Origin of the sequence: Comamonas denitrificans (assembly GCF_042654745.1) — a bacterium.
Lineage (GTDB): Bacteria > Pseudomonadota > Gammaproteobacteria > Burkholderiales > Burkholderiaceae_C > Comamonas > Comamonas denitrificans.
This window is the reverse complement of sequence record NZ_JBHSEY010000011.1, coordinates 1-40,528: the sequence shown is the minus strand read 5'-3', so window position 1 is coordinate 40,528 and position 40,528 is coordinate 1. Positions and strand designations below refer to the sequence as shown.

At 59.8% G+C, this 40,528-nt stretch carries 30 protein-coding genes; 14 read left to right on the top strand and 16 right to left on the bottom strand.

The window, feature by feature from the left end; all coding sequences use genetic code 11:
• The first annotated feature begins 384 nt into the window (after nucleotides 1-384).
• Both ACFO24_RS03290 and ACFO24_RS03285 read left to right on the top strand, forming a co-directional pair.
• On the top strand, nucleotides 385-1,365 hold the full coding sequence (locus tag ACFO24_RS03290; protein WP_377736808.1) for a methyl-accepting chemotaxis protein: 981 nt from the start codon (nucleotides 385-387) through the stop codon (nucleotides 1,363-1,365).
• Entirely contained in the window at nucleotides 1,314-1,925 is a 612-nt protein-coding gene (locus tag ACFO24_RS03285) for a methyl-accepting chemotaxis protein (protein ID WP_377736807.1), read from the top strand. Before ACFO24_RS03290 ends, ACFO24_RS03285 begins: the two co-directional genes overlap by 52 nt.
• Before the next feature lie 76 nt (nucleotides 1,926-2,001).
• Here ACFO24_RS03285 and ACFO24_RS03280 read toward each other — a convergent pair whose 3' ends face one another.
• Both ACFO24_RS03280 and ACFO24_RS03275 read right to left on the bottom strand, forming a co-directional pair.
• Nucleotides 2,002-3,747 (bottom strand): M14 family zinc carboxypeptidase, encoded by a 1,746-nt coding sequence (locus ACFO24_RS03280; protein WP_377736806.1) that lies wholly within the window; start codon nucleotides 3,745-3,747, stop codon nucleotides 2,002-2,004.
• 289 nt (nucleotides 3,748-4,036) lie between these two features.
• Complete coding sequence (locus tag ACFO24_RS03275) at nucleotides 4,037-5,839, bottom strand: DEAD/DEAH box helicase (RefSeq protein WP_377736805.1); 1,803 nt, start codon at nucleotides 5,837-5,839, stop codon at nucleotides 4,037-4,039.
• Between the two features lie 298 nt (nucleotides 5,840-6,137).
• Between ACFO24_RS03275 and ettA the strand changes: the two genes are divergently transcribed.
• Together ettA and ACFO24_RS03265 are read left to right on the top strand one after the other, a co-directional pair.
• Entirely contained in the window at nucleotides 6,138-7,799 is a 1,662-nt protein-coding gene (gene ettA / locus ACFO24_RS03270; RefSeq protein WP_377736803.1) for an energy-dependent translational throttle protein EttA, read from the top strand.
• 146 nt (nucleotides 7,800-7,945) lie between these two features.
• The gene (locus tag ACFO24_RS03265) at nucleotides 7,946-8,470 is read left to right on the top strand and encodes a DUF4124 domain-containing protein (RefSeq protein ID WP_377736802.1); all 525 of its coding nucleotides are present in this window, start codon (nucleotides 7,946-7,948) and stop codon (nucleotides 8,468-8,470) included.
• Here ACFO24_RS03265 and ACFO24_RS03260 read toward each other — a convergent pair.
• Complete coding sequence (locus ACFO24_RS03260) at nucleotides 8,434-9,426, bottom strand: SDR family oxidoreductase (RefSeq protein ID WP_377736801.1); 993 nt, start codon at nucleotides 9,424-9,426, stop codon at nucleotides 8,434-8,436. The genes ACFO24_RS03265 and ACFO24_RS03260 overlap by 37 nt on opposite strands.
• Nucleotides 9,427-9,483: 57 nt before the next feature.
• Here ACFO24_RS03260 and ACFO24_RS03255 point away from each other — a divergent pair, with 57 nt between their 5' ends.
• Together ACFO24_RS03255 and ACFO24_RS03250 are read left to right on the top strand one after the other, a co-directional pair.
• Nucleotides 9,484-10,524: a CDP-6-deoxy-delta-3,4-glucoseen reductase gene (locus ACFO24_RS03255; protein WP_377736800.1), complete on the top strand. Its 1,041-nt coding sequence runs from the start codon at nucleotides 9,484-9,486 to the stop codon at nucleotides 10,522-10,524.
• Nucleotides 10,525-10,634: 110 nt separating this feature from the next.
• Nucleotides 10,635-11,123, top strand: coding sequence for a plasmid pRiA4b ORF-3 family protein (locus tag ACFO24_RS03250; protein WP_377736798.1), 489 nt, complete (start codon nucleotides 10,635-10,637; stop codon nucleotides 11,121-11,123).
• A gap of 113 nt (nucleotides 11,124-11,236) precedes the next feature.
• Here the strand turns inward: ACFO24_RS03250 and ACFO24_RS03245 are convergent, their stop codons facing one another.
• Both ACFO24_RS03245 and ppsR read right to left on the bottom strand, forming a co-directional pair.
• Nucleotides 11,237-11,896 (bottom strand): 7-cyano-7-deazaguanine/7-aminomethyl-7-deazaguanine transporter, encoded by a 660-nt coding sequence (locus tag ACFO24_RS03245; protein ID WP_377736797.1) that lies wholly within the window; start codon nucleotides 11,894-11,896, stop codon nucleotides 11,237-11,239.
• Nucleotides 11,897-11,984: 88 nt separating this feature from the next.
• Nucleotides 11,985-12,818 (bottom strand): posphoenolpyruvate synthetase regulatory kinase/phosphorylase PpsR, encoded by an 834-nt coding sequence (ppsR, locus tag ACFO24_RS03240; protein WP_377736796.1) that lies wholly within the window; start codon nucleotides 12,816-12,818, stop codon nucleotides 11,985-11,987.
• Between the two features lie 183 nt (nucleotides 12,819-13,001).
• Between ppsR and ppsA the strand changes: the two genes are divergently transcribed.
• From ppsA to ACFO24_RS03225, 3 genes are read left to right on the top strand one after another with little or no spacing between them, the layout of a single operon-like run.
• Nucleotides 13,002-15,392, top strand: a complete 2,391-nt coding sequence (gene ppsA, locus ACFO24_RS03235) for a phosphoenolpyruvate synthase (protein WP_377736795.1) — start codon at nucleotides 13,002-13,004, stop codon at nucleotides 15,390-15,392.
• Between the two features lie 20 nt (nucleotides 15,393-15,412).
• Nucleotides 15,413-15,751: a DUF4212 domain-containing protein gene (locus tag ACFO24_RS03230; RefSeq protein ID WP_377736794.1), complete on the top strand. Its 339-nt coding sequence runs from the start codon at nucleotides 15,413-15,415 to the stop codon at nucleotides 15,749-15,751.
• Nucleotides 15,735-17,810: a VC_2705 family sodium/solute symporter gene (locus ACFO24_RS03225; protein WP_377736793.1), complete on the top strand. Its 2,076-nt coding sequence runs from the start codon at nucleotides 15,735-15,737 to the stop codon at nucleotides 17,808-17,810. The genes ACFO24_RS03230 and ACFO24_RS03225 overlap by 17 nt, the downstream gene beginning before the upstream one ends.
• 8 nt (nucleotides 17,811-17,818) lie before the next feature.
• On the opposite strand, the gene ACFO24_RS03220 is transcribed toward ACFO24_RS03225, so the two are convergent.
• Nucleotides 17,819-18,829, bottom strand: a complete 1,011-nt coding sequence (locus ACFO24_RS03220) for an HD-GYP domain-containing protein (protein WP_377736791.1) — start codon at nucleotides 18,827-18,829, stop codon at nucleotides 17,819-17,821.
• 49 nt (nucleotides 18,830-18,878) lie between these two features.
• On the bottom strand, nucleotides 18,879-19,364 hold the full coding sequence (locus ACFO24_RS03215; RefSeq protein ID WP_207574935.1) for a YajQ family cyclic di-GMP-binding protein: 486 nt from the start codon (nucleotides 19,362-19,364) through the stop codon (nucleotides 18,879-18,881).
• A gap of 74 nt (nucleotides 19,365-19,438) precedes the next feature.
• Here ACFO24_RS03215 and murB point away from each other — a divergent pair, with 74 nt between their 5' ends.
• Together murB and ACFO24_RS03205 are read left to right on the top strand one after the other, a co-directional pair.
• Entirely contained in the window at nucleotides 19,439-20,518 is a 1,080-nt protein-coding gene (gene murB, locus ACFO24_RS03210) for a UDP-N-acetylmuramate dehydrogenase (RefSeq protein WP_377736789.1), read from the top strand.
• A 137-nt stretch (nucleotides 20,519-20,655) separates the two neighbouring features.
• Entirely contained in the window at nucleotides 20,656-23,544 is a 2,889-nt protein-coding gene (locus ACFO24_RS03205) for a bifunctional diguanylate cyclase/phosphodiesterase (protein ID WP_377736788.1), read from the top strand.
• 88 nt (nucleotides 23,545-23,632) lie between these two features.
• Here ACFO24_RS03205 and ACFO24_RS03200 read toward each other — a convergent pair whose 3' ends face one another.
• From ACFO24_RS03200 to gloB, 6 genes are all read right to left on the bottom strand, one after another.
• Nucleotides 23,633-24,301, bottom strand: coding sequence for a hypothetical protein (locus tag ACFO24_RS03200; protein ID WP_377736787.1), 669 nt, complete (start codon nucleotides 24,299-24,301; stop codon nucleotides 23,633-23,635).
• A gap of 8 nt (nucleotides 24,302-24,309) precedes the next feature.
• Nucleotides 24,310-27,303: a restriction endonuclease gene (locus ACFO24_RS03195; protein WP_377736786.1), complete on the bottom strand. Its 2,994-nt coding sequence runs from the start codon at nucleotides 27,301-27,303 to the stop codon at nucleotides 24,310-24,312.
• 12 nt (nucleotides 27,304-27,315) lie between these two features.
• Nucleotides 27,316-28,974, bottom strand: a complete 1,659-nt coding sequence (locus ACFO24_RS03190) for a site-specific DNA-methyltransferase (protein WP_377736785.1) — start codon at nucleotides 28,972-28,974, stop codon at nucleotides 27,316-27,318.
• A gap of 308 nt (nucleotides 28,975-29,282) precedes the next feature.
• A complete protein-coding gene (mfd, locus tag ACFO24_RS03185; RefSeq protein ID WP_377736784.1) occupies nucleotides 29,283-32,822 on the bottom strand; it encodes a transcription-repair coupling factor in 3,540 nt (1,179 codons plus the stop codon).
• Nucleotides 32,823-32,993: 171 nt separating this feature from the next.
• The gene (locus ACFO24_RS03180) at nucleotides 32,994-34,484 is read right to left on the bottom strand and encodes a transglycosylase SLT domain-containing protein (RefSeq protein WP_377736783.1); all 1,491 of its coding nucleotides are present in this window, start codon (nucleotides 34,482-34,484) and stop codon (nucleotides 32,994-32,996) included.
• Nucleotides 34,485-34,507: 23 nt separating this feature from the next.
• On the bottom strand, nucleotides 34,508-35,281 hold the full coding sequence (gene gloB / locus ACFO24_RS03175) for a hydroxyacylglutathione hydrolase (protein ID WP_377736782.1): 774 nt from the start codon (nucleotides 35,279-35,281) through the stop codon (nucleotides 34,508-34,510).
• Between the two features lie 41 nt (nucleotides 35,282-35,322).
• On the opposite strand from gloB, the gene ACFO24_RS03170 reads away from it, so the two are divergent.
• Both ACFO24_RS03170 and rnhA read left to right on the top strand, forming a co-directional pair.
• On the top strand, nucleotides 35,323-36,072 hold the full coding sequence (locus ACFO24_RS03170; protein ID WP_377736781.1) for a methyltransferase domain-containing protein: 750 nt from the start codon (nucleotides 35,323-35,325) through the stop codon (nucleotides 36,070-36,072).
• Nucleotides 36,065-36,508, top strand: a complete 444-nt coding sequence (rnhA, locus tag ACFO24_RS03165; protein WP_377736780.1) for a ribonuclease HI — start codon at nucleotides 36,065-36,067, stop codon at nucleotides 36,506-36,508. Before ACFO24_RS03170 ends, rnhA begins: the two co-directional genes overlap by 8 nt.
• A gap of 62 nt (nucleotides 36,509-36,570) precedes the next feature.
• Here rnhA and moeA read toward each other — a convergent pair whose 3' ends face one another.
• The 3 genes from moeA to moaA are packed head-to-tail and all read right to left on the bottom strand — an operon-like array spanning nucleotide 36,571 to nucleotide 39,678.
• Nucleotides 36,571-37,884, bottom strand: coding sequence for a molybdopterin molybdotransferase MoeA (gene moeA / locus ACFO24_RS03160; RefSeq protein ID WP_377736779.1), 1,314 nt, complete (start codon nucleotides 37,882-37,884; stop codon nucleotides 36,571-36,573).
• Between the two features lie 5 nt (nucleotides 37,885-37,889).
• A complete protein-coding gene (gene mobA, locus ACFO24_RS03155; RefSeq protein ID WP_377736778.1) occupies nucleotides 37,890-38,528 on the bottom strand; it encodes a molybdenum cofactor guanylyltransferase MobA in 639 nt (212 codons plus the stop codon).
• A gap of 16 nt (nucleotides 38,529-38,544) precedes the next feature.
• Nucleotides 38,545-39,678 (bottom strand): GTP 3',8-cyclase MoaA, encoded by a 1,134-nt coding sequence (gene moaA / locus ACFO24_RS03150; protein ID WP_377736777.1) that lies wholly within the window; start codon nucleotides 39,676-39,678, stop codon nucleotides 38,545-38,547.
• 295 nt (nucleotides 39,679-39,973) lie between these two features.
• On the opposite strand from moaA, the gene ACFO24_RS03145 reads away from it, so the two are divergent.
• A complete protein-coding gene (locus tag ACFO24_RS03145; protein ID WP_377736776.1) occupies nucleotides 39,974-40,525 on the top strand; it encodes an Arm DNA-binding domain-containing protein in 552 nt (183 codons plus the stop codon).
• Nucleotides 40,526-40,528 lie beyond the last annotated feature (3 nt).

The following is a 40,528-nucleotide window of genomic DNA, read 5'->3' as shown; positions in this document are numbered from 1 at the left end:
CATGGCCTGTGAGGATGCCATTGCATGCTGACATGTACCAAACATTGCGGAGGGTTTTGCAGGATTTCCCTAGCCCATAAAAAATTACGGAATAACCCTGATAAATTTTTCGCAAAATAATCACAAAAGTGACTGGGTGCTGAACAAAAAGTCTTTTTGCTGACAAAAATTGCGCTAATCCCGTGTGGTTTACACGGTTTTTATTTCAGCCTGTAAGTCTTCTTCAAGTAATGTAAGCGATTGTTATGAATTGGGATGCTTGAGGGAGACGGGTAAATGAATATTAATAATTTTAAAATTAGCACCAAACTGACGCTTGGTTTTGGCTTGATGGCGGTGTTGTTATTTTTGATCAGCGCCACTTCATTATGAAAGGCGAAAAATCTGCATGATGATTTTGAATCGGTCATGCACCAGCAATATCCTAAAGTGGTCAAAATTGAGGAAATCAAAGACTTGCTCAATACCAATGAACTGTCCATCAGCCACATGCTGCATTACAAGGAAAGCGCCAGCCACGAGGATTTAATTGAAAAAGTATCGGCTACGCGGGCCAAAATTGCCGAGGCGCTGCAATTTTTGCAAACCCAGGAGATGGACGCAGAAGAGCAAGCAATTTTAGAAGCCTTCAAAGGGCCGCGCCTGGAATACATTGATGCGCAAGATCGGTATATTGAGTTAGTGCGCGATCGTCGTTTGGATGATGCTTTGTTTTTGCTGATTTTAGAAATGCCCAATAAGCGCAATGCTTACCATGCGGCATTAAAAAATCTGGTGGATGTGCAAAATAAACTCATGAATCAATCGGTCGAAGTGGCCAGCCAGTCGGTGACCAATATGTATTGGGTGATTGGCGCTGCCACGATGATTGTTTTATTGGGGGCAACTATTTTGTCGCTGTGGATTATTCGCAGCATTACCCGCCCGATTGCCGATGCTGTGCGTGTGGCTGATGCGGTGGCCGAGGGCAAGCTGACGCAAAACATCCAGGTGGTGGGCAAAAGTGAAACGGCCCGCTTGTTGCTGTCACTGCAGCAAATGCAAGCCGGTTTGGTGCAAGTGGTGGGGCGGGTGCGCCAAGGCTCGGAAGGCATTGCCTCGGCCAGTGCGCAAATTTCGCAAAGCAACCAGGATTTGTCGGCCCGCACTGAGCACCAGGCCAGCGCCCTGCAGCAAACCACGGCCACCATGGAGCAGCTGCACACCACCGTGCGCCAAAACGCTGTCAGTGCTGAGCAGGCCAACCAGCTTTCGCAAAAAGCCCGCCAGGTGGCCACCCAGGGGGGGCCGCCATGGAGTCGGTGGTGCGCAGCATGGGGGAAATCCAAACCAGTGCCGGGCGCATTGGCGACATCATTGGCGTGATTGATGCGATTGCCTTCCAAACCAATATTCTTGCGCTGAATGCGGCGGTTGAAGCGGCCCGCGCCGGTGAGCAGGGCCGCGGTTTTGCCGTGGTGGCCAGCGAGGTGCGGGCCCTGGCAGGGCGCAGCGCCGACGCGGCCCGCGAGATCAAGCAGCTCATCCACAGCAGCTTGGGCAGTGTGCAAGCGGGCACGCACGAGGTGGATCAAACCGGCCGGATCATGGCCGAAGTGGTGCAATCGATTGCCCAGGTGGCCCAGATCATGCAAGAGATCACGGCCGCCAGCAGCGCGCAAAGCCAGAGCGTGGCCCAGGTGAACCAGTCGGTGGTGCAAATGGAGCAAACCACGCAGCAAAACGCCGCCTTGGTCGAGGAGATGGCCGCCGCCGCGCTCAGCTTGAGTCAGCAGGCCCAAGAGCTGGTACACACCGTGGCGGTGTTTGACTTGGGCCAAGCGCTGGAGGTGCCAGAGTCTGGGCATCGGCCCAGCCAGGCACTTGCTAATTCAATAGCAGCTTGCGCTAATGATGAAAAGGAATTTTTGGCCTTATCGGCTTGAAATGCTTATTTCATAAGCGCGAAATGCCATCATTTTGATGGCATTTCGCTTTTAAGCAGAGTGTTTTTGTCTGGGGTTACTCATCATCCTCAAACACCAGCGGGGCCGGCGTGACAACGCGCAGCACGTGGCTTAAGTCCAGTTGGGTGCCTTGGGCGTAGCTGCTGTAAGGGGTATCGGGCTCGAGCAGCGCGGTGGCCAAGTTGGCGTGGCCTTGGTTGAGGCTGACGTAGTAGCTGCCGGGGATGGCATCGGCCAAGAGGCGCTGGGTCACGATGTGGCCGCCCTGGTCGGTGTAGCCATCGGCCACCAGGGGCGAGAGCTCGGCAACGCGCAGCACTTGCAGGCCCAACTGATCGAGTTGGGCGGCGGTGTTGCGCGCCTCGGGCGAGAGCCAGTAGCCGCAGGGGCGGCTGCGCTGCTCGGTGGCACTCAGGCCCAGGGCCGATTGCCAAGCCACCAGGGTGGGGGTGATGTGGCTGCTGGTCAGGTCGATCAGGGGCAATTCACGCTTTTCGTGTACGCCTTGGGCCTGCACCAGCAGGTTGCCTTGGCAGGCTTGGCTGGCAATGTCGCGGCTGGCGAAGGTGGCAACTTGGGCCAAATCCCTGGCGCGCGTGCTGGCGCTATCGAGCACGGAGAGCATGGCTTGCACCAGGCCATGCACACGGCGTTGGGCGTGCAGCAGCCCCAGGTCGCTGCCCCGGCTTTGCACGGTCAGGCCAATGGCGTTTTTCAGGGCGGCGATGTTGGTCAGGGTGGTGGGCTGCACGGTGTCCATGGCAAAGCCTGCCTCGGCACTGTTGCCGGTGGGCTCGGCCAGGGCGTCGGTGCGCAAGCCCGCTTGTGCCAAGCGGCTGGTCATGGGCTGAAAAAACCATTCCTTGGCGGCTTTGGTAACAAACTCATGCGCATTGGCGGTCATGGCGTATTGCACGCCCATGTCGTTCGCGCGGGTGGCGTTGAAGCGGGTTTGGGTTGGCCCCAGGGCGGCAAACTCGCCCGCATCGAGCACCACGGCCGGGCGGTACAGGGTGATCAGCTGTGCCAAAGCGCGGGCCTCGGGGGTTTGCAGGCGCAAATGGTCGTGGCGCAGATCGGTGCCATTGGCCGTGGTTGCTTGCTGGGTTTCAAAGCCATCAGGATTGGCCCGGGGCACCAGCAGCAAGTTGATGTGCCTGAGCATGGGGCGCAGCAAGCCGCCGTCATCCAGCTCTTGCAGCAGGGCCAAAACGGCTTCGGTCGATGCCGGTGCATTGCCTTGCTGGCCTGCCACGATCATGACCATGGGGCGCTGCGTGGCATCCAGGCTGCTGGGGGTGAGGTCTGCGCTTTGGGCGGCCAAGACGGCAGCAATCGCCCGGCCATTTTGTGAATTTCCGGCCGGCAGCACGGCGATGCGCACGCCATCGTCGCTGCTGCCGGTGCTTGGGGTGCTGTGGTGGGGCAGTTGCTGCAGCAGCTCGGCCAATTCAGCGTTGCTGGTAAAGCTGCTGCGCTCTGGTGCCAAACCGGGGGTGCGGTAGCGTTGGTCGGGTTCAGGAAAGAGGGCGGCCACGGTAGCGCTGTAGGGCAGGGCGTGCACGCGCGATTGGCTGATAGGGCTGGTGCTCACAGCAGGGGCCGTGGCCGCTGGGGGGGAGGCTGGCGCTGCGGGTGTCGTTGTGGTGGTGGTGCCGCTGGTACCGGGCCATTCGGGCAATGGCACGCTGGTGCAGGCGCTTAAGGCCAGCACGCCGACCATCCAGGCCAGGTGGCGTGGCCTGGCGGTCACGCCATGGGCAGGGGTGGGGGAAACAACAAGGGCAAGGGGTTTTGTCATATGTGGTCTACCGCAAGTGGCCAGAGTGTGGCTCTGGCGGCCAAACATCTCAAAATCGCAAAAGAACTGGCCTAAAAACACAAAGGCCCCAGAGCATAGCAATGCCTGGGGCCTGAACAGAAGGACTTAGAACGTGTTCACGATCTCCTCATGGGTGTGTGGGCGCGGCTTCGGGCGGTCTGCGTCGTTGCAAATCCTCGCAATAGCCAAGCTATTGCTGTGGTTTGCGCCTCGCAACCCATCCCGAACCGCATCCCCCACACCTTCATTCGAGACCATGAACACGTTCTTAGCGGCCGAAGTTGCCGCCACCTCCACCGCTGCGGCGGCGGTTGCCGGCAAAGCCGGGGCCGCCACTGAAGCCGGGGCCGCCACGGCGCGGGCGATCGACCATCAGGTCCACGCTGGTGCGGGTGGGGTCGGGCTGGCCGCTGCTGCCGCCAGCGCGGGCGGGTTTGCGGGGGCGGCCCAGCTGGGTGCCCAGGTGGGCATCGGTGGGGGGCTGGAATTCAAACCGGCTGCTCGCGCCGCCTTCGTAATCCGGCCCTTCGCTGCGGGGGGGGCGGTTGTGGCTGCTGCTGGTGTTAGTGCGGGGAGGGCGGCTTTCTCGCATCGGTGCCAAGCCTTCGCCCGGGCGTGTGCTGCTGCGGCCTGGGCGCTGGCGCGAGCGGTTGTAGCCTTGGCCGCCACGGCGTGGGCCCGTGTCCCCTGGGGTGGCGCTGCCCTGGTCGGGGTGGCCTTCGCCGCTGGCTTGGGCGGCGGCTTCGGCCACCGGTTTGCGGCCACCACGGCCACCGCCTCGGTTGGGTTGGGCGGTTTTAGTGCTGCGGATGCGCTCCATCATCTCTTGGCGCGCGGCTTTGGCCGCTGCCTGCATGACTTCCCGGCTGGGGGGCTTGCCAGCACCGCCCCAAATGGTTTGGCGGCCCATGGCGATGGGCTCGGCTTTTTCACCCTCTTCAGGGCCAAAGTCGGGCAGCACCTGCACGGGGATTTCTTGCTTGGTGAAGCGTTCGATTTCCATCATGAAACCTTCTTCGTCCAAGCACACCATGCTGACGGCATGGCCTTCGCGCCCCGCGCGGCCCGTGCGGCCAATGCGGTGTACGTAGTCTTCTGGAACGTTCGGGATTTCGTAGTTCACGACGTGCGGCAGCTCGTCAATATCAATGCCACGCGCTGCAATATCAGTAGCTACCAGCGCACGCAGTTCGCCAGTTTTAAAGCCTGCTAGCGCTTGAGTGCGCGCGCTTTGGCTTTTGTTGCCATGCAAAGCCATAGCGGTGACACCGTGCTTGGTCAGGTATTCAGCCACATGGTTGGCGCCAAATTTGGTGCGGGTAAAAACCAGCACCTGGCTCCAGTTGTGCTCTTGGATGATGTGCAGCAGGGCTTCTTTTTTCTTGCGGCGGCCAACGGGGTGGATGATCTGGGTGATGCGCTGCACGGTGGTGTTGCGCGGTGTCACTTGGATGCTTTGCGGGTTTTTCAGCAAGGTGCCCGCCAGCTCGCGGATGTCGTCGCTGAAGGTGGCCGAAAACAGCAGGCTTTGCTTGTCTTTGGGCACCAGGGCCAGGATTTTTTTCACATCGTGAATAAAGCCCATGTCCAGCATGCGGTCAGCCTCATCGAGCACCAGCACTTCCACGTGGGACAAATCCAGCAGGCCTTGCTGCTGCAAATCGAGCAACCGGCCTGGCGTGGCGACCAGGATGTCGATGCCTTTGCGGATACGGTCGATTTGTGGCTTCATGCCCACGCCGCCGAAGATGACGGTCGATTTGACGGGCAGATGTTGGGCGTAGGAGCGCAGGTTGTCCTCAATCTGCGCGGCCAATTCGCGCGTGGGGCTCAAGATCAGCGCGCGGATGCCGCCAGCGGGTTTTTGCGTGCCGCCTTGGGTCAGGCGGTGCAGGATGGGCAGCGAAAACGCCGCCGTTTTCCCGGTGCCGGTTTGGGCACCAGCGAGCAAGTCGTGACCGGCCAAAACGGCGGGTATGGCTTGTTCTTGAATCGGGGTGGGGGTGGTGTAGCCCTGCTCGTGTACGGCTTGGACGATGGCCGGAGCCAAGTTCAGTTCTTCAAATGTCATTGTTGTGGCAATACGCCCATCCTGGGCGTTGGGGTTAGGTGCTTGTTTTCAAAATTTACTCACCTTGCAGGGCCGCCCCTTGCGGGCAGCCGGGCCAGTCTCTAGGTGAATGGGCTGACCTTGGTTTTAAAGACGGTCGCAGTGCGTGGGTAGGCGCTGGAAGGCTTCGCAAAAAGGCCAAAGTCCAGGGTAACTGGATCCCTGGGTAGCCGATATTGTCGCATGCGTTGATAATTGCGGGTTGGTTGCTGCAAAAAGACAGCACATTAATTGCAAAAATTTCTTATTTGAAAGACCCATGGCTCAATACGTTTTCTCGATGAATCACTTGACCAAGACGGTGCCGCCCAAGCGCCAGATCTTGAAAGATATCTCTTTGTCGTTCTTTCCCGGGGCCAAAATCGGTGTGCTGGGCCTGAATGGTTCGGGTAAATCTTCGCTCTTGAAGATCATGGCGGGCGTGGACAAGGAGTTCGAGGGCGAAGCCATTCCCATGGCGGGGCTGTCGATTGGTTACCTGCCCCAAGAGCCCCAGCTCAACCCCGAGCACACGGTGCGCGAAGCGGTGGAAGAGGCCATGGCCGAGGTGAACAAGGCCAAGGCCCGCCTCGAAGAGGTGTATGCCGCGTATGCCGAAGAAGATGCCGACTTTGATGCCCTGGCGGCCGAGCAAGGCGAGTTGGAGGCCATCATTGCTGCCGCAGGCACAGACAGTGAGCACCAATTAGAGATTGCCGCCGATGCCTTGCGCCTGCCCCCTTGGGATGCGGTGGTGGGCAAGCTCTCGGGCGGTGAAAAGCGCCGCGTGGCGCTGTGCAAGTTGCTGCTGTCCAAGCCCGATATGCTGCTGCTGGACGAGCCGACCAACCACTTGGACGCTGAATCGGTCGATTGGCTGGAGCAGTTCTTGCACCGCTTTACCGGCACCGTGGTGGCCATTACCCACGATCGCTACTTCCTGGATAACGCGGCCGAGTGGATTTTGGAGCTGGACCGTGGCCATGGCATTCCCTACAAGGGCAATTATTCCGACTGGCTGCTGCAAAAAGGCAACCGCCTGGAGCAAGAGCAAAAAGGGGAAGAGGCCCGCGCCAAAGCCTTGAAAAAAGAGCTGGAATGGGTGCGCCAAAATGCCAAAGGTCGCCAGACAAAATCCAAAGCCCGCATTGCCCGTTTTGAAGAGCTGAGCGATTACGAATACCAAAAACGCAATGAAACCCAGGAAATCTTTATTCCTGTGGCCGAGCGTTTGGGCAGCAAGGTGATCGAATTTAAAAACGTCTCCAAAGCCTTTGGCGACCGTTTGTTAATTGACAACCTGTCGATGAACGTGCCCGCTGGGGCCATCGTCGGCATCATCGGCCCCAACGGCGCGGGTAAATCCACGCTGTTCAAGCTGATTGCGGGCAAAGAGCAGCCCGATAGCGGCACGGTGGAAATCGGTCAAACCGTGCAACTGGCCTATGTGGACCAGTCGCGTGACAGCCTCTCGGACGATAAAACCGTGTGGGAAGATGTCTCGGGTGGCCTGGATATTTTGAACATCGGCAAATTCCAAATGGCCAGCCGCGCTTACTGCGGGCGCTTTAACTTCAGCGGTCAGGACCAGCAAAAGAAAGTTGGCAACCTCTCCGGCGGTGAGCGTGGTCGCCTGCACTTGGCGAAAACCTTGATTCAAGGCGGCAACGTGCTGCTGCTGGACGAGCCCTCCAACGACTTGGACGTGGAAACCCTGCGTGCCCTGGAGGATGCCCTGCTCGAATACGCCGGCACGGTGCTGGTCATCAGCCATGACCGCTGGTTTTTGGACCGCATCGCCACCCACATCCTGGCCGCTGAGGGCGACTCGCAATGGGTGTTCTTTGACGGCAACTACCAAGAGTACGAGGCCGACAAGAAACGCCGCCTGGGCGAAGAGGGCGCTGCGCCCAAGCGTTTCCGCTACAAGGCACTGAAATAAGTCAGTGCTTTAATTGCATAGCAAGAGGCGTACTAAGTACGCCTTTTTTTATTGAAAAACACCAAAAAATAGCAAAAATAAAGCGGTAGATGCTATTTATTATTCTCTTGTCAGTGCCGCTTGAACTGGGCACAGTTCTGGGCACTATGCGCTGCAAAATTTTTCTACCCCTGTTGTTGTTCACGGTTGTTACGGCCTTGCTGCCGGCGCAGGCCCAGGTGCAGCGCTGCACCGATGCCCGCACGGGCAAGGTGACGTACACCGACGGCAGTTGCAGCGCTGACCAGCGCAGCCAGGAGGTGGTGCCGGCCCTTTCACCGCAGGAAAAAGCCGCGCAAGAGCGCCAATACGAAGAGGCCCAAGCCCGCTGGCAGGTGGAGCAGGCCCGCACCCAGGCCCAGCGCCGATTAGAGGCGGAAAAAGCCGCAGCCCAAGCCGCCGCCGCAGCGGCGCGGCAGCCCCCGGTGCAAATCATTCAGCCGCCCGCCAATCCTGCTGCACCTGTGGTGGTGCCTTATCCGGTGTACCCCGGCTCGGTGGGAGCTTATCCCCCCCACCACCGCCCGCGGCCACCGCATGGCAGGCCCCCGCCGCCCGAGCCCGAAGTGCGCTGGCAGTGCAATGTGTTTCGGTGCTACGACGGCAAGGGCAATGTGCGGCCCCGGCCTTGATCGGCAGCCTGCCCAAGGCCTGCCGCCAAGCCTTGCAACACATCGGGCCAGCGCAAACGCATTCTGAGTTCTGTTTTTAAACGGCGATTGGAGAGGCGGCGCGATTCGCTCATAAAGCTCAGGCTCAGGGGCGAGAGCTGTTCTTGCGCCTGGCTGCGCGAGATGCGCGGTGGGCGCGGCAGGCCGTACACATCGGCCGCCTGCTCAAAATAATCGCCCATGCGCAGCTGGCGGTCGTCGCACACGTTCATGGCCCGCAAGGGCCGAGCGCGAAACAGGGCCAGCAGGCAGGCCAGGGCCAAATCGTCGGCATGAATATGGTTGGTAAACACATCGTCGGCCGCGGCCAAGATGGGCAGGTTGTTGCGCAACCGCTCTTGGGGCGTGCCATGGGGGCGATTGGGCGCATAAATGCCGGGGGCCCGCAAAACGCTCAGGCGCACGCGCCGGTGTTTCGCCCAGCGCTGCAATCGCGTTTCCGCATCCACACGCCGCTGGGCGCGGGCGGTGCTGGGGGCCACGGGGCGGGTTTCATCCACCCAAGCGCCGGCGCAATCGCCATACACCCCGGTGGTCGAGACATAGGCCAGCGCCCGGGGCGCTGAAGTTTGGCTCAGCGTCTGCAGCAGGGCGCGGGTGCGGGTGTCGTGCGGGCCGTGGCCCGGTGGCGGGGCCAGGTGCAGCACATAAGGGGCCAAACCAGCCAGGCGGCGCAGGCTGGCCGGGGCATCCAAGTTGCCCAGCAAGGGGGTGATGCCCTGGGCTTGCAGCACGGCCTGGCTCTGTGGGTTGGAAGTTAGCGCCAGCACCCGCACCCCGCGATCGAGCAGCAGGCGGGCGCAGCGCTGGCCCACATCGCCACACCCGACAATGAGTACGCGCAGGCGGCGAAATGGGGCCAGCGGCTGGGGGCGGATGCGTGGCGGGCGGGGGTATGGTTTTGCGTTTGTGGGCACAATTCGGCCTTTCCTGGCACGGGGCCAGTGCTGAAAATAAGGAAGGATAGCCAAGATATGAGCGCAGACAACGCTTGCCAAGTCACCATCCAGCCCAGTGGCCGCAGTTTTATGGTGCGCGAAGGCCAAACCATTTTGGCCGCCGCCATCGAGGCCGGGGTGGGCCTGCCCTATGGCTGCAAGGACGGGGCCTGCGGCTCGTGCAAGTGCCAAAAATTGAGCGGCAGCACCACGCATGGCAGCCATTCGGCCCATGCCCTGAGCGAGGAAGAGGCGCGCCACGGTGTGATCTTGACCTGTCGTGCCACCGCCCACAGCGATGTGGTGCTGGAGTCGCGCCAAGTGAGCTTGGAAGGCTTGCCGCCCATCAAGAAAATGCCCGTGCGGGTGCGCAGCCTTGCGCGTTTGAGCCCCGATGTCATGCAAGTGCAGCTGCAGCTGCCGGCCACCGAAAAATTTGTGTACTTTGCCGGGCAATACATTGAGTTTTTATTGCGCGACGGCACCCGCCGGGCGTATTCCATGGCCAACGCACCGCACACCCAGGCCGACAACCCCGGCATGGAGCTGCACATTCGCCACATGCCCGGTGGCGTGTTCACCGACCAGGTGTTTGGCGGGATGAAGGAAAAGGACATCCTGCGCGTTGAAGGCCCGTTTGGCAGCTTTTTCTTGCAGCCTAACAGCCAAAAGCCCTTGATTTTTATCGCCTCTGGCACGGGTTTTGCCCCCATTCAAGCCATCTTGCAGCACTTGGAATACCTGGGCAGCCGCCGCCCGGTGATGCTGTATTGGGGGGGGCGGCGCCCACACGATATTTACCGGGCCGACTGGATTCAGGCGCATCGCTTGCCCGGGGGCTTGAACTTTGTGCCCGTGGTTTCGGATGCGTTGCCTGAGGACAATTGGCAGGGCCGCACAGGGTGGGTACACCAAGCCGTGCTGGATGATTTTGCGGATCTGGCCCCTTTTGAGGTGTACGCCTGCGGTGCCCCGGCGATGGTCGAGGCGGCGCGGCAAAGCTTTATCGCGACCCGCAATCTGCCTGCCGAAGCATTTTTTGCCGATGCCTTTACCAGCGCTGCCGATTCAGCGTAATTGGCCGCCGCCATACCCACCCGGGAGGCGGACTTTCTTGCCCACGCCCCAGCAGCGTGGGCGTGGCTGCTCTTAAATGGCGGTTTTTTTGACCTTGAAGGAGTGTTTTCATGCCGCCGTCTGTGTCCCGTTGTGCTTACCAGTTGCATGTGCAGTTGCAAGGCACAACCCCTGCCGTCTGGCGGCGCTTGGTCGTGGCAGAGCGCACTTCTTTGGCGCAACTGCACCGCATCGTGCAAACCGTTTTGGGCTGGCACCAGCCCCAGCCGTATTGCTTTGAAATTGCGGGCCAGCGCTACGGCCAGCCCAACCCGGATGACCCCAACGACCCCACCATGGATGCCCGCCGCTACACCCTGGGGCAATTGCAGCAGCATGGCCCCGTGCCCATGGCACACAGTGTTGGCGGTGGCGAGGGCGCTGCACTGCTGCGCATTCGGGTGGAGGCGGTGCAACCGCTGACAGCGCTAGCCGCCATCCCCGATTGCCTGGATGGCCGCCACCTGCCCGATGGCAGCGCGTTTGATATAGCCGCAGCCCGTTTGCGCGTGCAGGCTTTGCAGGCCCAGCCGCAAAAAGCGGGTGAATGCCTGATTTAAAAATAAAAGCTGTTTGCGCTTAATTTAAAACGTTTTCAAGGCAATTTTGCTTTGAATTACTTATTAAATCAGCGCAAACAGCTATTGTTTTTATGGGGTGGTGTGCTGCCGTTTTAGCGGGCCGCAGCCACCAACGGCTGGCGCGGCAGCAGTTTGAGCAAGGTTTTGAGCAAGGCACCGTACAGCGGCACAAACACCGCCAGGCTCACCAGCAGCTTGATTACGTAATCGACCAGGGCAATCTCCATCCAGTTGGCCGCCATAAACGGGTTGGAGCTGCGCCAGAACGCCACGCTGAAAAACATCAGCGTATCGGCCGCCTGACCAACAATGCCCGAGGCGGCCGGCGCAATCCACCACTGGGGCCACTGGCGCAGGCGGTCAAACACCTGAATATCGAGCAGCTGCCCCAGCACATAAGCCATAAAGCTGGCCAAGGAAATGCGGAACACAAAGGCGTTGAAGGTGGCCAAGCTCTCCCAGCCGGCAAACGCGCCATCGTGAAACAGCACCGAGACGATGTAGGAAGCGACCAGTGCGGGCAGCATGACCCGGGCAATGACGATTCTGGCGGCCGGTTTGCCAATCAGGCGTACCGTTAAATCGGTGGCCAAAAAGATAAACGGAAAGCTGAATGCGCCCCAGGTGGTATGCCAGCCCCACAGGGTAATGGGCAGTTGCACCAGGTAGTTGCTGGCAATGATGAGGGTGATGTGAAAGGCGATCAGGGCCACGAGCGCGTTGCGCTGGGCCGTTGCCGGGAGCTCAAACATAAAAGTCCTTTTTGGGCAAAGCAAGCATGGGGGTGAGGGAACCCATGGCACCGGCCCCCGATGGGCCCGTGCGAAGAGGGGCGCAAGTTTAACCGTTCAAATTCACCCCCAGGCGCTGGGGCAGCACTTGCTGCAGCACGGTGGTGGAGATCTCTTCAATCGATTTGTGCGTGCTTGAGAGCCACTGCACCCCGGCGCGGCGCATCATGGCCTCGGCCTCGGCCACCTCGTGGCGGCAATTTTGCAAGCTGGCGTAGCGCGAATTGGGGCGGCGCTCGTTGCGGATATCGGACAGGCGCTGGGGGTCAATCGTCAGGCCAAACAGTTTTTTGCGGATCGGCTCCAGCACCGGGGGCAGCTGCTTGCGATCGAAATCTTCAGGAATCAGCGGGTAGTTGGCCACTTTCAGGCCAAATTGCATCGCCAGGTACAGGCTGGTGGGGGTCTTGCCCGAGCGGCTTACACCAATCAGCACCACATCGGCCCCCGACAGGTCGGCGTGCGTCTGCCCATCGTCGTGCGCCAGGGTGTAGTTGATGGCCTCCATGCGGTTGAGGTATTCCTTGCTTTGGCTGATGTCGCTAAAGCGCCCAACGCGGTGCTGGCTTTTCAGGCCCAGCTCATCTTCCAGCGGCTGCACAAAGGTGCCAAACATGTCCATGAGCAAACCCTTGCAGTGCTGGGTGACCACGGCCACTACGTCTGGATTGACCAGGGTGCTGAAAACGATGGGGTTTTTTCCCTCCACTTCACCACTGTGATTGATTTGGCGCACCGCCTGGTGGGCTTTATCGACGGTATCGACAAAGGGAATGCGCACGATGCGGGGGGTGATATCAAATTGCGCCATTAACGCAGTGCCAAAGGTCTCGGCGGTGATGCCCGTGCCGTCCGAAATCACAAAAACCGTGCGTGTATGCATACACTTGCCTCTCCAGTGGGGTCAGAAACTGCCGGATTTGGCCATTGTTTTGGCTGCCCGGCCCTACAATCGCCGATTATTTGTCAGATTCCTGCCTCTGCCCGATGAAGTCCCACAACGAAAACCAAGCAAAGTGACTTGCACCGCGCAGACGCTGCCGATTTTTTAACTTTGGAGTTTGTTATGTCTGAACGCTTTGCTGCGAATGCTCTGGTCGTGCCCTTTGAGCAACTGCGCATGGAGGATGTGGAGGTTGTTGGCGGTAAAAACGCCTCGCTAGGCGAGATGATCTCGCAGCTGCCTCAGGGCGTGCGCGTGCCCACCGGCTTTGCCACCACAGCCCACGCTTTTCGCCAATTTCTGGCGTTTGAAGGTCTGGCCGAGAAAATCTCCGCCAAATTAAAAGCCTTGGACGTGGACGATGTGCGCGCTTTGGCCCAAGTGGGTGCCGAAATCCGCGCCATGGTCGAAGCCCAGCCCTTCCCCGCCGATCTGGAAAAAGCCATTCGCGAGGCTTTTGACACCTTGCAAGGGGGCAACAGCGCCGCTTCGTTTGCGGTGCGCTCTTCGGCCACGGCCGAAGACCTGCCCGACGCTTCGTTTGCCGGTCAGCAAGAAACCTTCTTGAACGTGGTGGGCATCGAAGATGTGCTGCACAAAATGAAAGAAGTGTTCGCTTCGCTCTACAACGACCGTGCCATTTCTTACCGCGTCCACAAAGGCTTTGAGCACGACGTGGTGGCCCTGTCTGCTGGTGTGCAGCGCATGGTGCGCTCTGACCTGGGTGCCGCCGGTGTGATGTTCACCATCGACACCGAATCGGGCTTTGAAGACGTGGTGTTCATCACCTCCAGCTACGGCCTGGGCGAAACTGTGGTGCAAGGCGCTGTGAACCCGGACGAGTTCTACGTGCACAAGCCCATGCTCAAGGCTGGCAAACAGGCGCTGATTCGCCGCAACCTGGGCAGCAAACTGATCCAGATGGTGTTTGCCACCCCCGAAGAAAAAGCTGCCAGCGGCAAGCTGGTGAAAACTTGCGATGTGGCCCCTGAGCTGCGCAACCGCTATTCGCTGTCCGACGCGGATGTGCAGTTGCTGGCCCAGTACGCCCTGGTGATCGAGCAGCACTACGGCCGCCCGATGGACATTGAGTGGGGTAAGGACGGCACCGACGGCCAGCTCTACATCCTGCAAGCGCGTCCTGAGACGGTGAAAAGCCAGTCCAAAGGCCAGGCCGAACTGCGTTACAAGCTCAAAGGCACCGGCAATGTGCTGGTTGAAGGCCGCGCCATTGGCCAGAAGATCGGTACCGGCACTGTGCGCTTGGTGAGCGACATTTCGCAAATGGACCAGGTGCAGGCTGGCGATGTGCTGGTCACCGACATGACCGACCCCAACTGGGAGCCGGTGATGAAAAAAGCCGCAGCGATTGTCACCAACCGCGGTGGCCGTACCTGCCACGCTGCCATCATTGCGCGTGAATTGGGCATTCCGGCCGTGGTGGGTTGCGGCGATGCCACGGCACGCTTGAAAGACGGCACCTTGGTGACCGTGTCTTGCGCCGAGGGCGACACCGGCAAGATCTACGACGGCCTGATCGAAACCGAAGTGACCGAAGTGCAGCGCGGTGCCATGCCCGAGATTGCCACCAAGATCATGATGAACGTGGGCAACCCCCAGCTGGCCTTTGACTTTGCCCAACTGCCCAACGGCGGCGTGGGTCTGGCGCGTTTGGAATTCATCATCAACAACAACATTGGTGTTCACCCCAAGGCTATTCTTGACTACCCCGCGGTCGATGCTGACCTGAAAAAGGCTGTGGAATCCGTGGCCCGTGGCCATGCCTCGCCGCGTGCCTTCTACGTTGATAAAGTGGCGGAAGGTGTGGCCACCATTGCCGCCGCTTTCTGGCCCAAGCCCGTCATCGTGCGCATGTCGGACTTCAAGTCCAACGAATACCGCAAGCTGATCGGCGGCAGCCGCTACGAGCCGGAAGAAGAAAACCCGATGCTCGGCTTCCGTGGCGCAGCGCGTTACATCTCCGAAGACTTCGGCGAAGCTTTCAAGATGGAGTGCGAAGCCCTGCGCCGCGTGCGCGAAGACATGGGCCTGACCAACGTGGAGATCATGATCCCCTTCGTGCGCACCTTGAAGCAAGCCGAGCGCGTGACCGAGCTGCTGGCCGACAACGGCTTGAAGCGCGGCGAAAATGGCCTGAAGCTGATCATGATGTGCGAAGTGCCCTCCAACGCCATCTTGGCCGAAGAGTTCCTAGAGTTCTTTGATGGCTTCTCGATTGGCTCCAACGATTTGACCCAGCTGACCCTGGGCTTGGACCGTGACTCAGGCCTGGAGCTGCTGGCCAAAGACTTTGACGAGCGCGATCCGGCCGTCAAGAAAATGCTCGAACGCGCCATTGATGCCTGCTTGGCCAAGGGCAAATACGTGGGTATTTGCGGTCAAGGCCCTTCTGACCATCCCGACTTTGCCAAATGGTTGGCCGACAAGGGCATTGTCTCGATCTCGCTGAACCCCGATACCGTGATCGAAACCTGGCAAAACCTGGCCAAGTAAGGCCGACTGCGCAGCCCGCCATGCCCGAGCAAGTTTCTGCCCAGCATGACGAGGCGGCCGCTGTGGCAGCCGAGGTTTTCCCCCCCGACTTGCACGACACCCACCACCTTTGGCTCAAAGCATCGCTGCTGACAGTCTGGGTGGTGGTCACGTTTGGGGGGGCGTATTTTGCCCGCGTCCTGCAAAAAGGAGGGGGGCAATGGGGCTATTGGATGGCAGCCCAAGGCTCGGTGTTGGTCTTTTTGGCCATTGTGGTGTTCTACTCGTGGGCCATGGCACGGTTTGAGCGGCGTGACGCCCAAGCGACCGATCCCGGCCCACCCCCTTTGGAAGATGGGGCTGATGACGCAGCCCTCTGATCGCCCCGGTATCCGTGCCCTGCATGCCCGCGCGTATTCTTCGCGCTGGCACCGTTTTGTGGGGCTGTACGTTGTCGGCGTGCTGGTGTTTCTGGGCTGTATGGGCTGGGCGGAGCACCTGGGCCTGTCGCGGTTGTGGATTGGCCCGATCTTTTTGTTCGTCACGGTGATGGTGTATGCGCTGATCGGTATTTCGGGGCGCACAGGCAGTCCGGAGGAATACTACGTCGCTGGGCGGCGCATTCCCCCCATTTACAACGGTATGGCCGCGGCAGCCGACTGGATGAGTGCGGCTTCCTTTATCAGCTTGGCTGGTGCCTTGTACCTGCAAGGGTATGGCGGCACGCCTGAAAACCCGGGGGGGTTGGCCTATGTGCTGGGCTGGACGGGGGGCTTTGTGCTGGTGGCCTTGCTGGTTGCGCCGCATTTGCGGGCCATGCGCCTGTACACCTTGCCAGACTTTTTTCAGCAGCGCTTTGGGGGCAGCTGGCCTCGCATCATTGCGGCCTTGTCTGCGGTGTTGTGCTCATTCACCTATGTGGTGGCGCAAATTTATGGGGTGGGGCTGATTGCTTCGCGCTTGACCGGGGTGCAGTTTGAAATTGGCATCATGCTGGGTCTGGGCGGCGTGCTGGTGTGCTCCTTTCTGGGGGGGATGAAGGCCATCACCTGGACCCAGGTGTCGCAATACATTGTGGTGTTGCTGGCTTTTCTGGCACCGATGTCGTGGCTGGCGTACAAGCAATTGGGCAACCCGGTGGCCGCTGTGGCCTACGACAGCCATTTGCAAGCCATTGCCGATATGGAAACGCGGCTGCTGGCGGCCCCTGAAGAGCTGCAAGTGCGCCAGGAGTTTGAGCGCCGCGCCCAGGTGCTGGAATACAAATTGAGCAATGTGGCGCAAAACTTGGAGCAAGAGCGCCAGCTGTTGCAAGAGCGGGTGCGGTATTTGCGCTCGATTCACAGCGATATGGCATCGATTGTGCAGGCCAATCGCGAGCTGGTGAACCTGCCGCGCACCCCCGAAGAGGCCAAAATCCTGTGGCAGGAGCAAATGCACGAATACCGCCAGCGCTCCCAGCCCTTGAATGGGGTGCCCCGCCATACCCTGCCCTTTGCCGGTGATCCCGAAGGTTCGCCGCAGGAGCAAGCCCTGTTTGATAAATCCCGGCGCAACTTTTTGGCTTTAATGTTTTGCCTGATGCTGGGCACGGCCGGGCTGCCCCACCTGCTGACGCGCTACTACACCGCGCCCTCGGTGGCCGGGGCGCGCTCCTCGGTAGCGTGGTCGCTGTTTTTTATTGCGCTGTTGTACCTCAGCGCGCCGGCCTTGGCCGCCTTGGTGAAGTACGAGGTGATGCACAAATTGGTCGGTGTGCGCTTTGATGAGCTGCCCACCTGGATTGCCCAATGGTCACGGGTGGATAGCTCGTTGCTGGCCGTCGAAGATGTGAATGGCGATGGCCGCTTGCAGTGGGGCGAAATTCGCCTGGGGGCGGACCTCATCATGCTGGCCACCCCAGAAATTGCCGGGCTGCCCTACGTGATGTCGGGTTTGGTAGCGGCCGGTGGTCTGGCGGCGGCGCTGTCCACGGCCGATGGTTTGCTGCTGACGATCAGCAATGCCTTGGTGCGCGATTTGTACTTTCAAGCCCGCCCGCACCAGGCCAGTACCGAGCAGCGGGTGATTGTCTCAAAATTTGTACTTATGGCCGTAGCGTTGGCGGCCGCTTTTGTGGCAAGTCGTCGTTCTTCTGATATTTTGCCTATGGTTGCAGCTTCATTTTCGATAGCTGCCTCCGCCTTTGTGCCGGTGATGGTGCTGGGCATTTTTTGGCGTGGCACCAACCGCATGGGTGCGGTGGCCGGCATGCTCAGTGGGCTGGGGGTGACGCTGTACTACATGCTCTCCCATACGGCACTGGCGCAGGCGCTGTTCCCGAAAGCCTGGCTGGCCGATGGGATGTGGTGGGACATCCAGCCGGTGTCGGCCGCCGTGTTTGGCGTGCCGGTGGGTTTGGTGGTGGCGATAGTGGTCAGCTACTGGAAAAAACCCTAGCCACCTGCTCAGGCTTGCCCAGGCGTTTGGGTAATTTGCTGGAAGGAGGGCGTGCTATTGGTCATCAAGGCCCCCAAGTGCAACAAGCTTTGGGTGTCCAAAAAGGGGCGCACTTCCGAGGAGGACAGGCTGTGCGTAATGCGCAGCTGCGGCTCTTGGGTGAGCAACAGAATTTGCGGCTGGGCAAACGGCAGTTTGCGCGCATCCAGCAGTTTGGCAATTTGCGGCTGGTGTGGCTGCGCGGTTCTGCGCATCACCACGGCGGTGGTTTCATCGTTGAGCGCAATAAACACCCCGGGGGGGTACATGCCCACGCTGTGCAGCAAAGCCTCCCCAGCTTTTTGATAGAGCTGCGAGGAGGGGCCGGTGATCACATGCACCGATTCGGCCACGCTGCGGCCAGCCCGGCGGCGGCGGGGGCTGATCATGGCGGCATAGCGATCCACCGTGGCCAGCAGGCGGGCCAAACGTTCAGCCGCTTGCTGCTGCAGCAATGGCAGCTGTGGCGGGGTGTTGATATGGTGCAGCGTCACCACGTCCAGCCACAATCCATTGGTGATTTGCATGCGCTCCAGCAAGCGCCGCCCTTCCACAGGATGCATGCGAATCGCTTCTTGCTGGGCAGCGCTGGGGCGCTCGCGCTGCAAGGCCAGCTGGTCATGCAGCTGGGTCATGCCGATGTTCATGGTCAGGGCGGCGCGGACCAAGGCATCGCGCTCTTGCGGTGGCAAATGGTAGGTGCCCGCCAAAATGTGGCTCAGTGCTGCGCATACCAGTGCATGGGCCGCGCTGTAGCCCGTGTGCGAGCTGGAGGCCAACTGGTACATCAGGTACAAGCCCGCATCGCGGTCGTGCGCCAAGAGCTCTTGCAGCCACGCATCAAGTTGCAGAACTTTGGCTTCAAAATTACCCACCTGCGCCGGATGCGTCAGCACCAAAGCCAAGGCCGCCTCTAAATCGGCCCACAAGCCTTGCAGGTCTTCGTAGGTGTCGTAGTCCATGGCAGCGTATCGGCGCAAGTGCGGCGCAATCAAGAAGGGCAGGCAGGTGCTGGGGCGGCTGCAGGCGTTAATCGCGGAAGTTGTTGAACGACAGCGGGTGGTCAGGCAGCTCTTTGCGGATCAGCGCCATCGCCGCTTGCAGGTCATCGCGCTTGGCACCAGTGATGCGCACGGCATCGCCCTGGATGGCCGCTTGCACCTTCATCTTGCTCTCTTTAATGAGTTTTTGAATTTTTTTGGCCAGTTCTGATTCAATGCCGTTTTTGATTTTGACCACCTGCTTGACCTTATCGCCGCCGATTTTTTGCGATGGCTGCACGTCCATGAAGCGCACATCCACGTTGCGCTTGGTCAGTTTGTTGCGCAGGATGTCCTCGACCTGCTGGAGCTGAAAATCGGCATCGCCAAACAAGGTGATCTCTTTGTCCTTGAGCTCCAGGCCCGCTGAGCTGCCTTTAAAGTCAAAACGGGTGCCAATTTCTTTGGCAGAGTTGTCCACGGCGTTTTTGACTTCGACAAAATCAGCTTCCAAGACGGTATCAAATGAAGGCATAGCAGTTCTCTTTCTCTCTTCTCAAACAGGGCGCACCCACCAGACCCACTCAGGCGCAGTGCGACAATCGGGGGATGTTAGTCGAGAAAAATACTTCATTACAGAATTTGAATACCTTTGGTATTGCCGCCAGTGCCGATGTGCTGGTGCGCTTGACCAGCACCCAAGCGGTGCAGGAAGTCGCCTCCAGTGCCATTTTGCGCACCCCGCAAGGGGCCTTGCGCCCCAGCTTGGTGCTGGGTGGGGGCAGCAATATCGTTTTGAGTGGCGATGTGGTGCATGCCGTGGTGCTGAAAATGGAAATTCCCGGCATGGCCTTGGTGGAAGAAACGGCCAAGCATTGGATTGTGCAGGCTGGGGCGGGGGTGCGCTGGCATGACTTGGTGGAGTGGACACTGCAGCAGGGCTGGGGCGGTTTAGAGAATCTGGCGTTGATCCCCGGCACCGTGGGCGCAGCCCCTGTGCAAAACATTGGGGCCTACGGGGTGGAGCTGCAAGACCGCTTTCACAGCCTGGATGCGGTGGATTTGCGCACGGGGCAGGTCTTTACCCTGGATGCGGCCCAATGCGCTTTTGCCTACCGTGATTCGGTGTTCAAACATGTGCCGGCGCAGGCGGGTGATTTTGGCTTGGCAGGCCAAGCGGTGATAACCCAGGTGCGCCTGGCCCTTCCCAAGCAATGGCAGCCCGAGCTGGGCTACCTGGAGCTGCAGCGCAAGGCAGAAAGTTTGGGCACCGCCCAGCCCAGTGCCCAGCAGGTGTGTGATTGGGTGTGCGCCATTCGCCGGGCCAAGTTGCCCGATCCAGCGCAGATTGGCAATGCGGGCAGTTTTTTTAAAAACCCCACCGTCACCCAAGAGCAATGCCGCGACACCATTGCCCGCGAGCCCAAAATTGTTTACTACCCCCTGCCTGATGGCCGCATCAAGCTGGCTGCTGGCTGGTTGATTGATGCCTGTGGCTGGAAAGGCAAAACCCTGGGCCGCGCCGGGGTGTATGAGCACCAAGCGCTGGTGTTGGTCAATCGTGGCACGCTTGGCAGTTGCGACAACAGTGTGACGGGGGGTGAGGTGATGACCCTGGCGGCTGCGATTCAAACCAGCGTGTACGAGCGCTTTGGCATTCGGCTGGAGCCGGAGCCGATAGTGGTGTGATTTTGTTTTTGCAAACAATACAAAATCGTAAAATTTATCTTTTATTGCAAAGTAAACATATTCTGAACCCCACAGCTTTGGAAGCCGTGGTTTTTTCATGGTGCAAATGCCTGTGGTTGGTGGCAAGGAAATGACCGTTGAGTGAGAAAAAAACATCTTTAACAGCCAATGCAACGGCCTTGCCCCGGCTGCATTTGCTGGGCACCTTGGTGCTGATGCTGGTAGTAACACTGGCGTTGGCCAGCTTTTATTCTTGGCGCAGCAAAGAGCAGCAGCAGGCGTTTCGTGAGCGAATCACGCAGACCATGGCTGAGCAGCAGCGCCAGCGCCTTTCCTCCGAGCTGCAATCGGCCATCAGCTACCTTGAGTTTTTGCGCAAGCGCACCGAATCGGTCATGCGCCAGAACATGGTCGAGCAAACCGATGCCGCATTCGTGGTGGCGCAGGCAATTTATGAGCGCGAAGCCCCGCACCGCCCAGCGCAGCAAGTGCAGCAGCTGATTGTTGAAGCCCTGCGTCCGCTGCGTTTTTTTGAAGGCCGGGGTTACGTGTTTATTGACAGCATGCAAGGCGACTTTGTCCTGCTGCCAACGGCACCAGAGTACGAGGGCCAACCTGGCATCAACAACCAAGACGACACCGGCTCCTACATCATGCGGGGCTTGATCAATGCGGCCCTGACCCCGGATGGCAATGGCTTTTTTGAATACCGGTGGTACCACCCGAAAAACCCGCAAGCCATGGCGCGAAAAATTGCCTACGTGCGCCACTTTGCTCCTTTTGACTGGCTGATCGGCACCGGCGACTATGTTCTAGAGTGGGAAGAGCAGCAGAAAAAAGAAGCCATGCAGCGTCTGCGGGCCTTGCGCTTTGGCAGTACGGGCACCATTGGGCTGATCGACCATCACGGGCGCTCGCTGCTCAGTCCCAGCGATGCCTCGCTGGAAGGGCTGTTGCCTGAGCAAATGCTGCCCGTGCAGCGCCAGGCCTTAGAAAAGCTGCGCGAGACGGCCCAGGGCGGTGGCGGCTTTGTCGAATACGACTGGCCCCGTCCTGGAGCGGCACCCGATGCCCCCTTGGGGCGCAAAACCGCCTTGGTCACCACCTATGCCCCTTGGGGCTGGGTGCTGACCACCACCATGTTCAACAACGAGCTGGAAGCGCCCTGGCAGGCTGAAGTCCAGCAGCAAAACGAGCACAAAGTGCGCCAGCAGCTGGAGCTGGTGCTGGTCGTGCTGGCCTCTTTGCTGCTGGGCGGGCTGGGCTCGTGGGTGTTTTCGCGCTGGTCGGGGGACTTGTTTGCCCGCTACCACCAAGAGCGCGAAGCCACCCAGGAAAAGCTGCGCATCGCCGCCATTGCCTTTGAATCGCAAGAGGGCATGATCGTCACCGATGCCAAAAGCCGCATCCTGCAAATCAACCAGGCCTTTACCGACATCACCGGCTACAGCGCCGCAGATGTGGTGGGCAAAAGCCCCAGCATCCTGAAATCGGGGCAGCATGGTGCGGCGTTTTATGCTGCCATGCGCCAGCAATTGCTCAGCCACGGCACCTGGGCGGGAGAGGTTTGGAATCGCCGCAAAAACGGTGAAATCTACCCCGAGTGGCTGACCATTACCGCCGTCAAAGACGAGAACCAAACCACCACCCATTACGTCGGTTCGCTGTTTGACATTACCAGCCGCAAAGCGGCCGAGGAAGAAATTCGCCACCTGGCGTTTTACGACTCGCTGACCCAGCTGCCCAATCGCCGTCTGCTGCTCGATCGCCTGGAGCATGCCGTCAAAACCAGTGCCCAAACCGGCCACCACGGGGCCTTGGTGTTCATGGATTTGGATAATTTCAAGCGCGTCAATGACACCCTGGGCCATGAGCAAGGCGATCTGCTGCTCATAGAGATCGGCAAGCGTCTGCGTGCGGCCGTGCGCGAAAGCGACACCATTGCCCGCCTGGGCGGCGATGAGTTTGTGCTGCTCATTGAAGGCTTGGACACCCATGCCTTCAAGGCCGCCCAGCAGGTTGAAGCGCTGGCGCAAGAAATCTTGGGCATGCTGGCCACTCCGGTGGTACTCAAAGGGCAAGAGATCCACACCACCGGCAGCATGGGGGTGGTGCTGTTCAGTGGCTTGGCCGTGCCCGTGCCCGTGCCTGATTTAATGCAGCACGCCGATTTGGCCATGTACCGCGCCAAAGCCGAGGGGCGCAACAGCATGCGCTTTTTTAACCCGCAAATGCAGGCCGAGGTGCTGGAGCGCTTGGCCCTGGAACAAGCCCTGCGCCAAGCCATTGAACAAGACCAGCTGACCCTGTATTACCAACCCCAAGTGGGCAGCACCGGGCAGATTGTGGGCGTTGAAGCCTTGGTGCGCTGGCACCACCCCCAGCGCGGGCTGGTGTCCCCTGGCGAATTTATTCCTTTGGCGGAAGAAACCGGCCTCATCCTGCCCCTGGGGCAGTGGGTGCTGCAGGCCGCGTGCAAGCAGCTGGCGCAATGGGCGCAGCCCGCAGCCGCCAGTGCCCCGCAGGGCCTGTCCGGGCGCAGCCACTGGACGATTGCGGTGAATGTCAGCGGACAGCAGGTGGGCCAAGAAGATTTTGTTGCCCACGTGCTGCAAATTTTAGAAACAACCGGGGCCCCCCCGGCGCAGTTGAAGCTGGAGCTGACCGAAACCATCTTGCTGGAAAACCCCGATCAAGTGATTGAAAAAATGGCCGCCTTGCAACGCCACGGCGTGCGTTTTTCGCTGGATGACTTTGGCACCGGGTACTCCTCACTGGCCTACTTGCGCGACTTGCCGCTGAGCCAGCTCAAAATTGACCGCAGCTTTGTCCAAGCCATGGTGCACGATGCCAAAGCCAAGGCCATTGTGCGCACCATCGTCACCATGGCGAACAACCTGGGGCTGGACGTGATTGCCGAAGGCGTGGAAACCGCCGAGCAGCAGCAGGCCCTGAGCGCCAACGGCTGTTTGATTTACCAGGGCTACCTGTTTGGCAAGCCTGTACCGGTTGATGAGCTATCGTAAAAATAGCTGTTTCCGCTGATAAATAAACAGATTCAATGCTATTGATGCGTAAATCTGTTTATTTTTAAGCGCAAAGAGCTATTAAATTTTATTTCTTCTGTTGCTGCTGGTGCAGGTACAAATCGTCCGACCAGGTGGCCAACCACTGCGGGCGGTAGGCCACAAAGACGGCTGTGAGCATGCCGGTGACCACCGCATCGCCCCAGGCCATCAGCCAGCGGGCAATCTTGCCCAGCTCTTGCTGCACGCCGGGCAGTTGCTCGCCGGCGGCCTGGGCCAACAGCCCAGCGATGAACAGGCACACAACCGTGCCAAAAAAGCCCCGACCAAAGAGATAGACAAACACCTTGGTGCCCAGAAAGCGCCGCAGCAGTGCCCCCCAGCCCATCGCCAACGTGGCGGGCACCAGGCCGTGCCAAACGGTCAGCGCCAGCGTGGCCGGCACGCTCAGGCTGGGCGAGAGCAGCCAGGTGATAACGCCCACGGCCAGCAGTGTCAGCACCGCCAGGGGCCAGCCCAGCATCAGCAGCACCAGGCAAGCCCCCGACCACTGCAGCTGCAGCGGCATCTGGTGCAGCGTGGGCAGCGCCCACATCCAGGGCAGCACCACCAAGGTGGCCAAAAGCGGTGTCCACAGCCCACTGGCATCGCCGCTGCTTTGCGTCACCAGCGGGCGGCGGTTGAGCAGCTGCCGCCAGGGGCGCAGCAGCAGGGCCAGGATGAGGGCGATGAGGGCCAGAGAGAGTTCAAGCAGCATGGTGTTGCTTACCGGCTGGAGGCGGGGGGCAAAGCCAGGGCGGGATCAATCTGACCAATGAGTTGTGCCAGCGTCTCTTGGTTAATCTTAGTTTTGAACTGCACTGGAACGCCTTTTTTTTGCAGCGCTTGAAAAAAGCTTTCGGCGCTTTTGATCTTCCAGCGCTCAGTGGCCGGAATATCGCTGTGGTTGTCATAACCCTTGGTTTCCACCACCAAGTACAGCGCCTGCGCTTGGTTATCGTGGTGCAGCACATAGCCAAAATCAGGGTTGTATTTGCCCACTGGCGTGGGAATGTTGATGCGTGGCAGCTTGGCAAATACCGTGATGTGCGCCAGGTTGGCCTCATCCACCGTTGTGCGCTCAATGGTGCTGTCCACCGGCATCCACGGCTCTTCGTACAGCGAGCGCTCTTGCACAGCAGGATTGGCAATGGCATGGGTTTCTGCACCGCACAGGGCCTGGGCGACCTCTGCCAGCAGCTGCCCATTTTTATCGGTCAGTGCCGTCTGGGGGCGAATTTCGCGCAGCTCATAGCGCACGGTATTGACGATCAGCGCGTGCAGGCAGCGCACGATGATGTCGCGCAGCGTGGCCAGGGCGCGGTTCTCATTGCGCCGGATTTGGGCGAATTTTTCCGCCGGCATCCGCCGCACGATCTCGGCAATGGTGTGAAAGGACAGCCGCGTTTGGTTGGCCAACTCCCGCACAAAGCCCACCAGGGTAAACACAGGTTGTGACAGCTGCTGGTAGTTGGCTTGCACGCTGCGGGCCTGGGGCACTTGCTGCACATCGGTGGTACGGGTAATGCTGATAGCTAGTGATTTAACATCAAAATCCGTAGCTATAGTCGCAAGCACCGATTCAATAAAAATCGAATTTTTCACCTCATACCGCAACACCGCATCGCGGTTCAGGTTCTCCCATAATTGTTTGAACTTCTGAAACTGCTCAGGGCGCACATGCAGCAGTGCAGGCTGGCGATCGGGCTTGCGCTTGACTTGGCCTGCGCCCTCGTAATACCAATCCAGGTAGCGCAGCATGGCCTGGGCGCTGTCTGGGGGTAGGTTGGCAATGCCTGCCAGCGCTTGCTCTACCGCCTGGCGGTGGGCTTGGTAATGGGGGCGTTGCCAAAGCAAGGTGGCCTGGCCGCTGTCATCGTCCAGCGCAATCAGGCCAATATCGGCCAGCTTGTCCAGCACCTTATTGGCTTGGCGCGTGCTGCTGGCGATGCCAAAGGCGGCCAGCACCTGGTCGTCAAACTGGGCCGATACGCGTTGCACACTTTGGGCGCTGATCTCGTTTTGAATGGCGCGGACAAAATCGCCCTCGCTGGCGGGCACCACCACCGTCAAATCGTTGATAGCGTCAAACGCCGCATCCTGCACCGTCACCCGCTCCAATTGCTGGTTCACCGCCAGGCGCAGCCCCCGGCCAATTTGCTGCAGCTTGGTGATTTTTGAATCGCTGGGGGCCAGCTTGCACAGGGTGAACACGTTGGGGTTGTCCCAACCCTCTTGCAGCGCCCACATCGAGAAGATAAAGCGCAGATCGGTATCAAAAGACAGCAGCTTTTCCTTGTCCCGCAGAATCAGGGCAATGGCCTCTTCCTGGCCTTTTTCGCTGTGCGAGCGGGCAAAGTAACCTTGATGCACCCGCGCCACATCGTCCGCCGTGCGCTCCAGATAGGCGCGGTAGCCGCCATCCAGATCAGGGCGGGCCAGCACCTGGGCCAGTTCAGCGCGGTAATGCTGCTCAAACAGCGTGCGCAACACGGCGGGGCGTTGCCCGTCGGGCAGGTATTTATGCACCGCATCAATAAAAAACAGACTGATAGCCTTAATGCCGCGCAGAAAAAGCTGCTCCTCGCGCTCAAAATGGTTGGCAATGGTGCGGCGCACCAAGAGCGATTGCACCTCTTGGGCCAACATGCCGCAGCCGGTGGCCTCGCCCAGCGGCAAGCTAAAGCCGTTGGTAAAAATCAACTCGCTTTTCGTGATTTTCTCGACCACATGACCGTCTAAGTACGATAAACCGGTAATTTCCCCCAGATTATCCTTGGCATACAGTGCGGTGCTAGCCGCTTTGCCGTTACTGCCGGTATAGGTCACGCGGGCACAGCGCTCTTTGGCTGTGCCGCTGACTTCTTGCAAGGTCAGCGTTTGCGCCATATCCACGCCGGTGCCCACCGTATCCACAGTAATGCCTTTCACCAAACGCTGGCGAAAGGCTTGCAGGCTGTCCAGCGTATAAACCAAATTGGTGAAATTATCTTGCTTGAACGTAGCGCCAAAACGCAGCGTTAAAACCGGGTTGAAGCGCGGTAAAAACTCTTGCACCACCTTGCCTTCAAAGCGGTGCGGCTCATCAATAATTAAAACTGGGCGGATTTGGGCCAACGCCTGCATATAACTGCGGGCATGGCCGAATAAGTTGGCCTCCACACCGCGTTTGTTAATCAGCTTGCTATCACCGGCAAATGCTTGGTAGGTGGCCACCATAACACTGATACCCGCATTGGCGGCATGAATAAAGCCGCCGACAGTTTTATCTGAATAGTTGAAAATACTGATTTTTTGGTTATCGTATTCTCGTGCAAAAAAATCGGCCGTGGTTTGCAAGCTGCGAATGGTGCCTTGGCGAATGGCATTGCTGGGCACCAAAACAATAAACTTGGAGAGTTTGAATTTTTGGCGCAGGCGGTGAATGGTTTCAATAAAAGTAAAGGTTTTACCCGTGCCGGTTTCCATCAACACATCCAGCGACAGCGTGGGCGTTGCCGTGCTGGCCACCAGCACATTGCCTGCCGTAATCTGGCTGGCAGAGCGCACGGCCTGGATATTGGCGCGGATTTGCTCACAGGCTTCTGCGGGCTTAAAGATAGGATTGGCGTAGGCATTATCTGGCGCAATAAAGCGCACATCGTGTAGCACCTGCTCGATATTGCTAACGGCCTGGGCCTGATAAGCCAGGCGGGTGTATTGAAATTGGGCGGTAGCCATGGTTTAACCCCCTTAACCCCGCAGGTGCAGGCGGTCTGCGGCCAAGTCCAAGGTGTCCAGCCAACTGTTCACACCGAGTAAAAAGTTATCGTCTTGCACCCAGGGGGCGTAAATGCTGATATGCGACAGTGGCTGGCCTGCGGCCTGGGCGGCTTCCCAAGTCTGGCGCAGCACCAGCACATCTACCGCTTGCAAAATAAAGAGCGTGTTGCCCGCGCTGTATAAGGTCAAAGGCCGTATTTCTTGTATTTTTTCAGACAGCGGTAAACCCTCGGCCAGCAGCAGGTTGAACAGCACGCGCGGCACCTGGTTGGGCTGGGGCGTGGTGATGGTTTGCTGCAAGGCAGCAAAATCTTCTTGCGTGGCTGCGTGCAGGGGTTTTTGCAAAATCAGGCCATCGGGGTCATCGACCAAGTCAAATACCCGAAAGCCGGTATCCACGCTAGGGTGTTGCGCTTTGATTTTTGCACCGGCACGGCGAATGCGTTCGGCGGTGATTTCAAAAATTGTGGCTTCAGATTTGCCCAGGGTTTGGGTGACAAAGGTGTGGGCTTCTTTTTGCTTTTTTGCGTCAATGGGCTGGGGGATTTGCACCAAGATAAAACGACGCTGGCCGCCATCTTCGGCATTGAGTTCCATAACGGCCTGGGCGGTGGTGCCGCTGCCAGCGAAGAAATCTAAAACAATAGAATCTTCATCTGTGGTTAGTTTGCTAATTTCTCGTAATAAACGGATGGGTTTTGGTGTTTCAAATAGTTTTAAACCATCAAAAATTTGCATTAAATCTTTGGTACCTTCGGTAGCCGTTCCCCATTGAGTCCATAAGGTAGAAGGATTAGTTCCCTTTTTTAAAGCTTCTTCCAAGTAGCGTTTGTACTGAGGTTTACTATTGCCAGTTTTTCCAAAAATGATACGGCCTTGCGCAAGGGCTTCTTCAAATTTTTCCTTTGAAAATCGCCAGTGACGACCCTGTGGTGGCAGGTGCATTTTTCCGGTTTCTGGGTTTTTTATAGCGTAGCTTAGGTTTTCCCGAATATTTGGTGCATCCATAGGATCTGCCACCCATGGGCCAAGGGGGTCATTATCAGGATTGGAAAATTTACTGGTATCAGTCGCCAGTGGATTCATCGAAAGAATTGTTCTATCTTTTGAATAAACAAGTTTGTAGTTGTGCGCTAGTGAAACATCGGCATCGTTTTGTCCGGATTTTCGGTGTTCCCAAATAAACTGAGCAACAAAATTCTCCTCCCCAAACACCTCATCACACAACAGCTTCAACTGCGCCTGCTCATTGTCATCAATCGAAATAAAAATTACCCCATCATCGCGCAGCAAATCCTTGGCCAGCAATAAGCGCGGGTACATAAAACTGAGCCAGCCGCTGTGCGTGCGCGCACCGTAGATATTTTTGACGTAATCGATATTGTCCGCGCTGTAACCCAATTGCTCCAGCACTTCGCTTTGCCGCGCAGAGAAATCATCGCGGTAAATAAACGCATCACTTTGCGTGTTGTAGGGGGGGTCGATATAAATCAGTTTGACCTGCCCAAAATAGTTTTGCCGCAGCAGGCGCAGGGCATCCAGGTTGTCGCCCTTGATCAGCAGGTTATCGGTAGCGTCCCAATCCTGGCTGTCGGCCAGCAGCGGTTGCAGGATTTTTTGTGGCGGCACAAAGGCGCTGTGGTACGCCTCGCGCTTGCCCACCCAGCGCAGTTCGTAACCGTCTTCTTCCACGGCCACACGGGGATCAATGGCCAGTTGCAAGGCGTTGGCGTTGATGCGCATGCGCCCCTGCGCGTCGGTATCTATTGCGCCAGGGAAGTGCTGGCGCAGCAGCTCCAGCTTCTCGGCGTTGGGGCTGGGCTGGGGGTGAAAGGTTTGGAGTGTGGCAGGGGTGGTCATAAGTATTATTTAAAAAAGAGCTGTTTGCGTTTTGTTTTCAACAAATTTAGTGCTTTTTTACTAAAAAACTTTGTTATTCAAGCGGCAACAGCTATTGTTTTTAAACTGTTCGGTGTGGCAGGCGCGGGTGCCGGGGTGGGGGTGCCCAGGTTTTTCAAAATATCGCGCACCAGGTGGGCGCGGGCGGCGGGGTCGGGCAGGGCGCGTTCGATGCGCAGTTTGTCGTTGCCGGCCAGTTTGATGTGTTTGTTTTTTTGGATGAGCTGGATGATGTGCAGCGGGTCGATCGGCGGGTTGGGCTTGAAGGTGATGTTGATCACCCCCGGCGCGGCATCGACCTTGAGCACGCCGTAGGGCTCGGCCAGCACGCGCAGGCGGTGGGTGTCGATGAGGGTTTGCGTTTGGTGCGGCAGCTTGCCAAAGCGATCGACGATTTCTTCCAGCAGCGCATCGATTTGGCCGCTGGTTTTGGCCGAGGCCAGTTTTTTGTACAGCGACAGGCGCAGTTGCACATCGCCGCAGTAGTCGCTGGGCAGCAGGGCGGGGGCGTGCAGGTTGATGTCGGTGGCCGCCTGCAGGGGCGAGAGCAGGTCGGGCTCGTGCCCGGCTTTCAAGCTGCGCACGGCTTCGGCCAGCATTTCGTTGTAGAGCTGAAAGCCGATTTCGGTCATGTTGCCGCTTTGGTTGTCGCCCAGCACCTCGCCCGCGCCGCGAATTTCCAGGTCGTGCATGGCCAGGTAGAAGCCGCTGCCCAGCTCTTCCATCTCTTGAATGGCTTCCAGGCGCTGCTGGGCTTGTTTGGTCAGGCTTTGCACGTCCGGCACCATCAGGTAGGCATAGGCTTGGTGGTGGCTGCGGCCCACGCGCCCGCGCAGCTGGTGCAGCTGGGCCAGGCCAAATTTGTCGGCCCGCGCCATGATGATGGTGTTGGCGGTGGGCACGTCGATGCCGGTTTCGATGATGGTGGAGCACAGCAGCAGGTTGAAGCGCTGGGCGACAAAGTCGCGCATCACGCGCTCGAGTTCGCGCTCGGGCATCTGGCCGTGGGCGATGGCAATGCGGGCCTCGGGCAGAATTTCTTGCAGCGCTTGGCGGCGGTTTTCAATGGTGTCCACCTCGTTGTGCAAAAAGTACACCTGCCCGCCGCGCTTGAATTCACGCAGCACGGCTTCGCGGATTACGCCCTGGCTCTCAGAGCGCACAAAGGTTTTGATAGCTAGTCGCCTTTGCGGGGCGGTCGCAATCACCGATAAATCGCGCAATCCTTCCAGGGCCATGCCCATGGTGCGGGGAATGGGCGTGGCGGTGAGGGTGAGCACATCGACCTCGGCGCGCAGCTGCTTCATGGCCTCTTTGTGGCGCACGCCAAAGCGGTGCTCTTCGTCGATGATGAGCAGGCCCAAATCCTTGAACTTGGTGTTGGCGCTGAGCAGCTTGTGCGTGCCCACCACAATGTCGATGCTGCCTTCGGCCAGGCCCTTGAGGGCGGCGTTGATCTCTTTGGTGGTGCGAAAGCGGCTCATCTCGGCAATGCGCACCGGCCATTTGGCAAAGCGATCGACCAGGGTTTGGTAATGCTGCTCGGCCAGCAAGGTGGTGGGGGCCAAAAAGGCCACTTGCTTGCCGCCCATGGCAGCCACAAAAGCGGCGCGCAGGGCCACCTCGGTCTTGCCAAAGCCCACGTCGCCGCACACCAGGCGGTCCATGGGCTGGGGGCTGATCAGGTCGTGAACGACGGCGTTGATGGCCGCTTGCTGGTCGGCGGTTTCTTCAAAGCCAAAATCCTCAGCAAACTGCTCGTAATCGTGCGCGTTCAGGCGAAAAGCGTGGCCTTGGCGGGCGGCGCGGCGGGCGTAGATGTTGAGCAGCTCGGCCGCCGCATCGCGCACCTGCTCGGCGGCTTTGCGTTTGGCTTTTTCCCACTGGCTGCCGCCCAGCTTGTGCAGCGGGGCCGATTCGGGCGTAACCCCGGTGTAGCGGCCAATTTGCTGCAGCTGGCTGACCGGCACGTACAGCGCGGCCTTGTCGGCGTATTCCAGGTGCAAAAATTCTTGCAGGGCGGGGTTGCCGTCGGGGTCGGTTTGGCCCATGTCCATGTGGATCAGGCCCAGGTAGCGGCCAATGCCGTGCTGGCTGTGGACGACGGGGTCACCAATTTTTAGCTCCGACAGGTCGCGAATCAGCATGTCCACATCGCTGACCTGCTCTTGCTTTTTGCTGCGTCGGCGCACGCCGCTGCTGGTGGCAAACAGCTCGGTTTCGGTCACCAAGTCCAGCCCGGCTTCCAGCCAGGCAAAGCCGCGCACCAGGGGGCCGACAGCCATGCCCAGCGCCGCTTGCCCTTGCTGAAAGGCTTGCAGGCTGGCAAAGGCCGTGGGGGTGATGCCGCTGGCGCGCAAAAAGTCCTGCAGGCTTTCGCTGCGCCCAGCGCTTTCAGCCAAGATGAGGGTGCGCCGCCCGCTGCTGCGCAGGTGGTCTTGCAGGCGCTGCAGGGGCTCTGCGTGGCTGCGCTCGGCCGTCAGCGGGGGCAGGGGGGCGATACCGTCCAGCGCCTGCGGGTGGGCCGGGCTGCCTGCCACGGCGGCGGTGCCATCGGCCCCAGGGCGCAGGGCCAGCTGGGCGTAAGGCTTGGCCAGGGTGTAGAACTGCTCGGCCGTTAAAAACAGCGCTTGCGGCGCCAGGGCGGGGTGGTCGGGGTCGCCTTGCACCATGCGCCAGCGCTCTTGCGTGTCGTGCCAGAAGCGTTGCAGCGGCACTTGCAGGTCGCCGTGCAGTACCAGGGTGGCTTGCGCGCCCAGGTAGTCAAACACGGTGGCGGTGTCGTCAAAAAACAGCGGTAGGTAGTATTCGATGCCGGCGGTGGCCAGGCCCGCGCCCATGTCTTTGTAGATGCGGCTTTTGGTGGGGTCGCCCTCCAGCAGCTCGCGCCAGCGGGTGCGAAACTGGGCGCGGGCGGCCTCGTCCATCGGAAATTCGCGCCCCGGCAGCAGGCGCACGGTTTTTACCTCGTGCTGGCTGCGCTGGGTGTCGGGGTCAAAGGTGCGGATGCTGTCGATCTCGTCGTCAAACAAGTCCACCCGGTAGGGGCTGCTGCTGCCCATGGGGAACAGGTCAATCAGGCTGCCGCGCACGGCGTATTCACCCGGGCTGACCACTTGGCTGACGTGCTGGTAGCCGGCCAAGCTCAGTTGTGCTTTGAGTTTGGCTTCATCGAGTTGCTGGCCCTGGGTGAACGAGAAGGTGTAGGCGGCCAAAAACGACGGCGGTGCCAGCCGGTACAGCGCCGTGCTGGCGGGCAGCAGCACCACATCGACCTCGCCCTGGCGAATGGCCCACAGCGTGGCCAGGCGCTCGCTGATCAAGTCTTGGTGGGGCGAGAACTGGTCGTAGGGCAGCGTCTCCCAGTCCGGAAACAAAGCGCAGCGCAAGCCGGGCAGAAAGAAGGCGATCTCGTCCTGCAGGCGGCGGGCATCGCTGGCATCGGCACAAATAATGGCTGTGACCCGCCCGGCCGCTTTCTCTTGCCGCGCCAGCTGGGCCAGTAACAGCGCATCGGCGCTGGCAGCGGGTAAAGGGTGGGTAAAGCGTTGTCCGAGGGTGAGTTTGGGCAAGTGCATGGCAGGCAGATCAAGGCGGAAAAGCAACAACAACAGCCGCAGGCAGCGGCTGGGGCAATTTTAGGGCGGTGCCACAACCCGCGCAGCGCAACCGCCGGTGGCGCCAGCCAGGGCCAGCGCGCTCGGTTTTTTCAGCGGTGTTTAGCGGTATTCAGCGGTATTCAGCCGTGTTCAGCGCTTGCGCTTGGCAGGCGTTCCGCCGCGCTTTTGCGGTGCAGCCTGGGCAACGCGCTTGGCGGGGGCGGCTTTTTTGTTGTTGGCCGTTGTGCGTTTGCCGCTGGCTTGGCTGCGGATGGCTTGTTGCACCTCGGTGTAAATGCTCAGTGTTTGGCCGATGCGCAGGCCCGCGTTGGCCGGCAGTTTGTTCCAGCTGGTCAATTGGTGGGCGCTGACGTTGTGGTGTTTGGCCAGGCTGGCCAGGGTGTCGCCACGCTGCACGCGGATGGCTTTGCGTTTGGTGACCAGGCTGTATTCGGGCGTGAACTCTAAGCGGGCGTTGTTGGCCAGCTGCTGGGGGACATCCTGCGTGTGCGGCTCCAGCCGGGGCACGATCAGGGCCGAGCCAGCTTTGATCATCATGCGCGGCGGGATGTCATTGACCTCGCGCAGCTGCGCTTCGCTGGCCCCGGTTTGCGCCATGACATCGGCCAGGCGCATGGTTGTGGGGGCTTTCCACACCGTCCAGCTGGCCAATTTGGGGTTTTTGCCGGATTTAAGCTCTTGCAGGTTTTGCTTGAAGACTTTGGCGTTGTCCCAGGGCAGCAGGATTTTTTGCGTGGCCGCGGCAAAGATCACCGGTTTTTTCAGCGAGGGGTTGAGCGCTTTGAAATCGTCCATGGACACATCGGCCAGCTCGGCGGCAACTTGGGCATCCATGTCGTGCTGGATTTCGACCACATCAAAGAAGGGGTGGTTCTCGATGACGGGCAGCTCCGTGCCAAAGGCTTCGGGGTTGGCGATGATGTTTTTCACCGCTTGCAGCTTGGGCACGTAGAACTGGGTTTCTGCCGGCATGGTCAGATCGGTGTAGCTCGTGCCCAGCTGGGCTTTTTCATTGCGCTTAATGGCGCGGCTGACACTGCCTTCGCCCCAGTTGTAGGCGGCCAGGGCCAGGTGCCAGTCGCCAAACATAGCGTGCAGTTTTTCCAGGTAATCCAGCGCCGCGCGGGTGGAGGCCAGCACATCGCGCCGATCGTCGCGCAGCATGTTTTGCTGCAGGTCAAAGTAGGTGCCCGTGGCCGGCATGAATTGCCACATGCCAGCGGCCTTGGCGCTGGAGACGGCCTGCGGGTTAAACGCGCTTTCGATGTAGGGCAGCAGCGCCAGCTCGGTGGGCATGTTGCGCTTTTCCAGCTCTTCGACAATGTGGAACAGGTATTTTTTCGAGCGCTCGGTCATGCGCAGGATGTAGTCTGGGCGGCTGCTGTACCACTGCTCGCGATCGGTGACTTTGTCGCTTTCCAGGTTGGGCATGGCAAAGCCGCTGCGGATGCGCTCCCACAGGTCTTGGGGCGGCTCCAGCGAGGCGACCTTGCCCGAGGCGAGGCTCGATTGCGATAAGGGTTTCAGTGGCCCGCTGGCCTGCGGGCCGGTGGGCGTGGTGGCGGCACAACCGGCCAGCCACAGCGAAAACAGGACAAGAAAAAGGCGCAAGGTGGGCATGCAAGGGGGGCGCATCAGGCAAGTTATGCAAAAACGTTTTTCCAAGCCCGCAGCGTGGCCAAGGTGGCTTCAGGTGTGGGGGCCGTGGTGGGGTCGAAAGTGACAGCACTGCGCTGCACCGTCGGCACGTTGCAGCGCAAAAACGGGTTAATGGCCAACTCCTGCGCCATGGTGGAGGGCAGGGTGGGCAGGCCACGGTCCCGTTGCTGCTGGCACCAGTGCTGGTACTGCTGCAGCACGGCATTATCAGGCTCTACAGCCAAGGCAAAGCGCAAGTTGCTCAGTGTGTATTCGTGCGCACAGAAAACCTGGGTGCTCGCTGGCAAGGCCGCCAATTGCTGCAGCGAGGCGTGCATTTGCGCGGCCGTGCCCTCAAACAAGCGGCCACAGCCGCCAGAAAACAGGGTGTCGCCACAAAATAGCGCACCACCTGCGACCAGGTCGGGGGCGTACCAGGCAATATGCCCTGCGGTGTGGCCGGGCACGGCCAACACCAGCCAGTCGGTGCCCAGCAATGCGATGCGTTGCCCGGCGTGTACGCGCTCGACGGGCTCGGGCAGTTTTTCTTGGGCTGGCCCCAACACGCGGCACTGGGTGGCTTGGCGCAGCGCGGCCACACCGCCGGTATGGTCGCCATGGTGGTGGGTCAATACAATCGCCTGCAGGGTCAATTGCTGGGCTTGCAATGCGGCCAGCACCGGTTGGGCATCGCCCGGATCGACGACCACGGCGTTTTTTCCGTCGTGGGCCAGCCAAAGGTAGTTGTCGTTAAAAGCGGGCAGGGGCTGAATCAACATAAGCAGGATGAAATAAACAAGGTCCAAAAGAGGAGTAAAGATTGCACGATGTCACGCCACAGGCCAGGGCCTGGCAGCAGTATTTGCTCGACTGGCAGCAGCAGCGCTGCGATGAGGCCGTGGCCGATATTTTTGGCTACTACGCAGTGCAAGTGGGGTGGCCCGCTTTGCAGGCTTTGCGCTGCAACCGCATGCCCCGGCGCTGGCTGGCGGCACAAGAGGCGGATTTGACCTGCGAAAACCAATCTTGCCAAGCGCCCGCGCAGGCCCAACTGGTCTGCCACCCCGAAGCCCTGCCCTTTGCCGAGGCCAGCATCGACTTGCTGGTGCTGCCTCACACCTTGGAGCGCTGCCACTCGCCCCACGCTGCCGTGCGCGAAGTGGCGCGGGTGTTGGTGCCTGAGGGGCGGGTGCTGATTTTTGGCCTCAATCGCTGGAGTGTGTGGGGTGCGCAGCATGGGCTGGAGCGCCCAGCGCAGCTCAATGCCGCCCGGGGTTTGAGTTATTGGCGGCTGCGCGATTGGTTGCAATTGCTTGATTTAGAGGTGCTGGCGGTTGATTTTGGCTGCCATGCTCCGGCTTTGGAAACGGCCCTGTGGCAGCAGCGCTGGGCGTGGCTGGATGCGCTGGGGCAACGCGCTTGGCCGGTGCTGGGCGGGGCATACTGCGTGCTGGCGGTGAAAAAAGTCCCCGGCATGCGCCTGCTGGGGCCCGCTTGGCGGCGGCAAACGCTGGCAGGTGCCGCTGCCGCCGCTGCTGCGCAAAAGAATGTAGGAAAACAAATTGAATGAAGTTGTGATTTATACCGACGGGGCTTGCAAAGGCAATCCCGGCCCCGGTGGTTGGGGGGTTTTGCTGCAAGCGGGGCCCCATGTCAAAGAGTTGTATGGCGGCGAGCGCCAAACCACCAATAACCGCATGGAGCTGACCGCTGTGATCGAGGCGCTGCAGGCACTCAAACGCCCCTGTGATGTGCAGCTTTACCTGGATAGCCAGTACGTGCGCCAGGGCATTACCGAGTGGATTCACGGCTGGAAAGCCAAAGGGTGGCGCACGGCGGCCAAGCAACCGGTAAAAAATGCCGATTTATGGCGGGCTTTGGATGCCTTGGTGCAAAACTCGGGCCACCGCATTACTTGGCATTGGGTCAAAGGCCATGCGGGCGATCCAGGCAATGAGCGGGCCGATGCCTTGGCGAACCTGGGCGTGGAGCAGGTGTTGGCTTAAGAGGGGTAAAAGCGGTAAGCGCGTCTTGGCGACCTCGGTACGGGTGTGCCGCCCTCTACCCTCTACAGCAGGCCATCGAGCAGCCACACCGGCACGCTGTCACCGGCGGCCACGCTGCCTTGGTCGTGCGCCAGCACGATGAGGCAGTTGGCCTGCACCATGGAGTGCAGCAGGCCCGAGCCTTGCGCCCCGGTGGTGCGCACGGCCAACTGCCCATCAGCCCCCGTGCTGACTTGGGCCCGCAGGTATTCGGTGCGCCCAGGCTGTTTGCGAATGCTGTGGCTGCACTGGGCCGGAACCAACAAGGGGGCCGTGGGGGTGGCCCCCATCAAGCGCTGCAGCGCTGGACGCACCAAGGCCAAAAAGCTGACCATGGCCGCCACAGGGTTGCCAGGCAGGCCAAAAAGCCAAGTCGATTCGCTATTTTGAGAGCTGTTAGCGCTTTCTGGTATTGCGAAATCGCTGTTTTTGTTCGTAATTTTTTTATGAATTTTGCCAACAGCAAAAGGCCGCCCTGGGCGCAGGGCCAAGCGCCAAAATGCCACTTCGCCCAGTTCTTGCATCAAAGCTTGGGTGTGGTCGGCAGTGCCCATGCTGACACCGCCGCTGGTGATGATGGCATCGGCCACTTCAGATGCTTGTAAAAAGCTAGCACGTAGCGCTTGTGGGTTATCGGAAATAGCCCCAAGATCAATAATTTCTACGCCCATATTGCGCAACATGCTTGTGATCGTATAGCGATTGCTGTCAAACACCGCCCCTGGGCGGGGGGCATCGCCCAGGGTCAAAATTTCATCGCCCGTCGAAAAATACGCGACACGCAAACGCCGTACCACGGGCAGCGTGGCCAGCCCCAAGCTGGCGGCCAAGCCCAAGGCGGCGGCGTGCAAGGGCTGGCCTTGGGGCAGGGCGATGTGCCCTTGGGCCAAGTCTTCACCGCGCAGGCGAACATTGGCCCCAGGCGGCAGGCCGTTGGCAGGCAGGGTGACGGTGGTGCCGGTCACGGTCACCTGCTCTTGCGCTACCACGGTATCGGCCCCGGCGGGGATCACCGCCCCGGTCATGATGCGCACGGCTTGCCCCGCCTGCAGCGTACCGTCCCAAGCTTGGCCCGCCAAGGCGGTGCCGACGATGGTTAGCGCCAGCGTTTGCCCGGCTGGCACAGTGCCCAGGGCGCAGCCCGCAAACGCATAGCCATCCATCGCGCTGTTGTTGTGCGGTGGCACATCGACGGGGCTGATGAGGTCTTGCGCCAGAATGCGTCCCCCGGCTTGGGGCAGGGGCAGGTGCTCGGTCGTGCCAGCACACACGGTCAGTGGCGTGATCATTTGTGCCAGCAGGGCCTGGGCCTGGGGGACGGGAAGGTCGGGGTGCATGCGGTTTATTCCAAGGTTTGCAGCTCGGCCAAGGTGTTGATATTGACAAAGCTGCGCAAAGGGTGGTCGGTGGCTTGGTCAAAAGGGCACAGGATGCGGCCTTGCTCCTGGGCCCACTGGCCAATTTTGTGGCCCCCTTGCTGCAAAAAATCGGCCAGGCTGGGGGCCAGGCTGCGATGCAGCAAGGCAAAGGTGGGCTGGGGGCGCAGCTGGCCGGTGGCATCCGGGGCCGCAGCCAGTACCAATCTGGCGTGATGGGTGTGCGCACAGGCGGCCAGCCGCTGGGCCAAATCGAGGGGGAAGAAAGGGCTGTCGCACGGTACCGTCAGCAGCCATGGCGTGCGGCAGTGGGTCAGCCCGGTCAAAAATCCGGCCAAAGGCCCCGGGTACGGGGGCAGGTGATCGGGCAACTGGTCGGGCAGCACCGGCACCCCCCAGCCGGTGTAGTGGTCAAGATGGCGATTGGCGCTGACCAAGCAGCGGCTCACTTGTGGCTGCAGCCGCTGCAGTGCGTGGTAGGCCAAAGGCTGCCCCGCAAAAAGTTGCAGGCCTTTGTCGCGCCCCCCCATGCGTGAGCCCTGGCCGCCGGCCAAAACCAGGCCGGTGGTGTGGTCACGGGTGGGCGTTGTCCATGGGGTTTGCATTGCGCTAGGCATGCCATTAGCCGCCGATGTAGCTCATTTCAATGCGTTTGCGCTGTACCGTGGTGATGGGCTGGCTGGGTGCATTGCCTTGGTTTTCGGGGGCCAGGCCTTGGGTGCGCAGTTCGGAATAACGGTCGGTGCGCTGGCCCCAAATCTGGGCAATGCGGGCGCTGATGTCGGCATCGCTGCTGCCATTGCGCAGCAGGCTGCGCAAATCCCAGCCCTGGTGGGCAAACAAGCACAGGTAAAGCTGCCCCTCGGTCGAGAGGCGGGCACGGTTGCAACTGCCACAAAAAGCCTGCGTCACGCTGCTGATGACCCCCACCTCGCCCAGGGACGGGTCGTACTGCCCCTGGGCATTGGCGTAGCCCCAGCGCTGGGCGGTCTCGCCTGGGGCCGAGGGTTCTAGCGGTACCAGTGGGAATTGCGCTTGCAGCCGGGTGATGATTTCGGCAGAGGGCACCACCTCGTCCATGCACCAGCCATTGGTGGCTCCCACGTCCATGTATTCAATAAAGCGCAGCGTCACCCCGGTGCCGCGAAAGTGCGCTGCCATGGGCAGAATGTCGTGCGCATTGGTGCTGCGCTTGACGACCATATTCACCTTGATGCGCTCAAACCCGGCCGCTTGCGCAGCGGCAATGCCATCGAGCACTTTGGTCACCGGGAAATCCACATCATTCATGCGCCGAAAGGTGGCATCGTCCAGGCTGTCCAGGCTGATGGAAAGGCGGCTTAAACCCGCATTTTTCAAGCTGCGGGCCTGGCGCTGCAGCAGCGAGCCATTGGTGGTGAGTGTGACCTCTAAGGGTTGGCCTTCCAAAGTGGTCAGCACGGCCAATTGGCCAATCAGCTGCCCCAAATCCTTGCGCAGCAAAGGCTCGCCCCCGGTCAGGCGAATTTTGCCCACGCCATGGGCAATAAAAAGCCGGGCCAATCGGGTGATCTCTTCAAAGTCCAGCAAAGCACTGCGGGGCAAATAAACGTGGTCTTTGCCAAACACCTCTTTGGGCATGCAATAAGTACAGCGAAAATTGCAGCGATCGGTCACGCTAATGCGTAAATCGCGCAGCGCACGGCCCCGGGTATCGCGCAGCAAGGTGGGCTGGACAGCGGGCGGCAGGGGGGAGGAGGGCAGGCAGGCAGACATGGCTGCCGATTGTGCCTGAGTGCTTTTTTAGTCGGAGCAAAGCCCGTAATTTTCCCAAGCTTTGCTGTGCCGACTTTTGCATGGCTGGCCCGCCTGGCTGGGCTCGAACCAGCTACCTATTGCTTAGAAGGCAAATACCGCACTACTTTGACGGATTTTGGCGGACGGTTATGGAAACGAAAACATTTTAAAAATCAAGTGGTTGCGGTAATCATTGGTTTGTTGCAGTCCAAAACAGTCCGCCAAGTGCCAAAATTCTGTTTACCCCTTTGTTTACCCCTTGAGAGGTTTCAGAATGACCCGCTACCCAAAATCAGGCAAAGGCAAGCAATGGACAACACGCGAACTTGCTGCCGTGCCTGCGGCCTGGAAAGGTGACACCCTGAGCGATGGCGGCGGCCTGTCGGGGGAGGTGCGAGTAGCTGCAGACGGGCGCGTGTCCGTGCGTTTTAAATTTGCCTTTCGCTGGGATGGCCGCCTTTGCTGGTACCAGTGCGGAACATGGCCAGGCGTGGACTTGGCAGAAATCCGGCGCAACCGCGATGCCGCCCGCCTGCAAGTGGCCCAAGGTATCAACCCGGCCCAGGCCAAGGAAGCCGCCCGCATTGAAAAACAAAGGGCCATTGCTGAAACCTTGGCCGCTAATGAGCAAGAGCGGCAAGAGCGGCTGACCGTTGCCGATTTGTTCACGGCCTGGCTGGCCGATGGGGTCAATCGCAAAGATGGAAACGAGGGGTTGCGCCGGTACTACGGCAAAGACATTGCCCCTCGCCTTGGTGCCCTAGCCCGGATATTTCACGCATGTAGCCAACGGCGTGCGCAGCGGGGCATCGCGGCGCGGATTTGAGCG

Coding starts and splice junctions, on each gene's coding strand:
- ACFO24_RS03285 (WP_377736807.1), top strand. CDS start 1,314: ATGGGGGAAATCCAAACCAGTGCCGGGCGCATTGGCGACATCATTGGC.
- ACFO24_RS03280 (WP_377736806.1), bottom strand. CDS start 3,747: ATGACAAAACCCCTTGCCCTTGTTGTTTCCCCCACCCCTGCCCATGGC.
- ACFO24_RS03275 (WP_377736805.1), bottom strand. CDS start 5,839: ATGACATTTGAAGAACTGAACTTGGCTCCGGCCATCGTCCAAGCCGTA.
- ettA (WP_377736803.1), top strand. CDS start 6,138: ATGGCTCAATACGTTTTCTCGATGAATCACTTGACCAAGACGGTGCCG.
- ACFO24_RS03265 (WP_377736802.1), top strand. CDS start 7,946: ATGCGCTGCAAAATTTTTCTACCCCTGTTGTTGTTCACGGTTGTTACG.
- ACFO24_RS03255 (WP_377736800.1), top strand. CDS start 9,484: ATGAGCGCAGACAACGCTTGCCAAGTCACCATCCAGCCCAGTGGCCGC.
- ACFO24_RS03250 (WP_377736798.1), top strand. CDS start 10,635: ATGCCGCCGTCTGTGTCCCGTTGTGCTTACCAGTTGCATGTGCAGTTG.
- ACFO24_RS03245 (WP_377736797.1), bottom strand. CDS start 11,896: ATGTTTGAGCTCCCGGCAACGGCCCAGCGCAACGCGCTCGTGGCCCTG.
- ppsR (WP_377736796.1), bottom strand. CDS start 12,818: ATGCATACACGCACGGTTTTTGTGATTTCGGACGGCACGGGCATCACC.
- ppsA (WP_377736795.1), top strand. CDS start 13,002: ATGTCTGAACGCTTTGCTGCGAATGCTCTGGTCGTGCCCTTTGAGCAA.
- ACFO24_RS03230 (WP_377736794.1), top strand. CDS start 15,413: ATGCCCGAGCAAGTTTCTGCCCAGCATGACGAGGCGGCCGCTGTGGCA.
- ACFO24_RS03225 (WP_377736793.1), top strand. CDS start 15,735: ATGACGCAGCCCTCTGATCGCCCCGGTATCCGTGCCCTGCATGCCCGC.
- ACFO24_RS03215 (WP_207574935.1), bottom strand. CDS start 19,364: ATGCCTTCATTTGATACCGTCTTGGAAGCTGATTTTGTCGAAGTCAAA.
- murB (WP_377736789.1), top strand. CDS start 19,439: ATGTTAGTCGAGAAAAATACTTCATTACAGAATTTGAATACCTTTGGT.
- ACFO24_RS03200 (WP_377736787.1), bottom strand. CDS start 24,301: ATGCTGCTTGAACTCTCTCTGGCCCTCATCGCCCTCATCCTGGCCCTG.
- ACFO24_RS03195 (WP_377736786.1), bottom strand. CDS start 27,303: ATGGCTACCGCCCAATTTCAATACACCCGCCTGGCTTATCAGGCCCAG.
- mfd (WP_377736784.1), bottom strand. CDS start 32,822: ATGCACTTGCCCAAACTCACCCTCGGACAACGCTTTACCCACCCTTTA.
- ACFO24_RS03180 (WP_377736783.1), bottom strand. CDS start 34,484: ATGCCCACCTTGCGCCTTTTTCTTGTCCTGTTTTCGCTGTGGCTGGCC.
- gloB (WP_377736782.1), bottom strand. CDS start 35,281: ATGTTGATTCAGCCCCTGCCCGCTTTTAACGACAACTACCTTTGGCTG.
- moeA (WP_377736779.1), bottom strand. CDS start 37,884: ATGCACCCCGACCTTCCCGTCCCCCAGGCCCAGGCCCTGCTGGCACAA.
- mobA (WP_377736778.1), bottom strand. CDS start 38,528: ATGCAAACCCCATGGACAACGCCCACCCGTGACCACACCACCGGCCTG.
- moaA (WP_377736777.1), bottom strand. CDS start 39,678: ATGTCTGCCTGCCTGCCCTCCTCCCCCCTGCCGCCCGCTGTCCAGCCC.
- ACFO24_RS03145 (WP_377736776.1), top strand. CDS start 39,974: ATGACCCGCTACCCAAAATCAGGCAAAGGCAAGCAATGGACAACACGC.